The sequence below is a fragment of the Mesorhizobium tamadayense genome (assembly GCF_003863365.1).
GTDB classification, from domain to species: domain Bacteria; phylum Pseudomonadota; class Alphaproteobacteria; order Rhizobiales; family Rhizobiaceae; genus Mesorhizobium; species Mesorhizobium tamadayense.
This window is the reverse complement of sequence record NZ_RQXT01000005.1, coordinates 57,672-112,556: the sequence shown is the minus strand read 5'-3', so window position 1 is coordinate 112,556 and position 54,885 is coordinate 57,672. Positions and strand designations below refer to the sequence as shown.

Genomic DNA, 54,885 nt, shown 5'->3' with positions numbered 1-54,885 from the left:
GGCCGTCGGCCGACCAATCCCAGCTCTTCGCCAGGTTTGGCAGCGGCTCGGTGTCCTTGGCCTTGACCTGGAACAGCGGCGCGGTGCGCGTCAGGCATTCGGAAAGGCCGACGTCGATGCCGCCCCAGCCTTGCGTCTGGCCGGCGCCGTAGTTCCAGCCTTCCGGCCTGCCGCCGATGACATGGCGCATCGTGTCGCCATAGACGCCGATGCCGTCCGGCATGTTGGCCGTCTTGAAGACCAGCGGCTCCTTCGGCAGCCTGTCCTTGACCGGCGGCAGCTTGCCGGTCTTGACGTATTTCTCCGTCACCCAGTCCGGCTCGTGATATTCCGACAGCGCCTTGAACTCCAGGATGGAGTCGCGCGCCACATAGTGGATCTTCCCCTCGGCCGGGAACGTCGCCGGCTCCGGCGGCACTGTCGGCCCGGAAGCGGAAGCGTTGAGAGCCGGAATTGAAACGCTCAGCATCAATCCGGCGGCAATGCCAATTCTGCGTAAGTTCCTCATAGTCTCCTCCCACGTGTTAGACGTCTGCTGTTGCCCGCCTTCTATTCGGTGCGGCTGATAGCGGCGGACCAACCTCCCGTCGGTCCGCTTCCATGGCCAAGTTGTCAGCCGGCCTGTTTGAGCGCCGCCTTTTCGGCGCGCAATTCCTCGATCGAGCGCACGCTTCGCCGCGCGGCACCCGCCCATTCGCGGGTCTTGACCCTGGATTTCGAAAGCCGCTCTTTTGCCGCCGGCACCGCGTCGGCATATTGCGGCAGCCAGGCTGCCTGGGCGACGACCATCTCGTCCACCATCTGCCAGACCTCCTCCGGCGTCGACACCGCGCCGACCAGCGGATCGTGCAGCACCGCGAGCTTCAAGAGGTCGATGTCGCCGGCGATCGCGGCATGCACCGACATGCGCTGGACGTTGATCGAGGAGATGCAGGTGGCCGCGCAGGCCTCCGGCAGCGTGATGCCGGCGGCCATGTTGATGCCGAAACGGTCGACGAAGCCGGGCGACTCGACAATGGCGTCCTGCGGCAGGTTGGCGATCACGCCGTTATTCCGGACGTTGAAGTGCCCGCGATAGACGCGGTTCGTCTCCAGCGCTTCGAGGATGTGGCTGGCATGCTCGTTGGAGCGCTTGGCCGGGTCGATCGGCCTCGAAGCCGCTTCGAGGAATTGCGGATATTCCGTCTCGAACCAGTTGCGGGTCTCGGTCGAATAGCGCAGATAACCGCCGGTCTCGCCATGGATCCAGTCCGACATGTCGATCCAGCGCGTGATCTCGTCAGGGCGCTTGCGGTACCAGGGCAGATATTCGGACAGATGCCCGTTGCTTTCGGTCGAATAGACGCCGAAGCGCTTGAGCACATCGATGCGCAGCTTCTCCTGCTTCGAATAGACCGGGTGCGCCTCGAAGGCGGCGACCAGCTCGTCCTTGCCGATCGGCCGGCCGTTCAGCCTGAGCTCGATGAACCAGGTCTGGTGGTTGATGCCGGAACAGACGTAGTCGAGCTCCCTGGGCGACTTCGCGCCGAGAACTTCGGCGATCTGTTCGGCGCCGTGCTGGACGCCGTGGCAGAGCCCGACCGTGTCGACCTTGCCGTATTCGATCGCGGCCCAGGTGTTCATCGCCATCGGGTTGGCGTAGTTCAGGAACTTGGCGTTCGTGTCGGCGACCGCGCGGATGTCCTTGCAGAAATCCAGGATCACCGGGATGTTGCGCTGGCCGTAGAGGATGCCGCCGGCGCAGATCGTGTCGCCGACGCATTGGTCGATGCCGTATTTCAGCGGAATGCGGATGTCGTCGGCATAGGCTTCGAGCCCGCCGACGCGCACGCAGCTGATGATGTAGCGCGCCCCCTCCAGCGCCTTCCGACGATCGGTGGTCGCCGTCACCTTGGTCGGCAAATTGTTCGCTTCCACGATCCTGTCGAGGATCGCCTTGATCATCCCGAGATTGTGCTCGCTGATATCGGTCAGCGCGAATTCGATGTCCCGGAATTCAGGCACGCACAGAATGTCCGTGAACAGCTTCTTGGTGAATCCGACGCTGCCGGCGCCGATAATAGCGATTTTGAAGCTCATCACCTTCACCTCGATCCAATCGAATGTTAGGCAAGGAGCAGCAGGAGGTGATATGGCCGCACGCTGACTTGCGTGCATGCCATCCGAGCCGGAAATCCGGCTCTTTCTCCTCCCGCCCGCTCCTCGACCGCGGGTCTTTCGCGTTCTGAGAAGCCGGATTATGCGCTTATTCGCCGGCGCGGCCAGAGAAGGATTATGCTTTCGAGGGTAATTTTGTGCTGCAGGACCTGATCGCGAACGGAAAGTTGATGCGGACGATCTCGCTGCCGCGCGGCCGCCAGCGCCTGCATGCCATGCCGACCAGCACGGGCTATGAAGTGCGTGAGGACGAGACATACGACTGGGACGGGCGAAAACGCGGCCAGACCCCGTTCACGGTTCTTCAGCACACGATCGGCGGCACAGGACAGTTGCGCTACGAGAGCCGCAACTATCGTCTGCAGGCGAACGACACGCTGCTGGTGCTGGTGCCGCACAACCATCGCTACTGGCTGGCCAAGGGCGACCGCTGGGAATATTTCTGGATCTCGATGAACGGCGAAGAGGCGCTGCGCATCCACAAGTCGATCCTCAGCGTCTCGGGTCCCGTGTTCCGGCTGCAGCCGGCGACCATCGATCATCTTGCCGATTGCAGCTTGCGCCTCATCAAGGGAGCGGGCTCGCCGGGTGCGGCCTCCGCCATCGCCTATGAGGCGGCGATGGCGCTTTACGACGATGTCTTCGGTTCCCATGCCTTCGCCGAAAAACAGAGCGCCATGCAGCCGGTCATCGATCATATCAACGCCAATCTCGACAAGCCGCTGCCCGTGGCGGAGCTGGTCGAGATCAGCGGCCTCAGCCGCGCCCATTTCTCGCGCTGCTTTGCCGAGAGCGAGGGATTGCCGCCGGCCGAATTCGTGTTGCAGCAACGGCTGCAGCGCGCCGCGAAACTGCTGACCAGGGCGGATTTCCTGCCGGTCAAGGAAGTCGCGGTGCTGTGCGGTTTCGAGGATCCGAACTACTTCTCCAAGGTTTTCCGCCGCTGCTACGGCATCAACCCGACGCAGTTTCGCACCACCGGCATGTATGCCAGCCGGGGCAGCCATCGCTGACGGCAGTTGATTTTGAAACGGTCAGTGGCGAGGCCTATCGAGCGTCGTCGAGGCAGTGCTGACCGGATCGGCAGCGGCGAAAGCGGCGTCGAGCTGTTCGGGCGTGCGCTGCCCGGCCCGCTTCCAGGCGACGTACTGGGCAATGCCGAAGCTCGGGCGCTGTGGCACTGTCTTCACCACAGGCATACGAAAACCGTCGCGGAATTTACCCCAGCGCGCGCCGAGCACCGCGACCATTTCCTCGAAGGTCGGCGGCGTCGCGACGTCGGCAAAGGTGAGGGTGACCTTGCCGGCGAGCGCAGCTTCGCGCCGGATCGGTACCGGTATCGAAGCAAGATAGTCGGGCGGCACGTCGAGCAGCCCGCCGAACGCCCATTGCCGACGCAATTCGCCGGCGCTCATCGGCGCGACGCTGACGTCGATGTCGTTGGGCGTGCCCGGCACCCTGTAAGGGCAGCTCAAACGGCCGCAATTGGCTTGCGCCGAGAACTGCCAGAGCGCGTAGCCCTGCCAGTTGCCCATCGGGAAATGCACGTCGATGTCCGGCTTGTAGCGCGCGTACCAGAGCGGCAGTCGGGACAGCAGCCGGTAGGTGTAGCGGTTGTCGGCGATATACTGGGCGGTCTTGCCGTTGCTGTAGAGCATCGGGAAGCGGCCGAGCCGCCTATGCACCTGGCGCACGAATTCTTCCGCGTCCTCAAGCGACATCCATTGCGTCGGGTCGTTGCCTTCGAGGTCGAGGGCGATGAGGTCGTCCGGTGCGGGCTCGGCGAAGTCGATGAAATTGTTGGCCTGCTCGACCGGATTGCCGGGGCGGGCCAGATGATAGGCGCCCCATTTCAGGCCGAGCGCCTTGGCCACCACCTTGCGCGTCTGGAAAAGCTCGCGCGTCACAGCATAGCGCTTCCACAACGCCTTGCAGAGCTTCACGTCGGTCTCGCCGCCGAAGCAGAAATAGGGCGGCGGCAGCCCGTCGGAGGCCTTGTTGATGAAGCCGACGATGCGCTTGTCGGTGGCAAGCTGCGCCCAGTCGATGGAATTGTATTCGTAGGCGTCGATCACCAGCGCGCGGTCGGCGTTCTTCCACGGCTCGGAGAAATCCGAGGCCTTTGCCGCCGTGCCCAGCACCATCGCCGCCGCGAGAAGCGCCAGGCGGCGAAGAGGGCGCGCCGGCTTTTTCAATCAGGGTGTCCCCACTGACCAGGGGACGATCCTGAACCGCTATAGTTAAGGAAGTGCTGCCGGGCCGAAGAGCCTTCAGCGCGGCCGAGCCCGGCTACCGAGATTCAACGACAGGGCTTTTGTAGGCGTCGGCGGCTTGCGAAGCGCGTCATTCGGCTCCGGCGGGTTCACAATTGCCTCGACCAAAGCGAGTTGATCTGCGGTCGACAGTCGAATGCTCGCGATCTCGTTGTTGGTTTCCTGCGCGACTTCGGCGAGGGCGCCACGGGGAGTCTTGCGGCTCGGCATTATGATTACCTCGAATCGGCGCTCACCGCCGGAAAAGTGACTGCACTTGGAACGGATCTGACGCCGGCTCTTGCGGCAGCGTGCCTTCGGCCGCGCGCTTCTTGTGATGCGCCAGCGAGCAGTGCGGGGAGCACAATATGCCGCGATCCGACCAGTAGGCAGGGCCGTTTTCGAGCTTGCCCTGATGGTACCAGAAGCCCATGGCCCGGAAGGGAAGGCCGCATTCGATACAACGGTAGGCGTCAGGTCTGGCAAGCATGGGAGGTTCCGATCCAGTTGCCCGGCGCATCATACCAACAGAATGTAATTCCTTGTTGCAGATATTTTGAGAGATGGCAGCAACCTTGGCCAGCCCTCGCGATTTCGTCATCCTATGGCGGAGCAAGGAGCGCAGCGACGCGGCGCAGACCATGATCCATGCCGTTGCGTTGAGGCGTTTCTATGGTCCAGAATTCTGTACCGCTGCACCCTTTGCGCGAGGTTACGCATGGATCCTCGGGTCTACGCATCCGCTTCGCCAGGGGATGACGAAGTCCATGCCGTTATTGCAAAATCCGCGTGACAAAGTTTGACGTTTACGTAAAAAGAAGGTGCGGGACCGCGCCCCAAAGGCGGATGGTCTCGCTTCGGCCATCTCCCTACGATTGGCCGGCACGGAGGAGGAGCAGGAAATGTATCGCGCACCGGTCGAGGACATCGCCTTCACGCTGAAGCATGTGGCGGGGCTGAAGCCGGCGCTGGAGGCCGGCACGTTCGGTGACCTCGGCGAGGATCTGGTCGACGCGATCCTGGCCGAAGCCGGCCGTTTCGCCAGCGAGGAGGTGGCCCCGCTCTACAAGATCGGCGACGAACACGGCGCGGTTCTGAAGGATGCGGCCGTCACCACGCCGCCGGGCTGGAAGGAGCTTTACCGCCGCTGGATCGATGGCGGCTGGAACGCGCTGTCGGGGCCGGAGGAATATGGCGGCCAGGGCCTGCCCACCATGCTTGCCGTCGCCGCGCTCGAAATGTGGAACTCCGCAGCCATGGCCTTCGGCATCGGCCCGACGCTGACCATGGGCGCAGTCGAGGCGCTCGACAAGCATGCCTCCGAGGCACTGAAGGCCAAATATCTCGCCAAGCTCGTCTCCGGCGAGTGGATGGGCACGATGAACCTGACCGAGCCGCAGGCCGGCTCGGACCTCGGCGCGCTGCGCACCCGCGCCGAGCCCGCAGGCGATGGCACCTACCGCCTCTTCGGCCAAAAAATCTTCATCACCTATGGCGAGCACGATTTCACCGACAACATCGTGCATCTGGTGCTGGCGCGGCTGCCCGACGCGCCGGCCGGCACGCGCGGCATCTCGCTGTTTTCGGTCCCGAAATTCCTGGTCAATGACGATGGCTCGCTCGGCCCCCGCAACGACGTCTTCTGTTCCGGCCTGGAGCACAAGCTGGGCATCCATGCATCGCCGACCTGCACCATGATCTATGGCGACGGTTTTGCGGGCACGACGCCGGGAGCCATCGGCTGGTTGATCGGCGAGGAGAACAAGGGGCTGGCCTGCATGTTCACCATGATGAACAACGCCCGCCTGGCCGTCGGCATGCAAGGCGTGGCGGTGGCTGAGACGGCGACGCAGAAGGCGATCGCCTATGCCAATGAGCGCCGCCAGGGCAAGGCTTCGGACTATGCCGGGTCCGGCATGGCGCCGATCGTCCATCACCCGGATGTGCAGCGTAATCTCTTGACCATGCGGGCGCTGACCCAGATCGCGCGCGCCATCAGCTATTCCTGCGCCCATGCCATCGACCGCGCGCGCGTCGCCGAGGGAGAGGCCGCCGCCAACTGGCGCGACCGCGCCAATCTGCTGACGCCGCTGGCGAAAGCCTTCTCCACCGATGTCGGCGTCGAGGTCGCTTCGCTCGGCATCCAGGTGCATGGCGGCATGGGCTTCATCGAGGAGACCGGTGCTGCGGCGCTCTATCGCGATGCCCGCATCGCGCCGATCTATGAAGGCACCAACGGCATCCAGGCGATCGACCTTGTGTCGCGCAAACTGCCGCTCGGCGGCGGCGAGCATGTGCATCGCTATATCGGCGAACTGAAAGCGGTGGCCGACGCGGTGCGCACCTCCAATATCGAAGGCTTCGGCCGCACCGCCGACAATCTCGACCGCGCGCTTGTCGATCTCGACGAGGCGACGCGCTTCCTGCAGAAGCTGATGACCGACGGCAAGGCCGACGCCGCGCTGGCCGGCGCCACGCCCTATCTTCGTCTGATCTCGCTCGCCGCCGGCGGCGCTTATCTGGCGCAGGGCGGGCTCGCCGACCGCGGCCGCATCGCGCTTTGCCGCTTCTTTGCCGAGAACCTGCTCGGTGAGACGCGCGCGCTCAAGGAGCGCGTCATCGACGGCGCCGAAAGTCTCGCCGCCGCCGGCAAGGCGCTGATCTCGGCCTGAACGTCCCGACATTCGAAGGAACCGACCGTGACCGACCATATCCTCATCGAGCGCCGAGGCGCCGTGCAGATCATCCGCATGAACCGGCCAGACAAGAAGAACGCCTTGACGCGCGACATGTATGCGAAAATGTCGGCTGCCCTTGCCGAGGGCGATGCCGATCCGGCGGTTCGCGTCCATGTCTTCCTCGGCGTGCCCGGCGCCTTTTCCGCCGGCAACGACCTTGCCGATTTCCTCGTCGTCGCCACCGGCGGCGAGGGCGGCAACGAGGTCTGGGATTTCCTGATGGCGCTGGCCAGGGCGGAAAAGCCGATGGTGTCGGGCGTCGACGGCGTCGCGGTCGGCATCGGCACCACGCTCAACCTGCATTGCGACCTGACTTTCGCCACGCCGCGCACGCTGTTCCGCACGCCCTTCGTCGATCTCGGCCTTGTGCCGGAAGCCGGCTCCAGCCTGCTGGCGCCGCAGATCCTCGGCCGCCAGGGCGCCTTCGCGCTGCTTGGCCTCGGCGAAGGCTTTTCCGCAGAGCGCGCCAAGGCCGCCGGCCTGATCTACGAGGTGGTCGCGGAAGAGGCGCTGGAAGGCGCGGTGCTGGCCGCCGCCGACGAAATCGCCGCCAAGCCGCCTGAGGCGCTGAAGATCGCCCGCGACCTGATGCGCGGGCCGCGCGAGGAATTGATCGCCCGCATCAACGTGGAAAGCGAGCATTTCCGCGAACGGCTGAAGTCCGACGAGGCGCGCGCCGCGCTGACGGCCTTCATGGACAGGAAGAAGGGTTAACTCCGCCTTCTACCGGTGCTCGGTGGCGATGCGGATGCCAAGGCCGATCAGCACCATTCCGGTGATGCCTTCGATGGCGCGGCGGATCGAGGGCCGGCGCAGGAAATCGCCTGCCTTGGCGATAACCGTCGCATAGAGCGCGAGCCAGGTGAAGGTCATGACGGCGAAGACCGCGCCGAGGCCGAGCAGCGCAAGGAAATTTTCCCCGCCGGGCGGCACGAATTGCGGCAGAAGACTGGCGAAGAACACCGCCATTTTCGGGTTGCCGAGATCGCTGATTAGACCCTGGCGATAAGCGCTTGCCACCGTCAGCCGCCGCTCCGGCCTAGCAATGGCTGCCGTGTCCTGCTGATGGGACGGACGCCATGCCTCCTGCAGCGCCTTGAAGCCGAGATAGGTCAGGTAAGCGGCGCCGGCATATTTGACGGTAAGGAACAGCGGCTCCGAGGCGACGAGCAGGGCGACGATGCCGGCGCTGGTGGCCAGCGCCCAGATCGTCTGGCCGCTGGAGATGCCGAGCGCGGTGAACACGCCGCACACGCGCCCGCCGAGCAGCGTGTTGCGGATGGTGATGGCGGTGTCTGGTCCAGGCGTCGCGAGCACGATGAACGAGACGCCGAGATAGGCCAGGAACAGGCTCATGGGATCACCTCCTTGCAGCCCAATCAGCTTGAGATCGCACCCTTGCGCGGCATTTTCTTTGGACAGTCAGGGATAAAGCCGTGTCTTGTCCCAGCCGCCCTTGGCGTGGCGCGAAAAGACGACGCGGTCATGCAGCCGGAACGGCCTGTCGTGCCAGAACTCGATCGTCTGCGGCAGGATGCGGAAGCCGGACCAGTATTTTGGCCGCGGGATCTCGCCGATCGCGTAGCGCGCCGTGTATTCGGCCACCGCCTTCTCCAGCGCGAAGCGGCTTTCCAGCGGCCGCGACTGTTTCGAGGCCCAGGCGCCGATGCGGCTACCGCGCGGACGCGTCGCATAATAGGCGTCGGCCTCTTCGTCGCTGACAATCTCCACCGGCCCGCGCACGCGCACCTGGCGGCGCAGCGATTTCCAGTGGAAGCACATCGCCGCCTTCATGCTACCAAGAATCTCGCGGCCCTTGGCGCTCTCGAAATTCGTGTAGAAGACAAATCCCTTTTCGTCGAACCCCTTGAGCAGCACCATCCGCACATCCGGCATGCCGTCGGCGTCGACGGTTGCCAGCGCCACGCCGTTGGGGTCGTTGATCTCGCTCTTGGTGGCGTCCTCCAGCCATGCGGCAAAAAGCCTGAACGGCTCCGCCGCCTGGGTGAAGTCACTGCTTGTTAACTCGGTTTCGTTCATAGTTTTCCAAATTTTTAACGTTGCGGGGGGAGTTCGCCGATTGTCGCGTATCGCGCAAGCTTTTGACAGCGGGCAATGGAGCGTTATCGCTTCGGCCAGCGCCAAGGCTGCGTTGCTGACATTGGCGCTTCCGCTTGCAGGCTGCGGCGCCGGCGGCTTCAGTCTGGAGAAGGCCGAGGTCGACCGCTCGATCGTCACCTCCAGCGCGTCTTCCGCACCTGTTCAGCCGGCGAGCATCGATCAGGATTCGGACCAGACCACCATCGGCAATGCGGTCTCCTCAGCCGATATCCAGCAGCTCGGCGGCCAGGCCGTGCCATGGGCCAATGCCGGCACCGGCTCGCGCGGCTCGATCACCGAGCTGGTGGAACTCAAGGATGGCGGCCTCAACTGCCGCCGCTTCAACGCCACGCGGGAGAGTTTCGACGGCGTCGCCTTGTACCAGGGCGAGCTTTGCATGGCCGGCGCCGGCGGCTGGCGCATGCAGGAGTTCAAGGCGCTCTGATTTCAATAGCCGGTCGCATCTTGCACCACTGGAATTTCTTCCTATGCAAGCGCATATAGAGGGCAACCGTGGACCCAATCTCTCTTTCAGGCAGGAAGCATGCGCGACCCCTATGAGCTGCTGGGCGTTGCCAAGAACGCATCGGCCAAGGAAATAAAATCGGCGTACCGCAAGCTCGCCAAGCAGCATCATCCGGACCAGAACCCGAATGATCCGAAGGCGAAGGAGCGTTTTGCCGCCGCCAATCAGGCTTACGAGATCGTCGGCGACGAGAAGCGACGCGCCGCTTACGACCGCGGCGAGATCGATGCCGACGGCAAGCCGAGATTCCAAGGCTTCGAGGGCGCCGGCGGCGATCCGTTCGCCGGATTCCGCCGTCAGCAGGGCCCTGGCGGCGCGCATTTCGAATTCCGCACCGGTCGCCCGGGCGGCGATCCGTTCGACGGCAACAGCGACATCTTCAGCCAGATTTTCGGCGATGCCTTTTCGGGCGTGCGCGGCGCTGGCCGTGGCGACCGTCGCCAGCCGGTCCAGGCGCCGGACCTCAACGTCACGCTGGACATCACCGTCGAGGAGGCGGCCACCGCCGAGAAGGTGACGGCGATGTTCCCCGATGGCCGCAAGATGGCGGTCAAGCTTCCGGCCTATGTCGAGGAGGGCCAGACCATCCGCCTCAAGGGGCAGGGCGAGCAGGGGCCCGGCCAGCCGGGCGACGCGCTGGTCAAGATCCACATCCGTCGCCATCCGCGCTACCGCATCGAGGGCCGCGACCTGCATGTCGACCTGCCGGTCGATCTGGCCGACGCGGTGCTCGGCGCCAAGGTGGCGGTCGAGACGCCGACCGGAAAGCTCGCGGTCAATGTTCCTGCATGGTCGAGCTCGGACAAGGTGCTGCGCCTGAAGGGCAGGGGCCTGCCGGAAAAAACAGGCGGCCACGGCGACCTCTACGCCCATGTGCGGCTGATGCTGCTGGAAGGCGGAGACGCCGATCTCGAAGCCCTGATGCGCAACCGAAAAGGCTGATCGAGGCGATTTTCTCCTCAAGCCAGTCTGTTTTCGACGCTTGAAGGGACCCTGTGCCTGTGCGATAGGCTCCACAAAGCAGACATTCTTGCGGAGAACGCACACATGGCGGGTGGACAGGGCCTGATGGCCGGTAAGCGGGGCCTCATCCTCGGCGTCGCGAATAATCGGTCGATCGCTTTCGGCATCGCCAAGGCTTGTGTCGATCATGGTGCCGAAATCGCGCTGACCTATCAGGGCGAGGCGTTCAGGAAGCGCGTCGAGCCGCTGGCGGCCGAGCTCAACGCGCATGTTGCCGGCCACTGCGACGTCACCGATCCGGAAAGCCTCGACGCTGTCTTTGCCGACATCGCCGATCACTGGGGTAAGCTCGACTTCCTCGTCCACGCCATCGCCTTCTCGGACAAGGACGAGCTGACCGGCCGCTATGTCGAGACGACGCGCGACAATTTCCTGCGCACCATGGACATATCGGTGTTTTCCTTCACCACCATCGCCAAGCGCGCCGAACCGCTGATGAGCGAAGGTGGCTCGCTGCTGACGCTGACCTATTACGGCGCCGAGAAAGTGATGCCGCACTACAACGTCATGGGCGTCGCCAAGGCGGCGCTCGAAGCCAGCGTGCGCTATCTCGCCGTCGACCTCGGCGCCAAGAAGATCCGCGTCAACGCGATCTCGGCCGGTCCGATCAAGACGCTTGCCGCCTCCGGCATCGGCGATTTCCGCTATATTCTCAAGTGGAACGAATACAATTCGCCGCTCAAGCAGACGGTGACGCAGGAAGAGGTCGGCGATTCCGCCGTCTACTTCCTGTCAGACCTGTCGCGCGGCGTGACCGGCGAGGTGCATCACGTCGATTCCGGCTACCATGTCGTCGGCATGAAGGCGGTCGACGCGCCGGATATCTCGACCGTCAAGGACTAAATCTCTCCGCCTACTTTTCCGTCCAGGCCCTGGCCCGACCTCCGGAAGACCTGATGTATCCGCTCGTCTACATCGCGCGCCATGGCCAGACGCAATGGAATACCGAGCGTCGGCTACAGGGCCAGGCCGACACCGACATCAACGAGCTTGGACGCCTTCAGGCGACCGGCAACGGCCGGCGCCTGGCCGGGCTGATCGGCAAGGCTGAGGATTTCGATTTTGTCGCCAGCCCGATGCGGCGCACACGCGAAACGATGGAGCTGATGCGCGAGGCAATGGGCCTCGACCCGCTCGCCTACCGCATTGACGCGCGTCTGGTGGAATTGAGCTTCGGCGACTGGCAGGGCTTTACTTTTCGCGAACTCGAGGCCCGGCATCCCGGATCGACGCACGGGCGCCGCGGCGCCAAATGGGATTTCCAGCCGCCCGGCAAAGGCGCGGAAAGCTACGAGATGCTGCTCGAACGGATAAAGCCGTGGTTCGACGCGCTTGACCGGCAGACCGTCTGCGTCACCCACGGCGGTGTCATGCGCTGCCTGTTCCGCATTGTGGAAGGTGTGTCGAAGCAGGAGGCGGCAAGCCTTGAGATCCCGCAGGATCGCCTGCTCCGGCTGGAGGGCCTAAGCCTGGAGTGGTTGTGAAGGCTGCTGCGTGGGTCGTTGCGTCAGCGTGCTATCGCACACGCCATGGGGGTCGGCCGAAGACCGTGAACGTCGTCATCCTTGGGCGTAGCGACGCGAAGCGGAGCGAAGACCCAAGGATCCATGCCGTGACATCAGCCGAAGAATGCAGCGGCTCAGAATGCGTGCTGGTCACCGGGAGTGAAACGAAATCTGGACCGTAGCGGCGCTCAGACGTAACGGCATGGATCCAGGGTTTGCGCCGCGTCGCTTCGCTCCTTGCTTCGCCCCAGGATGACGAAGCTTTCGGCGTTCCGGCCAATTTCTGAGGTCGTCCTGTACCAACGCTGTGCGGCGGCCAAGACCTCGCGGCCTAGATTAGTTCTAGTCGCTGTCCGGCAACTGCATATCGGTCACGACATTCTCGCCGTTGGTCACGTCGTAGGCGATGACGATATCCATGCCGGGCTTCAGCGCGTCGAGGTCGGTCTCGGCGTTGAGCTTATAGGATTTTCCGTCGTCCAGCGTCAGCGTCAGCGTGTCCTTGTCGACGTTCTTGATAAGGCCTTCGGTCTGGCCGGCGAACGCGGCGGTGGAAATCATGAGCATGGCGCCAACAGCGCCAATCAGGGTACGCATCGTCGTCCTCTTTGGTCATTGCGCCGGCTGGTCAGCGAGCGGATCCTCAACGGCGGATGAAAGAGAGCAGAAACCAACCGAATGTGTCAAAACTAAATCGGCCAGATCACAGATTGATGCATCCGATCACCGTTTGACCGCCGTGGAAAACGCCAATAGAAGGCACCCTTGAACCGGCGAACCGGCTCCGCCGCCGGGCAGGGCGTTTTCCATGTCTCATAACACTTTCGGCCATCTGTTTCGCGTCACCACCTGGGGTGAAAGCCATGGCGCCGCGCTCGGCTGCGTGGTCGACGGTTGCCCGCCCGGCATTCGCTTCAAGCGCGAGGATATCCAGGCCGAGCTCGACAGGCGCCGCCCCGGCCAATCGCGCTTCGTCACCCAGCGCCGCGAGCCGGACGAGGTGAAGATCCTCTCCGGCTTCATCCTCGACGCGGACGGCGAGACGATGATCACCACCGGCACGCCTATCTCGATGCTGATCGAGAATGTCGACCAGCGCTCCAAGGATTATGGCGAGATCGCCCGCCAGTACCGGCCGGGCCATGCCGACTACACCTACGAAGTCAAATACGGCCTGCGCGACCATCGCGGCGGCGGCCGTTCCTCGGCGCGCGAGACGGCGGCGCGGGTGGCGGCCGGCGCGCTCGCCCGCAAGGTGGTGCCGGGCATGGTGGTGCGCGGCGCGCTGGTTTCCATGGGTGAGAAAGCAATAGATCGCGCCAACTGGAACTGGAATTTCGTCGGCGATGCCGAAAACCCGTTCTTCACCCCCGATCCGGCCTCAGTCCCGGTCTTCGCCGCCTATCTCGACGGCATCCGCAAGGCCGGCTCCTCGGTCGGTGCGGTGATCGAGATCGTCGCCGACGGCGTGCCGGCGGGCCTTGGCGCGCCGATCTATGCCAAGCTCGACCAGGACATCGCGTCCGGCTTAATGTCGATCAACGCCGTCAAGGGCGTCGAGATCGGCAACGGCTTCGAGGCGGCGCGCACTACCGGCGAACAGAACGCCGACGAGATGCGCATCGGCAATGACGGCAAGCCGGTGTTTCTCTCCAACAATGCCGGCGGCATTCTGGGCGGCATCTCGACCGGCCAGGCGATCATCGCCCGCTTCGCCGTCAAGCCGACGTCTTCGATCCTGACGCCGCGCAAGTCGATCGACAAGGAAGGCAAGGACGTCGAGGTCATGACCAAGGGCCGCCACGACCCTTGCGTCGGTATCCGCGCCGTGCCGATCGGCGAAGCCATGGTTGCCTGCGCGATCGCCGACCACTATCTGCGGCACAGAGGACAGACAGGAAGGGCGTAGGGGAGTAAGGCAGTAGGGGAGTATGTTATGCGCTTGTCGAGACGCAAACTTTTTCCTTTCCCCTACTCCCGTACTGCCCTATTCCCCTACTCCCTTGCGAGCGAAGCGAGCGCCTGATGCCATACGACCAAAAGAAGATCGTCGAAGCGATCCGCGCCTTCGAGCGCGGCGAGATCGTCGTCGTCATGGATGATGACGGGCGCGAGAACGAGGGCGACCTGATCGTCGCCGCCGTGCACTGCACACCGGAGAAGATGGCCTTCATCGTCCGCAATACCTCGGGCATCGTCTGCACGCCGATGCTGCGTGAGGACGCAAGGCGGCTGAACCTAGCGCCCATGGTGGCCGACAACGATTCCGCCCACACCACGGCCTTCACCGTCAGCGTCGATTTCAAGCACGGCACCACGACGGGCATTTCGGCCGACGACCGCACGCTCACCGTGCGCAACCTCGCCAACGGCAATGTCGGCGCCTCCGACTTCGTGCGTCCCGGCCACATCTTCCCGCTGATCGCGCGTGAGGGCGGCGTGCTGATGCGCTCGGGCCATACGGAAGCCGCGGTCGATCTCTGCAAGCTCGCCGGCCTGCCGCCGGTCGGCGTCATTTCCGAATTGGTCAATGACGACGGCACCGTCAAGCGCGGTCCGCAAGTGCAGGCTTTCGCCGAGCAGCATGGCCTGAAGCAGATATCGGTCGCCGACCTCATCGCTTACCGGCAGCGCAAGGAAACGCTGGTCGAGCGCGTCGCCTGCTCGGACATCAACACGCCCGGCGGCAAGGCGCAGGTTTTCACCTACACGCTGCCCTGGGATTCCATGCACCACGTCGCGGTCGTCTTCGGCGACATCCGCGACGGCGAGGAGGTGCCGGTGCGCTTGCATTCCGAAGATGTCGTTACCGATGTCTTCGGCACCAGCCACCGTCTGGACGCCATCATGAAGGCGATGGGCGAGCGCAGGCGCGGTGTCATCGTCTATCTGCGCGAAGGTTCCGTCGGCGTCGCCCACCAGGAGCGCAAGCGGCCGCAAAGCGGCGAGGATCATGAGGAAGCGCTGCGGCGCGAGAACGAGTGGCGCGAGATCGGCCTTGGCGCGCAGATCCTGAAGGATCTCGGCATTTCCTCGATCAACCTGATCGCCTCGCGTGAGCGCCACTATGTCGGCCTTGAGGGTTTTGGCATCCATATCGCGAAGACCGAGATACTGTAGTTCGTGGAAGGGTTGACGGGCGGAAAGCTCCCCGCGGGCAGGTCGCGTGCGTTGGCGATTGGCTGAGGCCACCGCGACGTCGCCATCCTATGGCGAAGCAAGGAGCGACGCGGCGCAGACCATAGTTGCTATGCCGCGACTTCGACGCACCGCAGCGGTGCAGAATTCTGCTCCGCTGCACTCCTCGATCAAGGTCACGGAATGGATTCCAGGGTCTTCGCGACGGAGCTTCGCTCCTGCTTCGCCCTGGGATGATGAAGTTCGAAGGGCTTCGGCCAATCCCGAACGCGATGGGTTCACCGAAACGAACGGCCAAGCGCTCTTGTTTTACTCAGCCGGGACAGCCGCTTCGTCTCCATCCGGGTCGTAATCGGACGTCGCAAGGCGGCGCTGACCGGCGAGCACGGTGGCTAAAGCAACCGCGCCCGCGGCCACCGACACGAAGAACCCGCTCTGTGGTCCAAAAGTGTCGACCATCCAGCCGGCGGCGAAGGAGCCCAGCGCCATGCCGATGCCAATCCCGGTCGTCACCCAGGTGACGCCTTCCGTCAGCATTGCCGGCGGCACATGGCGTTCGATCAGGCCGAAGGCGGTTATGAAGGTCGGTGAGATCGCAACGCCGCTGACGAAGACGGCGACCGCCAGCGTCGGCACGGTGCCGGCAAAGAGCAGCGGCAGCGTGGTGAGCGCGATGACGGCGACCGCGACAGCCAGTTGCCGCTGCAGCGGCGCCTTGAGGTTGAGCGCGCCGACGATGATGCCGAGCACGAAGGATCCGAGCGCATAGACGCCGATGACGAGGCTTGCCGCTTCAGGCTGGCCGAGCTGCTTGGTTATCGCAACGGTGGTGACTTCGGTGGTCGCGAAGGTCGCGCCGACGAAGATCAGTGCGAAGGTGATGATCTGGACCGGCCGCAAGCGGATCACCGAACCGGTCGCCGCCTGTTCCGCCGGACGCACCGGCGGCTCCGTCGAACGCTGGAGAAGGAACGCCACCGAGCCGAGAGCAAGCAGCAACGTGCTGACAACCATGCCCGCTTCCGGGAACAGCGCCGCACTTAAGCCCACCGATAGCGAGGCGCCTGCAACATAGACCAATTCGTCCGCCGCCGATTCGAAGGCGAAGGCGGTGTAAAGTTCGGGGCGATTGCGGAAGATCTCGGTCCAACGAGCCCTGACCAGCGCGGGAATGCTGGGCATGGCGGCGGCAAGCAGCGCGGCCAGGAACAAGGTCCAGATCGGCCAGTGCTGGTTGGCGGCCGCAATCAAGGCAGCGAAGGAAAGCACGGAAACGAGTGTCGTCGGCACGGCAATCGCGCTTTGCCCGAGCCGGTCCACCAGCCGCGAGACCTGCGGCGACAGGAAGGCGTTGACCAGCGCGTAAGTGGCCGAGACAGCGCCGGCCAGCCAATATTCGCCATGCGTCTGTGACAGCATCGCCACGATGCCGATCGGCGCCATAGCGATGGGCAGCCGGGCGATGAAGGCGGCCGCGGCAAAGCCCTTCGTGCCGGGAGCCCGAAAGATGTCCGAATAGGGGTTTCGCATGGTCCTGCTCCTCGACAAGGGAAGGCGCCGCAATTACATACGCAGCGTATGAGTGTCAGATAGTCCATACGTTGCGTATGTCAATTGGCATACGAGACGTATGTGAATAGGGCCAGAAGCCATGCACAAACCCCGCAAGGAGATGATCGCCGAGACGCGCGCCAAGCTGATCGCCGCGGCCCGCCATGCCTTCGGCACGATCGGCTATGCCGAGGCATCGATGGACGATTTCACCGCTTCGGCGGGTCTGACGCGCGGCGCGCTCTATCACCATTTCGGCGACAAGAAGGGTCTGCTGCAGGCGGTGATCGCCGAGATCGACGCCGAGATGGCCGCCCGGGTGAACGAAGTCGCCTCGCGGGCGCCGACCCGCTGGCAGCATTTCGTCGACGAATGCACCACCTATATCGAGATGGCGCTTGAGCCGGAGATCCAGCGCATCATGTTCCGAGATGGCCCGGCGGTGCTTGGCGACCCGGCGCAGTGGCCGAACGCCAATGCCTGCACCGCGTCAATGACGGATCATCTGACTAGGCTGCAGGAGGAAGGCGTCGTCGTTCCCGATCTCGATCCCGAGACCGCCGCGCGGCTGATCAACGGCGCCAGCAGCCAGGCCTCGCAGCGCATCGCCAATTCGCAAGATCCCGAAGCGACATCGAAAAAGGTGGTGGCGGCGTTCAAGCAACTGCTGGAAGGTCTGCTGAGGAAAGCAGACCGTCCGCTGGAATAAGCCCGGTGCCCCGAACTTGTGCACCGGTTTGATGACTGAATGGCGAGCCCGCAATTGACTTTGGTCGGCGTGAGCGCATCCTCCCCAGCCAACTCTGAGGCGGGAGAGTCGGGGCCATGTGGGACTTCAGCATCGGCCGGTCGGTGTCCATCATGATACGGACATGGCCGTTCATCGTCTTTCGCATGATCGTCTATTTCGGGATCACGGTCGCCTACATCATGGCGACCGGCACCGGCGCCAGCGTCGGCTATGGCGTCGGCCACATCTCCACGGACCCCGATGGGCCGATGTCGTTTGCCTTGTGGGGCGGGGTCGTCGGCTTCGGCGTCGTCTCGATCGCCGTCTACTGGATCCGCGAATACATCCTCTATGTCCTGAAGGCCGGGCACATCGCCGTCATGGTCCACCTGATCGACGGCCACGACGTCCCCGACGGCCAGGGCCAGATCGCCTACGCGAAGGAAGTGGTGACCCAGCGTTTTGCCGAGGCCAACATCCTTTTTGTCGTCGACCAGCTGGTCAAGGGCGCCATCCGCGCCATCACCGGCCTGATCGGCGGCATCGCCGCATTCCTGCCCATTCCGGGCTTGAGCGGCCTGATCAGCTTCATCAACACCGTCATCCGCCTGTCGTTGACCTATGTCGACGAGATCATCCTCGGCTACAACATCCGCATCAATTCAAACTCGCCTTTCGAGACCGCCAGGCAAGGCGTCGTGCTCTACGCGCAGAACGGCAAGCACATGGTCAAGAACGCCGTCTGGCTGGCGGTGATCATGTGGGGCGTGTCCTTCGTCATCTTCCTTTTGATGCTTGCGCCCGCCGGCGCCATCCTGTGGGTGATGCCAGGCCAGCTTGCCGGCTGGGCCTTCGTGCTGGCAATCGTCTTTGCCTGGGCGTTCAAGGCGGCCTTCATCGAACCCTTCGCCATCGCTTCGCTGATGCAGGTCTATTTCGCCGCCATCGAAGGCCAAGTCCCCGATCCGGAATGGGACCGGCGTCTGGCCGAGGCTTCGTCCAAGTTCAGGGAGCTTCGCGACAAGGCACTCGGCTCTTTCGGCGGCTCGCGCTGGGATGCGCCCCGGGCTGCTTGATCAGCAGCCCCGTGACCACGAAGGCCGCCTGATCATGGCTTCGGCAATTCAACGCCGCCAAGCCTTGCAATCGCCGACTTGAGCGGCGCCTCGCCGGCGCCGCAAAAAATCTCGCTCATCACAAGCTCGGGCAGCGGCAGGCGCTTGCCCCAGCCGTGCGCTTCGAGGTCGGGCCTCGGCGCGAATTCCGAGACGCGGCCGACGCAAAGATAGGCGATCGGGGTGACGTGCTCGGGGATCGACAGGAGCCGCTTCAGCGCCTCGGTCTCGATGATGCTCACCCAGCCGACGCCGATGCCTTCGGCGCGCGCCGCCAGCCAGAAATTCTGCACCGCGCAGACGGTGCTGTAGAGGTCCATTTCCGGATTGTGCCAGCGCCCGAGCGGCGAGTTCTTCGAGCGCTGCCGGTCGCAGGTGATGCAAAGGTTGAGCGCGCTTTCGCAGATGCCTTCGAGCTTCAGCTTGCGGTAGAGCGCCTGCCGCTCCGCCTCGATCACCGGCAATTCCTGCTCGCGGGCGGCGAGAAACAGGTCGCGCACCTGCCGACGCCTTGTCGCATCGCGGATGACGATGAAGTTCCACGGCTGCATGTAGCCGACCGACGGCGCGTGGTGTGCTGCGGTGAGGAGCCGCGCCAGAACGCTATCGTCGAGATCGTCGGCAACGAAATGGCTGCGCACATCGCGCCTGGTGAACATCGCCCGGTAGACGGCGTCGCGCGCCAATTGGTCAAAGTCGTCGCCGCCGACGGCGGCCGTTCGTGCCTGCATCGCTTGTCCCCTTGCGATAAGCAGTCCTCCGCCTGACCAAGCGGATGACCATGTCTGCCGGGCCGGTCTTCTGGCTCGGGATCGACCCGCATCCGGCGCCTTCCCGTCTAGGACAGTGGCTTTGCCGGCGCGGTCCCCCTCACAGCGTTGGGCACGCCACGGAGTTCAACCGTGTTCCCGATTCTCCCGCGTTGCGGGCACCAGGCAGCGCGGCGACCTTATCGCGAAGCGGAAGCCGCGCCAATGCGCCAGCGACACGATCAGGCGCGATTTTCCCCAATCATTCGGCGCTGAAACATGGCTATCCGGGCAACAGGTGCCTAGATTAGGCGCCATGACCACCCGTCTCTACACCCATCCGGTATTCCTGGAACACCTCACGCCGCCCGGTCATCCCGAGCGGCCCGACCGTTTGCGCGCCATCGAGCGCGTGCTCGACGACGAGGCTTTTTCGGCTCTCGACCGCGTCGAGGCGCCGCAAGGCGACGAGGCGACCATCCTCTATGCGCATCCAGCGGACTTCGTCGCCCGCATCCGCGCGGCCATCCCCGCAAGCGGTATCGTTTCGATCGACGCTGACACCAGCGCCAGTCCGAAGAGCTGGCAGGCTGCGGTGACGGCGATCGGCGCGGCAAACGCTGCTGTCGATGACGTCTTCGAGGGCCGTGCGGCCAATGTCTTCGTTGCCGCGCGTCCGCCGGGCCATCATGCGGAAAAGACGACCGCAATGGGCTTTTGCCTGTTCAACACCGCGGCGATCGCCGCCCGCTATGCGCAGAAGAAGCACCAGGCCGAGCGCGTCGCCATCGTCGACTGGGACGTGCATCACGGCAACGGCACGCAGGACATTTTCTGGGACGATCCCTCGGTCCTCTATTGCTCGACCCACCAGATGCCGCTCTATCCGGGCACCGGCGCGAAGAGCGAGACCGGCGCCGGCAACATCGTCAACGCGCCGCTCGCGCCGAGCACCGGCAGCGACACTTTCCGCGACGCCTTCCTGTCGCGCGTGCTGCCGTCGGTCGACGCTTTCAAACCGGACTTGATCGTCATTTCCGCCGGTTTCGATGCGCACCATCGCGATCCGCTCGCCCAGATCAACCTGACCGAGGATGATTTCGACTGGGCGACCGGCCAGCTGATGGAGCGCGCCGGGCTCCACAGCGGCAACCGGCTCGTCAGCCTGCTGGAGGGCGGCTACGATCTGCAAGGACTGGCATTTTCGGTCGCCGCCCATGTCGGGCGGCTGATGAAGGGATAAATTATGGCGGATGAAGCTAACGAAGACGTCAAGGCGATGAGCTTCGAGCAGGCGCTCGACGCGCTGGAGAAGATCGTCGATGATCTGGAGCGCGGCGACGTCCCGCTCGACCAGTCGATCAAGATCTACGAGCGCGGCGAGGCGCTGAAGGCGCATTGCGACCGGCTGCTCAAGGCGGCGGAGGACAAGGTCGAGAAGATCAGGCTCTCGCGCGACGGCAAGCCGGTAGGCACGGAGCCGCTCGACGCCGAGTAAGGTGTATTGGTATTCAGGTGAGGCCGGCCTGCAAATGGCGATTTCCTGCGCTTCCGGTGCTCACGTAATTCAAGTACGCTCCGCTCCGGTTCTCGGAAGTCACCATTTTCGGTGCGGCCTGACCTGAATCTCAACACACCTTCGTGCATTATCCCTGACCGGCGGGGACACGACAGACGGAGGCCTGCAAGCATGTGCCGAAACATCAAGACCCTGTTCAACTTCGATCCGCCGGCGACCGACGACGAGGTCCACGACGCGGCCCTGCAGTTCGTGCGCAAGCTGAGCGGCACGACGAAGCCCTCCAAGCGCAACGAGCACGCTTTCCATCATGCCGTCGAGGCGATCGCCGCCGCGGCGCGCGAGCTGCTCGATTCGATGGAAACCACGCAAGAGCCGCGCAATCGCGAGGAAGAGGCGGCCAAGGCGATGGCCCGATCCGCGCTGCGCTTCGCCTGAGGCCGGTCATGAGCTTCTTTCCAGGCAACGATCCTGAGGCCGGCGATGCCTTCGCCTGCGACCAGATCGAATTGATGGTCATCCCCAACGCCAAGGACATTGGCGGCTTCGAGGTCCGCCGCGCCTTGCCGACCGCCAAACGCAGGCTGGTCGGGCCGTTCATCTTCTTCGACCGCATGGGGCCGGCTATCCTGCGCGCCGGCCATGCGATCGACGTGCGCCCGCACCCGCATATCGGGCTTTCCACCGTCACCTATCTGTTCGACGGGAAGATCAGGCATCGCGACTCGCTCGGCACCGAAATGGTGATCGCGCCCGGCGACGTGAACTTGATGACTGCCGGCCGCGGCATCGTCCATTCCGAGCGCACGCCCGAGGAACTGCGCGGCGCGCCGATGTCGATCTCCGGCCTGCAGACCTGGCTGGCGCTGCCGGACGCCAAGGAGGAGATCGCCCCGGTCTTCGAGAACACGTCGGTGATCCGCCTGCCCGAGATCGACGCCGAAGGCGTCAGCGGCCGCGTCGTCATCGGCGAATTTTCCGGGCTGCGCTCGCCGGTCGCGACCGCTTCGCAGACGCTTTACGCCGATCTGCGGCTGGCCGCAGGCGCCAGCGTCAAAATCCCCGCCGATGCCGAGGAGCGCGCCATCTACACGCTGGAAGGCGAGGTTTCGATCGCCGGCGACCGCTTCCCGGCCGAGCGGCTCCTGGTGTTCAAACCGGGCGAAGAGATCGTCGTCTGGTCCGAGCGCGGCGCGCATTTCATGCTGTTCGGCGGCGCGTCGCTGGGTTCCAAGCGTTATATCTGGTGGAATTTCGTTTCGTCCTCGAAGGAACGCATCGAGCAGGCCAAGGAAGAATGGAAGACGGGCCGCTTCGATATCGTTCCTGGAGATGAGGAAGAATTCATTCCGCTGCCGGAAGGTTAGAGCAGGATGGACATCCTGCGCCAGCCGCGTCACTGACACGCATTTACATTCGCTCGCCGGCGGCATATTTCGCGCATGATCAAGGCGCATATTTGAAGGTTAGCGCAAGGTTAAGATTTCAGCAGGCTGCTCCAAAGTGAACTCAACGCCCGACACGCCACTTCTCGACAAGGTCCGCATCCCCGCGGATTTGCGGGCGCTTGACGAAAGCGAGCTGCCGCAGCTGGCGAGCGAACTGCGCGCCGAGCTTATCGATGCCGTGTCGCATACCGGCGGCCATCTTGGCGCAGGGCTGGGCGTCGTCGAGCTGACGGTTGCGCTGCACTATGTCTTCAACACGCCGGAAGACCGGTTGATCTGGGATGTCGGCCACCAGGCCTATCCGCACAAGATCCTGACCGGCCGCCGCGACCGCATCCGCACGCTGCGGCAGGAGGGCGGGCTCTCCGGCTTCACCCGGCGAGTGGAGAGCAAATACGACCCCTTCGGCGCCGCGCACTCCTCGACCTCGATTTCCGCCGGCCTCGGCATGGCAATGGGCCGCGACCTTTCGGGCGGCCGCAACAACGTCATCGCCGTCATCGGCGACGGCGCCATGTCTGCCGGCATGGCCTATGAGGCGATGAACAATGCCGGCGCGCTCAATGCCCGTCTCATCGTCATCCTCAACGACAATGACATGTCGATCGCTCCGCCGACCGGCGCGATGAGCGCCTATCTGGCGCGGCTTGCCTCCGGCAAGGCCTATCTGGGCCTGCGCGATTTCGGCAAGAAGCTGACCTCCTATCTCGGCAAGCGCGCCGACAGCGCCATCACCCGCGCTGTCGAGCACGCGCGCGGCTACGTCACCGGCGGCACGCTGTTCGAGGAAATGGGCTTCTTCCACATCGGCCCGATCGACGGACACAATCTCGAGCACCTGATCCCGGTGCTGAAGAACGTCCGCGACAATGGCGACGGCCCCATTCTGATCCATGTCGTCACCCAGAAGGGTAAGGGCTATGCGCCGGCCGAGGCCGCCGCCGACAAGTATCACGGCGTCAACAAGTTCGACGTCATCACCGGGGCGCAGGCCAAGGCGCCGGCCAATGCGCCGAGCTACACCAAGGTCTTCGCCGAAAGCCTGATCCAGGAAGCCCGCGAGGACGACCGGATCGTGGCGATCACCGCCGCCATGCCGAGCGGCACCGGCCTCGATCTCTTCGGCCAAGTGTTTCCGGCCAGAACCTTCGATGTCGGCATCGCCGAGCAGCACGCGGTGACCTTCGCTGCCGGCCTCGCCACGGAAGGCTACAAGCCTTTCGCCGCCATCTATTCGACCTTCCTGCAGCGCGCGTACGATCAGGTCGTGCACGACGTGGCGATCCAGAAGCTGCCGGTGCGCTTCCCGATCGATCGCGCCGGCTTCGTCGGCGCCGACGGCGCCACCCATTGCGGCGCCTTCGACACGACCTTCCTGGCGACGCTGCCGGGCTTCGTCGTCATGGCCGCCGCCGACGAGGCGGAACTGCGCCACATGGTGCGGACCGCGGCAAGCTACGATGACGGCCCGATCGCCTTCCGCTATCCGCGCGGCAATGGCGTCGGCGTCGACATGCCGCAGCGCGGCTCAGTGCTCGAGATCGGCAAGGGCCGTGTCTTGAAGGAAGGCACCAAGGTGGCGCTTTTGTCCTTCGGCACGCGGCTGCAGGATTGCCTGCTGGCGGCCGAAGAGCTCGGCGCGGCGGGCCTTTCCACCACCGTCGCCGATGCCCGCTTCGCCAAGCCGCTGGACGAGGATCTCATCCGCCGCCTCGCGCGCTCGCACGAGGTTCTTGTGACGGTTGAGGAGGGCGCGGTCGGCGGCTTCGCCAGCCATGTCCTGCATTTCCTCGCCCATGAAGGCCTGCTGGAAAACGGCCTCAAGGTGCGCCCGCTGGTCTTGCCGGACGAGTTCACCGATCACGCCAAGCCCGAGAAGATGTATGCCGACGCGGGCCTCGACACGACCGGCATCGTGCGCACGGTCTTCGCCGCCCTTGGCCACGACGTGCAGGCGCAACGCGCCTGAATCGAATTCTCGACGCGCTGAATCGGTTTGCCGGTTTCGGAAGCATTTCCAGCAAATGCGCACAGCGGTTTTGCGTCCGGAATTGCGTTAAGCCAGGATGCGTAAGCATTTGTTAACGCTTCCGTTTGGCGGTTCGGTTAGCGTATCTTTTGGCCGATTTTCAACGGCACCCTGCTAAGACCTTGGTCCGAGGCAGGTAGACAAGAACGATGAAATCGTTGCTTTGCGGGATGGCCCTTTCAATGGCCATGGCCGCGCCGGTGGCAGCCGAAACGCGTTACGACCGCAACCTCGAAAAGGCGGTGATCGAGATCGTCGCCGGCAAGATGGGCAACATCCGCGGTGGCTTTTCCTACACAGGCAGGTTCCCCTGCTGGTGGTACTGCCGGAGGCCACGCCGGTGCTGGCCGAGCCGCGCAAGCAGGTCTCCAACAATGACGGCCTGATGCCGGCCGTCGAGCGCCCGGTCTCGCGGACGGTCTTCTAAAACCACAGATCGCGCACGCAGCGGCCGTCGCGCGGCAGGTCGTCGAAGCTGTCGAGACCGTCGAAATGGTCGATCGGCAGGTCGGCGACGGCTTCGGGCGGAGCCAGCCGGACATTGACGGCGATGCGGGTGCGGGTGCTGGAGCCGGGGCGCAAGCCGCGCCAGGCGAGCACGCAGGCGCATGTCGGGCAGAACAGGATCTCGAGCGCGGGCTCGGCCACTTCGGCGCGCGTATAGGAGTTCATCGGTCCAGCAATGCGGATGCGCTCGTCGACGTAGTCGTAGGCCCAGAGGGTGCCATAGCGGCGGCAAAGCGTGCAGTTGCAGGCCGTGATCGGCCCCGGATCGCCTTCCAGGGTCCAGTGGGCGGCGCCGCAATGGCAGGTTCCCTTCAGCATTGCCTCCTCCTCAGGCTGGTGAAATGGCCCCGCATTCTGCCGCGCATCGCGCCATATTCAATACGTTCCCATTGCCTTAGCGGCCGGCTTTCGCCAATGAAGGCCGATGAACTCCCCTTTGCCAGCCAGCACACGCCAGCGGCTCGACGAACTGCTTGTCGAGCGCGGCCTGTTCGCCAGCCGTTCGCGCGCCCGCGACGCGATCGAGCGTGGCACGGTCACTGTCGACGGCGAGGTCGCCCGCAAGCCCGGCCAGTTGGTGGCGCCGGACTGCGTCGTTGCGATTGACGATCCGGCCCGGGCCTATGTATCGCGCGCGGCGCTGAAGCTGATTGCCGGTCTCGACCATTTCGGCCTCGATCCCTCGGGTAGCGAAGCGCTCGACATCGGCGCCTCGACCGGCGGCTTCACCCAGGTGCTGCTCGAACGCGGCGCGGCACATGTCACGGCGATCGACGTCGGCCATGGCCAGATGCATCCCGATGTCGCCAGCGACCAGCGCGTAACGGTGATCGAAGGGCTGAACGCCCGCGACCTCACCACAGCCGATCTCGGCGGCCGTGTTCCGGATTTCCTGGTTTGCGATGTCAGCTTCATCTCGCTGAAGCTGGCGCTGCCGCCGGCGCGCGACTTGGCAGGCGAGGGCGCCAGGGCGGTGCTTCTCGTCAAGCCGCAATTCGAGGCCGGGCGCGAAGCGATAGGCAAGGGCGGCCTGCTCAAGGAACCGGGCGACGCCGATCGCATTGCCGCCAATTTGCGCGACTGGCTCGCCGGCATTCCCGGTTGGCGTGTGCTCGGGCTCCACCCGTCGCCGATCGAAGGCGGCGACGGCAATCGCGAATTCCTGCTAGCCGCAATCAAGGACGGTGCATCGCGATGAGCACGCGTTTCACGGTCACAAGACTAGGCTCGCAGGGCGACGGCATCGCTGAGGCCGATGGCGGCGAGGTCTTCATCCCGTTCACATTGCCGGGCGAGACCGTCACCGCCGCGCGGCAGAAGGACCGCGCGACGCTGATGTCGGTGCTGGAGGCGTCGCCGCTCCGGGTCGATCCGGCCTGCCGCCACTTCACCGACTGCGGCGGCTGCGCGCTGCAGCATTTCGAGGCCGAGGCTTACCGGCAGTGGAAGCGCGAAAGGGTCGTCCAGGCGCTGAAGGCCAAGGGCATCGCCGGCGAGGTCGAGGCGGTGGTACCTTGCGCGCCGCACACGCGCCGCCGCGTCGTCTTCAGCGCTCGGCGCGCCGAGGCCGGCATGCTGCTCGGCTTCGTGCGCGCACTCTCCTCCGAAATCATCCCGATCGAGGAATGCCCGATCTCGTTGCCGGCGATCGTTGCCGCGCTCGATCGCTTGCGGAGGCTGGCCGATCTGGTTTGCGCGACGCCGAAGGCCTTTCACATGACGGTGACCGTCACCGCGTCCGGCCTCGATGTTGCTGTCCAGGACGCCGGCAAGCTCGGCGAGAACCAGCGTCGCATAGCCTCGAATTTCGTTCTTGCCGAGGGGCTGGCGAGGCTTTCGATTGACGGCGAGGTGATCGTCGAGCCGAAGAAGCCGGTGGTCCAGTTCGGATCCGTGGCCGTCGCTGTGCCGCCCGGTGCCTTCCTGCAGGCGACGGAGGCCGCCGAGCAGACGATGGCCGCCCTCGTCGGCCAGCATCTGTCACGCGCCAAAAAGGTCGCCGACCTGTTCGCCGGCTGCGGCAGCTTCGCGCTCAGGCTCGCGGCGAAGTCGGAGGTCCATGCGGTGGAGGGAGACGCGCCGGCGCTTGCGGCGCTCGACCGCGCCTTCCGTTTCGCCAGCGGCCTGAAGCGGGTGACCAGCGAACGCCGCGACCTCTTCCGGCGTCCGCTGACCTTCAAGGAACTGAACGTGTTCGACGGCCTGGTCTTCGATCCGCCGCGCGCCGGCGCTGAGGACCAGTCGAAGCAGATCGCCCGCTCGGACGTGCCGCTGGTCGCGGCCGTGTCCTGCAATCCGGTGACGCTGGCGCGGGACCTGCGCATCCTCCTCGACGGCGGCTATCAACTGAAGAGCGTGACGCCGATCGACCAGTTCCTGTGGTCGCCCCATGTCGAGGCCGTCGCCTTGCTGGAGAAGCCGAGGCGACGCCGGTAGTCCAATGCCGCTGGCTCGCGGAAATTTGTGAAGCCTCTGTTCTTTCGACGAAATTGCGCCCTAAAGCCGCCTCGTTGCGCATCTTATTTTTGCGCAGTTCGGGAAACATTCCGGCCCCTGCGGCGTTTATGACTTTGGAGGGACGACGGATGGCGGATTGCGGATTGCAATGCGGACGCTTCAGAAATTCCTTGGTCTCGTCGTCGTTCTCATCTTTTTCGCGGTCAGCGCCGCAACCGGAGCGCTGGCGCAAGGTGAAAAGCGTCTGGCCTTCGTCATCGGCAATGGCGCCTACAAGACCGCAGAGCTCGCGACGGCCGCCAATGACGCCGGCCTGATCGCGCAGACATTGCAGGCCGCCGGGTTCGACGTGGTCGGCGCGCGTGACGTGGACCAGGACTCGCTGCGCGGCGCGTTCCGCGATTTCATGAGCAAGGTGTCCGCCGCCGGTCCCGACGCCGTCGTTTTCGTCTATCTCGCAGGCCATGGCGTGCAGTTCGAGGGCGAGAACTACTTCCTGCCGGTCGATGCTCAGATCGCCAATCCAAACGATGTCCCGCTTCAGGCGATGCGGATTTCCGATATCACCAGGCCGCTGTCCGGGTTGCCGACGAAGGTCAATATCGTCGTACTCGACGCGGCGCGGCAAAATCCCTTCCCGAAGTGGAAGGAGCCGCTGGCCGGTGGCCTTGCCTTGGTCGATCCCGATCCGAATATGCTGATTGCCTTCAACGCCGCTCCGGGAACCGTCGCGCCGGAAGACAAGGGGCCGTACGGAGCCTACGCCAAGGCGCTTGCCGAGATGATGCGTGAAGGCGGCCTGTCGCTGCAGGACGTGTTCGACCGCACGCGGCTGCGTGTCAGCGAGGTCACGCAAGGCGGGGAACTGCCATGGAGCGCTTCGAAGATCACGGCGCCTTTCGTTTTCTTCGAACGCAGCGCGGAAGCTCCTCCGCCCAAGGTTTCGGCCGCGGAGACCCGGGCGGCGCGAACCAGGCCGATTCGCGATTTCGACGCGCATGACGCCTATGTTGCCGCCCTCGAGCGCGACACGATGCGCGGCTACGAGGATTTCCTTGACGCCTACCCACACGATGCGATGGCCAAGCGCGTGCGCGCCATCATCGCGGCCCGGCGCGAGGCGATCACCTGGCGCGAGACCTGGATGACAGACACGCCCGAAGCCTACTGGTCCTATCTGGAGCGCTATCCGCACGGTCCGCATGCCTGGGACGCGCGCCGCCGGCTGGAGCATTTCGACGCCGAGCTGGAGCCGCCGGAGAGCTTCACCGTCATCGTCTACGACGTGCCGCCACCGCCGCCCGAGGAAATTATCTATGTCGAGCGGCCGGTAATCTTTTTTGACGATTTCGATTTCGCGCCGCCGCCGCCGATCACGGTGATCTTCCTGCCGCCACCGCCGCGGGATTTCGTCGTGCTTGAGCCACCGCCGCCGCCGGTCGATGTCTTCGTCCTGCCGACGCCGGTGTTCGTGCCGATACCCGTGTTCATCAACCCGCCGCGCCACATCGTGCCGCCGCCAAACGACATCATCTTCAACAACATCCACAACACGACCGTCATCAACAACATCAACACCACGATCAAAAACGAGACCATCAATCAGGCCGCGCAGCCAGGCGCCGGTGTTCAGGGTGGCCGCACCACGGGCCGGCAGACGACCGGAGGCGCCGTTGGTGCCCGCGCGGATGCGCTGGCGGCCAGGGTCGCACTGCCGCCGCCGCTGCAGAAGAAGGCGGCCATGTCCCGTCAGATCACTAATCAGCAACAGGGCGGCCAGAAACAGGGCGGCTTGCCGCCGAAGCCCGGCCAGCGCGTCATCCAGGGCCAGCAGCCCGGCACTGCTATTCCGCAGTCGGAGACCCGGTCCGCGACCGGCAAGCTGTCGCGCGACCACGCCCTGCCTGGAGCGAACGGAAAGAGGCTGCCGCTCGTCAACGGCAAGCCGGCGCTCGACGGTCGCAACTTGCCTAGCGACCAGAACTTGCCTAGCGACAAGTCAAGGAAGCGTTTGAGCGAGCGGGGCGCGGCGGGTGGCAACAACCAGCAGGCCACCGGAAACGCCGGCGCCGCCGTTACCGGCCAGGGCAATGAGCAGACCGGAGCCGGCAATGCCCAGGGCAAGAATCGCAAGCTCCGCAAGCTGCCGACCGTCAATGGCATGCCGGCCGAGAACCAGCCGGGCGCGCGGGAGAAGTTCCGGAAGAACAATCCGAACGCCTTCTCCGATGAGAGCAGTGGCAGGCCGAGGAAGCTGACGCGCAAGGACCTGTCCGCCGGCCGGTCCGTTTTCGAATCGGGTGATCAGGGCTCGACCGCAACCAAAAAGGGCAGGAAGTTCCGCAAGCTGCCGACCGTCAACGGCATGCCGGCCGAGAACCGGCCGCGCGTTGAGGAGCGGTTCAGGAACAACAATCCGGACGTGTTCTCCGAGCGGAACAAGGGCAGGGCGAGGAAGCTGATGCGCAGGGATTTGTCTTCCGGCCAGTCCATCGTCGAACCGGGCGATCAAGGTTCGGCCAACAGGAGCGACAGGGGCAGGAAGTTCCGCAGGCTGCAGAACGAAGAAGGTTCCGCCGGCGGCGAGGTCAACGTCCAGCGCAACTTCAAGGTCAACAGGCCGGACGAGAACGCGCAGCGCCGGTTCAGGCAGGAAAGGCCGAGCGAGCAGGTGCTGCGGCCGCAAAGACAGGAGCCGAACGAGAACGCGCAGCGTCAGTTCAGGCGGGAAAGGCCTAACGAGCAGGTGCTGCGGCCGCAAAGGCTGGAGCGGAGGCCGGAATTCCGTGAGCAGCCAAGACCTCAGATGCAGGAGCGGCGTCTACCGCAGCAGCAGCCGCAAGAATTCAAGAAGAAGAAGCCATCTTGCGGGCAAGAGGGCGAGCCGTCCTGCAACCAGTAGGCTGCTCGCGGCGGGAGCAGTTCCAGGAAAGGCGCATAGTTCGGAGTCTGAGAGCCTGGCGACACGTCAGGTTTTCGGAGTGCCGCCGCGCTGGTTGATCGACACCCAGATGTTCGGGTTCTGTTGAGACTGGCGTTTCAGGAAATAATAGCCGGTCGCGTTCCAGGGCCGGATTTCATCGGCCAGGTTGTCCAGGACGAGATCGCCCCTGTCGGTCTTCACCGTCAGGATGGTGTGGCCTTCATTGTTCAGGTCGCGCACAACCGTCATCAGCAGCGCCTGCCGGGGAAATCCCGCTTGCATGAGAAGCTTGCGCTTGTAGAGCGCGTAGATCTTGCAGTCGCCCTTGCCGTCCACCGGATAGTCCCAGTGGTCCATCATCGTGCCCCAGTGATCGTAGTTGCTGACGGGCTTGATGGCGCGGTTCGCCTTTTGGTTTATCCGCTTGAGGGTGCGCAGGTTCTGCGCAGTCAGCTTGACGCTCGTCGCCGGCAGGGCGGGCACCTTGCACTCTTTCGGCCGGCGATGGCAGAAATCGATCCAGCCATAGGGAACGCTGGTGCGTCCTCCAACGGCGGCGGAGCGCAGGTCGATCGCGATTGGCTGCGCCTTCGTGGCCGGAACCGATGGCCGCTTGAACAATGTCGACTGCGCCGCCGCGGGGCCGACAGATAGCGATGTCGCACCGATCAACGAAACAAGGCCAAGGAGGAAAGAAGACGTCAGGGCGCCAGGGGAACGCAGCACTGCCAACACCACCGCAACGAGAAGACTGGCGACGAGTTAATGCGGAAACGCCGGCCAAGGCAATTGAACAATTAATAATTTGCTAACACGGTCGTGTTCGGAGGCCGGCGGAGGCCGCTATGCCTCTTGCTGATTGCATCAATCGCGAGTATGGCGCCGCGCTTCGGCAAGAACGCCCGCGTCCATTTCTTCCACAGTTTTCGGCATCCCGCTGTGCGACAGGACGCCAAACGCCTCCTCCGGCCGCGTCGAGGCAAAAGCCTGCGCCGGATTCAGGAGAACGCCCTCCGGCGTGTCTTCGACCTGCAGACGCGTGCCGGCACCCCAGTGCCGCCGTTTCCGGATCGCACTGGGCAGAGTCACCTGTCCCTTGGTCGAGACGGTGGTTATGAGTTTTTTGGAGCCGGCCATCGGGGCTTTACAGGAACGGTCCAGGTGCCTCAAACCCTGGTGCCGCCCACCGTCATCTGGTTCATCCTCAGATGCGGCTGGCCGACGCCAACGGGCACGCCCTGTCCGGCCTTGCCGCACATGCCGATGCCGTTGTCGAGCTTCATGTCGTTGCCGACCATGGTGACGCGGTGCATAGCGTCGGGGCCGTTGCCGATCAGCATCGCGCCCTTGATCGGCTGGGTCACCTTGCCGTCCTCGATCATGTAGGCCTCGGTGCAGCCGAACACGAACTTGCCCGAGGTGATGTCGACCTGGCCGCCGCCGAAGGAGACGGCATAGATCCCGTTCTTGACCGAGGCGATGATCTCCTCCGGCGGCATGTCGCCCGAGGTCATGTAGGTGTTGGTCATGCGCGGCATCGGCTGGTGGGCATAGCCTTCGCGCCGGCCGTTGCCGGTCGCCTTCATGCCCATCAGACGCGCGTTCTGGCGGTCCTGCATGTAGCCGACCAGCTTGCCGTCCTCGATCAGCACGTTGTGTGCCGAAGGCGTGCCTTCGTCGTCGACGGTGAGCGAGCCGCGGCGCTCGGCGATCGTGCCGTCATCGACCACGGTGACGCCCTTTGCCGCCACTTGGCTACCCATCAGGCCGGCGAAGGCGGACGTCTTTTTGCGGTTGAAGTCGCCCTCCAGCCCGTGGCCGACCGCCTCGTGCAGCATCACGCCCGGCCAGCCGCTGGAGAGCACGATATCAAAGGTGCCGGCCGGCGCCGGAACGGCTTCTAGGTTGACCAGCGCCTGTCTCAGCGCCTCGCGCGCGGCATGCTTCCAGCTCTCCTCGGTGAGGAACTCGCCAAAGCTCTTGCGGCCGCCCATGCCGTAGGAGCCGCTCTCCTGGCGGTCGCCATCGCCGACCACGACCGAGACATTGATCCTGACCAGCGGGCGGATGTCGCGCACCACCTGGCCGTCGCTGCGCACAATCTCGACATGCTGCCATGAAGCGCCAAGTGAGGCCGTCACCTGGCGCACGCGCGGATCGGCGGCGCGCAGCCAGGCGTCGATCTCCTGCAATAGCTTCGCCTTGGCCTCGAAGCTGGGCGACGGGATAGGGTTCTCGTCGCCGTAAAGGTGGCGATTGGTGCGCGCGGGTGCTGCGGCCAGCGTTCCCGAATAGCCGCCCTTGACCGCCGAGACCGCATCGGCCGCGCGCAGCAGCGAGGCTTCGGACAAGTCGCTCGAATGCGCATAGCCGCTCGCCTCGCCGGCGACGGCGCGCAGCCCAAAGCCCTGGTCGGTGTTGAAATTGGCCGTCTTCAGCCGGCCGTTGTCGAACATCAGCGCTTCGCTTTCGCTGTATTCGAGGAACAGCTCGCCGTCGTCGGCGCCCTTGATGGTCTCGGCGACGATCTCTTTGACGCGATCGTCGGAAATGTCGAATTGGCCGATGAGGCTGTTCATGGCAGGGCTGTCCGCTGGCGGTTTCGTCTTTCCCCGATGTAGGGGCGAAGTGAGGTCAAGACAATCGGCGGCGTTCACAAGGGATCATCATCGCCGTGGGTCGACGGACGACCGCATTGCAGCCGTTGGATCAGGGCAGGGCGGAGAAACCCTCGGCAAAACCCTTGAGATCGACGGGGATGCCGATGCCTTCCTCCGGCGTCTGGAAGACGATGAAGGTGGCCGACGTGCCGGTCTTCAGCGTGTCGAGCAGCGGCTTCTCCAAGATCACTTCCGCATAGCATCCGTCCTGGAAGCAGCGCACGAAATAGGCGCGGCCGATGTCCTTGCCGTCGACATTGAGGCCAAGCCCGTTGGGCAATAGCACGCCGAGCGGCGCCAGCACCCGCAGGATCTCCGCCTTGTTGTCAGCGGTGCGCAGCACGACCACCGAAAGCCCCATCTCTGGACGGTCCTCGGCGACGACGTTCTGCATCATCACGCATTGCTCGGAGGTCGCGCCGGCGGGCGTGTCGCAGATGATCGACCACGCGCCATGCGTCGACTTGACAGTGCCGCTGGGCGGCGCGGCGGTCTGAGGCGGCGCGGCGTTCGCCACGCTGGCGCCAAGCAGGGCGGCAAGGAAGACGACCTTCGCCAGAGGTCTTGAAAGCCAGGAAGTCATGACGGCTCCATTGCGAATCACGGCACTTTAAGCTGCGCCAAGGCCAAGTAAAGGACGGGACCGTCGCCAGCCCGCCCAGATACCGGCAATCGCGCGCTTTTCCAGAGCAAATTCGCCCGAATTGCGACCGTCCGGGATGCGGCGCGGCGATGGCCGGGGATGCCCCTCGGGCTGCGCGCAAAAATGCCGCACGGTTTCGCCCGCTCCTTCCTTGCGGAGGGAAATAGAGTATGGTTTGAACCACCTTAGGGACAGACCGGGATTCCCGATCCCGGCGTCGTTCGTTATTGGTGCGATCCGATCGCAGGAAGTGGGAGACGAGAGGGCGATGAGAAAATTCCTGGCAAGCGCCAAGTTTCTGGCAGGTGCTGCAGGCGCAGGCGCGCTCCTCTCCAGCGCATCCGCCTATGCGGATCAGCCGCGGGATTGGGAGACAAGCTTCCAGGCGCCCGCGACCGAGATGATGCGTCAGATCGAATGGTTCGGGAACTACACGATGTGGTTCATCGTACCGATCACCGTCCTGGTGCTGGCTCTTCTCGCCCTTTGCATTCTGAAGTTCCGCGCGAGTGTCAACCCGGTTCCCTCGAGGACCAGCCACAACACGCTGATCGAGGTTTTCTGGACGGTCGGGCCGGTCATCGTGCTGCTGCTCATCGCCATTCCCTCGTTCCAGCTGCTCACCGCGCAATACACGCCGCCGGAAGAAGCCAAGCTCACCGTCAAGGCGACCGGCAACCAGTGGAACTGGGACTACGAATACCAGATCGACAAGAGCTTCTCGTTCAACTCGGCGATCCTCCAGGATGCCGACCGCGCCAAGGCCGGCAAGGAAGACCGCAACCTTTATCCGCGCCTGCTCGCCGTCGACAACGAGCTGGTGGTGCCGGTCAACACCATGACCCGCGTGCTGATCACGGCCACCGATGTCATCCACTCCTTCGCCGTGCCGTCATTCGGCATCAAGATGGATGCGGTGCCCGGCCGCACCAACGAGTCATGGTTCAAGGCCGAGAAGGAAGGCCTCTATTACGGCCAGTGCTCGCAGCTTTGCGGCAAGGATCACGCCTTCATGCCGATCGCGGTCCGCGTCGTGTCCGATGCGCAGTTCAAGACCTGGCTGGAGACGGCCAAGACCGATGTGCCCGCCGCCAACAAGGCGCTGATGGCCGAGATCGATGGCACCAACAAGGTAGCGGCCGCCGGCAACTGACGCCGCGGGTTAGCAAGATTTAGGGAACGGAGCGGAATATGGCAGAGGCTGCAGCTCACGACCACCACGACCACAGGCCGCATGGCTGGGTCCGCTGGGTGTACTCGACCAACCACAAGGACATCGGCACGCTCTACCTGATCTTCGCGATCATCGCCGGCGTCATCGGCGGTGCGCTTTCGGTCGCCATCCGCATGGAGCTGCAGGAGCCGGGCATCCAGATCTTCAGCGGTCTGGCGCAGATGGTCTATGGCATGCAGGGCGATGCCGCCATCGACGGCGGCAAGAGCATGTACAATGCCTTCGGCGCCGCGCACGGCCTGATCATGATCTTCTTCATGGTGATGCCGGCGCTGATCGGCGGCTTCGCCAACTGGATGGTGCCGATCATGATCGGCGCGCCGGACATGGCCTTCCCGCGCATGAACAACATCTCCTTCTGGCTGTTGCCGCCGGCCTTCATCCTGCTGCTTTCCTCGATGTTCGTGCCGAGCGCGCCCGGCGCCTTCGGCGTCGGCGGCGGCTGGACGATCTATCCGCCGCTGTCGACATCCGGCCAGCCGGGCCCGGCGATGGACCTCGCGATCCTGTCGATCCACATCGCCGGCGCCTCGTCGATCCTCGGCGCGATCAACTTCATCACCACCATCTTCAACATGCGCGCGCCCGGCATGACGATGCACAAGATGCCGCTGTTCGCCTGGGCGGTGCTGATCACGGCCTTCCTGCTGCTCTTGTCGCTGCCGGTTCTGGCGGGCGCCATCACCATGCTTCTCACCGACCGCAACTTCGGCACCTCCTTCTTCGTGCCGGACAATGGCGGTGACCCGCTGCTCTTCCAGCACCTGTTCTGGTTCTTCGGCCACCCCGAGGTGTACATCCTGATCCTGCCGGGCTTCGGCATCGTCAGCCACATCGTCTCGACCTTCTCGAAGAAGCCCGTCTTCGGCTATCTCGGCATGGCCTATGCGATGGTCGCGATCGGCGCCGTCGGTTTCATCGTCTGGGCGCACCACATGTACACGACCGGCCTGTCGCTCGACACGCAGCGCTACTTCGTGTTCGCCACCATGGTCATCGCGGTGCCGACCGGCGTGAAGATCTTCTCCTGGATCGCCACAATGTGGGGCGGCTCGATCTCCTTCAAGCCGCCGATGCTGTGGGCGCTGGGCTTCATCTTCCTGTTCACGATCGGTGGCGTCACCGGCGTTCAATTGGCCAATGCCGGCCTCGACCGCTCGCTGCACGACACCTATTTCGTGATCGCCCACTTCCACTACGTGCTGTCGCTCGGCGCCGTGTTTGCCATCTTCGCCGGCTGGTACTACTGGTTCCCGAAGATGACCGGCTACATGTACTCGCCGGTGATCGCCAACACCCACTTCTGGGTCACCTTCGTCGGCGTCAACCTGATCTTCTTCCCGCAGCACTTCCTCGGACTCGCCGGCATGCCGCGCCGCACCGTCGACTATCCGGATGCGTTTGCCGGCTGGAACATGGTTTCGTCCTACGGCTCCTACATCGCGGCCGTCGGTGTTGCGATCTTCCTTTATGGCGTGTTCGAGGCCTTCCAGAAGAAGCGGGTCGCGGGCGCCAATCCGTGGGGCGAGGGTGCCACCACGCTCGAATGGCAACTGCCTTCGCCGCCGCCGTTCCACCAGTGGGAACAGCTGCCGAAGATCAAGTAAGCTGCGTCCCGACGCATACGAGGCCGCCGGCGAGCCGGCGGTCTTGGCCAACGGAATAATGGACTTTAAGTACGCATGGCCCTTGCCGACGACAGATTGATGGAGGAAGCAGGCTTTCGCATGTCGGAAGCAACTGCAGGCGATTTCTTCGCCCTCCTCAAGCCGCGCGTGATGTCGCTGGTCGTCTTCACGGCCTTTGTCGGCATGGTCGCGGCGCCCGTCGCCATCAATCCGCTGCTGGCGGTGATCGCCATCCTGGCAATTGCGATCGGCGCCGGCGCCTCGGGCGCGCTCAACATGTGGTACGACGCCGACATCGACGCGGTGATGACCAGGACCGCCGGCCGTCCGGTGCCGGCCGGGCGCGTCACGCCGGGCGAAGCTCTGAGCTTCGGCCTGGTGCTCTCGGTGCTGTCGGTGATGACGCTGGGCGTGCTCATCAACTGGCTGTCGGCGGCGCTTCTCGCCTTCACCATCTTCTTCTACGCCGTCGTCTACACGATGTGGCTGAAGCGTTGGACGCCGCAGAACATCGTCATCGGCGGCGCCGCTGGCGCCATCCCGCCGGTGATCGGCTGGGCCGCGGTGACCGGGTCGGTCAGCCTCGAAAGCCTGATCCTGTTCCTGATCATCTTCCTGTGGACGCCGCCGCATTTCTGGGCGCTGGCGCTGTTCAAGTCGGACGACTACGCCCGCGCCGGCATCCCGATGATGCCGAACGTCGCCGGTCACGCCTCGACCCGCCGTCAGATCTTTGCCTACGCGCTGATCCTGGCGCCGGTCGGCGTGCTGCCCTGGGCGCTCGGCTATACCACCGCCGCCTATGGCGCGGTTTCCGTCCTGCTCGGCCTGGGCTTCGTCTGGTATGCCTGGAAGGTGCTGGGCATGAGCGACGCCGACCGCGCGATGAAGCCGGCCAAGGCGCTGTTCGGCTATTCGCTGCTCTATCTCTTCGCAATCTTCGCCGCCTATCTCGTCGACAGCGTGGTCGGGCGCGCCTTCGTCATGGGGGGAGCATGATCGTGGCCGACAAGAACCTCGAGCTGGTCACCTTGACCGAACGCCAGCGGAAGGCGCGGCGCAACCGCTCCGTCGCCATCGGCGTCGCGCTGGCCGCGCTCGTCATCATCTTCTACATCGCCACCATCGTGCGCTTCGGCCACCATGCATCGGCCCTGATGCCCACGAATTTGATGTGAGGCGGCGATGAGCGACGAGACCAGACCCATCGGGAAGAACAACAACCGCATCGTCGTGGCTGTCTGCCTCGCCTTCTTCACCGGCATGGTCGGCATGGCCTATGCGGCGGTGCCGCTCTACAAGATGTTCTGCCAGGTCACCGGTTATGGCGGCACGACGCAGCGCGCCGAGAAGCAATATGCCGGCCGTGTGCTCGATCGCGACATCACCATCCGCTTCGACGCCAACACCAACGGCATTCCGTGGCAGTTCGAGCCCGTCGCCCGCTCGGTGACGATCAAGATCGGCGAGACCGCGCAGGCGCATTACAGCGCCACCAACAAGTTCGATCGCCCGATCACCGGCCGCGCCTCCTTCAACGTGCAGCCGGAAATGGCCGGCGCCTATTTCAACAAGGTGGAGTGCTTCTGCTTCACCGACACGACGCTGAAGCCCGACGAGACGCTGGACATGCCGGTCGTGTTCTACGTCGATCCAGACATCGTCAATGTGCCGGAACTGAAGGACTTGAAGACCATCACTCTGTCCTACACGATGTTCCCGGTCGAGAAGAAACAACCGGTCGCTTCTTCCGCGCCGGCCGCTGGCACCAACAGCAACAAAGTTCCAGATTCCGAAGCAAGCCTCGGGGGTTGATATGGCAGACGCGCACGCAAAACCGAACCACGACTACCATCTCGTCAATCCTAGCCCCTGGCCTTTCCTGGGCTCGATCGGCGCGCTGGTCACGGCCGTTGGCGGCGTTTGCCTGATGCAGTATCTGAAGGCCGGCAACTTCCCGGTCTTCGGCCACAACATCGCCAATCCGTGGCTGTTCTTCATCGGCCTGATCATCGTGCTTTACACGATGTTCGCCTGGTGGTCGGACACCATCAAGGAAGCGCATGAGGGCCACCATACGCGCGTGGTGTCGCTGCACCTGCGCTACGGCATGATCATGTTCATCGCCTCCGAGGTGATGTTCTTCGTCGCCTGGTTCTGGGCCTTCTTCGACGCCAGCCTGTTCCCGGGCGAGGCGGACCAATATGCCCGCGCCGCCTTCACCGGCGGCGTCTGGCCGCCGAAGGGCTTGGAGGTCCTCGATCCCTTCCACCTGCCGCTCTACAACACCATCATCCTGCTTCTGTCGGGCACGACGGTGACCTGGGCGCACCACTCGCTCCTTCACGGCGACCGCAAGGGCCTGGTCAACGGCCTGGTGCTGACTGTCGGCCTCGGCATGCTGTTCACCATGGTGCAGGCTTACGAGTACATGCACGCGCCGTTCGGCTTCAAGGATTCCATCTACGGTGCCACCTTCTTCATGGCGACCGGCTTCCACGGCTTCCACGTCATCATCGGCACCATCTTCCTGCTCGTCTGCCTGGTGCGCGCGATGCGGGGCGACTTCACCCCGAAGCACCATTTCGGTTTCGAGGCGGCCGCCTGGTACTGGCACTTCGTCGACGTGGTCTGGCTGTTCCTGTTCAGCGCGATCTATGTCTGGGCCTCGAACGGCGCCATGATCGAAGCCCATTAAATCAACGGCTTTCGGAATCCCAAAAGGCGGCTGCGGCGACGTGGCCGCCTTATCTTTTGCGCGGAATGCTATAGGATGCCCGACATGAGCGAAGACAAGGCGATCGAAGACAGGGCGATCGAAGACAGGGCGATCTGGCCGCCCATCGACCCGATCTCGGCCGGGCTGCACGGCCATTGCCCGCGCTGCGGCGAGGGCAAGCTGTTCTCCGGCTTCCTCACCGTCGGCAAGCGCTGCTACAATTGCGGCCTCGACTATTCCTTCGCCGATGCCGGCGACGGCCCGGCTGTCTTCGTCATCCTGATCATCGGCTTCATCGTCGTCGGCCTGGCGCTGTGGGTGGAAGTCACGCTGAGCCCGCCGCTCTGGCTGCATTTCATTTTGTGGATACCGCTGGCGCTGGTGCTGTGCCTGACGGCGCTGCGCCTGATCAAGGGCGTGCTGATCACCCTGCAATATTCCAGAAAGGCCGCGGAAGGCAGGCTGGACAGCGGCCAATGAGTGACGCGTTTGTTTCGACTGCCGGCCCTTCGCGGCCGCGCGACGCATTGCTGCTTGGGCTCGGCCTTGTGCTGTTCGCCATCCTTCTGGGCCTCGGCACCTGGCAGGTCCAGCGCCTGCACTGGAAGGAAGGGCTGCTCGAGACCATCGACAGGCGCACCCATGCGGCGCCTCTGCCGCTGGCCGATGTCGAGAGACAGTTCGCCGCCTTCCATGACGTCGACTACACGCCGGTGACGGTGACCGGCACTTTCCTGCATCGGGGCGAGCGGCATTTCTTTTCCACCTGGCAAGGCGACACCGGCTTCAACGTCTACACGCCCCTGCAGCTCGACGACGGCCGCTTCGTGCTCGTCAATCGCGGCTTCGTTCCCTACGATCTCAAGGATCCGGCCAAGCGCCGGCTGGGCGAGGTCGCCGGCAAGGTGACGGTGACCGGCCTTGCCCGCAATCCGCTTCCGGAAAAACCCTCGACGATGCTGCCCGACAACGATGTCGCCAAGAACATCTTCTACTGGAAAGACCGCGACGTCATGGCCTCGAGCGCCGGTCTTCCGGCGGGTGCTGCGCTGGTGCCGTTCTTCATCGATGCCGACAGGACGCCCAATCCCGGCGGCCTGCCGGTCGGCGGCGTCACCATCATCGATTTGCCGAACAACCATCTGCAATATGCCGTCACCTGGTATGGCCTTGCCGCGGCCCTTGCCGCCGTGCTGATCCTCAGGCTTCGCCGCCCGGCGAAGGAGGGGTGAGCGCTGCCGCTCTTGACAGGGCAGGGCCGCACGCCTCATTTCGCCTCCAGCTTTCCGACTGAACCGGCCAGTTTTGATGATTGAGAAAAAGCCACCGCTGACGATCAGGCTCTGCCAGCCGCGCGGCTTCTGCGCCGGCGTCGACCGCGCTATCCAGATCGTCGTCCTGGCGCTGAAGAAATACGGCGCGCCGGTCTATGTCCGCCACGAGATCGTGCACAATCGCTATGTCGTCGAGGGGCTGCAGAGCCTGGGCGCGGTGTTCATCGAGGAATTGTCCGAGATCCCGCCCGAGCATCGTCAGTCGCCGGTCGTCTTTTCCGCGCATGGCGTGCCGAAATCGGTGCCGGCCGACGCCGAGGCGCGCAACCTGTTCTACCTCGACGCCACCTGTCCGCTGGTGTCGAAGGTGCATAAGCAGGCGATGCGCCACCAGCGGCTCGGCCGCCATGTGCTCCTGATCGGCCATGCCGGCCACCCGGAAGTGATCGGCACGATGGGCCAGCTGCCGGAGGGTGCTGTGACGCTGATCGAGACCGAGGCGGACGCAGCTACTTTCGTGCCGGCGGACCCGGCAGCGCTTGGCTTCGTCACGCAAACGACGCTGTCGGTCGAGGACACCGCCGGCATCATCCGGGCGCTGCAGGAGCGGTTCCCGCAATTGCATGCGCCGGCGGCCGAATCGATCTGCTACGCCACCACCAACCGCCAGGAGGCGGTGAAGGAAACGGCCGCCGGCGCCAACCTCTATCTGATCGTCGGCGCCCCCAATTCCTCCAATTCGCGGCGCCTTGTCGAAGTAGCGGAGCGCGCGGGTGCTGCGATGTCGCTTCTTGTGCAGCGAGCTTCTGAAATTCCGTGGGATGAGATCGGCGAGATTTCGACGCTCGGCCTGTCGGCCGGCGCTTCGGCGCCGGAAATCATCGTCGACGAGATCATCGACGCGTTCCGGCAGCGCTTCGACGTCACCATCGATCTGGCCATCACGGCCACGGAAACGGAGGATTTTCCGGTGATGCGGGTGTTGCGCGATGTCGAGCTGACGGCGGCCGACATGGCCTTCGTCAACGGAGCCGCGTGAACCCAAATGGCTGTCTACACCGACGTCAACGAAAACGAGCTCGGCGCATTCCTGAAAGCCTATCCGGTGGGGGAGCTCCTGTCCTACAAGGGCATCGCCGAAGGGACCGAGAACTCGAATTTCCTCGTCCACGCCTCCACGGGTTCCTACATCCTGACGCTCTACGAGAAGCGCGTCGACAAGGCTGATCTGCCCTTTTTCCTCGGTCTGATGGGCCATCTCGCGCGAAAAGGCATTTCCTGTCCGCTTCCGGTCACCGCGCATGACGGCACCATCATCGGCACGCTCGCCGGCCGGCCGGCCGTCATCATCACCTTCCTCGAAGGGCTGTCGCTGAGGCGCCCGACGGCGGCGCATTGCGGCGAGGTCGGCAAGGCGCTGGCAGAGCTCCATCTCGCCGGCCGGGATTTCCCGATGAAGCGGCCGAACGCGCTGGCCATCGACGGCTGGCGCAAGCTCTGGGCGGCGTCGCGCGACCGTGCTGACGAGATCGAGCCGGGGCTGGCGGCAGAGGTCGACGCCGACTTTGCCGACTTCGAGCGCAACTGGCCGACCGCGCTGCCGCGGGGCATCATCCATGCCGATCTCTTCCCGGACAATGTCTTCTTCCTCGGCGAGAAGCTGTCGGGCCTGATCGACTTCTATTTCGCCTGCGACGATCTCTATGCCTATGACGTCGCCACCTGCCTCAACGCCTGGTGCTTCGAGAAGGATTTTTCCTTCAACCTCACCAAGGGCGTGGCGCTCCTTGCCGGCTACCAGTCGGTGCGGCCGCTTGAGGCGGAAGAGAATGCTGCGCTGCCGCTGCTGGCGCGCGGCTCGGCGCTGCGTTTCATGCTGACCAGGCTCTACGACTGGCTGACCATTCCCAATGGGGGCCTGGTGATGAAGCGCGATCCGACCGAATATATCCGCCGCATGCGCTTCCACCGGGCGATCAAATCCCCTTCCGAATACGGGCTGATATGAACAAGCAAGTCGAGATCTTCACCGACGGCGCCTGCTCCGGCAATCCCGGGCCAGGCGGCTGGGGCGCGGTGCTGCGCTACAACGGCGCCACCAAGGAGCTGTCTGGCGGCGAGGCGCAGACCACCAACAACCGCATGGAGCTGCTTGCCGCCATCACCGCGCTCAATGCGCTGAAGGAGCCTTGCACGGTCGACCTCTATACCGACAGCAAATACGTCATGGACGGCATTTCCAAATGGATCCATGGCTGGAAGAAGAACGGCTGGAAGACCGGCGATAGGAAGCCGGTCAAGAACGGTGAGCTCTGGCAGGCGCTGGACGAGGCCAACAGGCGCCACAAGGTCATCTGGCACTGGGTGAAGGGCCATGCCGGCCATCCGGAGAACGAGCGCGCCGACGAACTGGCAAGACAAGGCATGGCGCCGTTCAAGCCGGCAAGACCTGCGCCGGTTGCGACTACACCGCCGAAGAGCGCAGCTCCGACCCGCAAGCCCACGCCTCGACGTTCGACCCAGAGTTACTGACGCGCCGCCTCTCTAACGGATCATCAGCGCCGTGGAGAACAGGCCGAGCGCGAACACCGTGTGCGAGACGAGGTTCAGCGCGCGAACCAGCATCGGATTGGGCAGTTTGGACGCCGCCCAGCCGGCGCCCATGCCGGGCGCCAGCAGGAACCAGCCGGCGCCGACGGTAACGATGCCCAGAATGAAGGCCGGCAGGAAGGTCGGCGCCGCCAGCCAGCCCGCGCCCGCGAGCATGACCAGGATGACGCCGTAGAGGATGCCGACGAGATAGTGGAACGCCCAGCCCAGCGCCTTTTCATGCGCATAGGGTGCGGCCTGACCGATGTCGTCGTGGAAGACCTTCTCGGGCAGGTGCCGGACCCAGCGTCCGACCAGGCCCCAATTTGGCCTAGGCAGGCCGAACGCCTTGTTGAGGACGATCGCCCAGACGTCCATGAAGACCGTGGCGCCGATGCCGATCGCGACGGCGCGCCAGACGATGTCGAGCATCAGAGCTGCTCGAGGATCTTGGCCGCGCCGCTCTCGTCGACACCCGGCTTGGTTTCGACGTTGAGCGCCGTGACCTTGCCGTCGTCAACGATCATCGAAAAGCGCTTCGAGCGCAGCCCCATGCCGGTCGCGGAAAGGTCGTTGTCGAGGCCGACCGACTTGGCGAAATCGCCGCTGCCGTCGGCGAGGTACAGGATCTTGCCTTCGCCGCCGGTGAAGCGCGCCCAGGCGCCCATGACATGGACGTCGTTGACCGAGACCACCGCGATGGTGTCGACGCCGCGCGCCAGGATGGCGTCGTGGTTCTCGAGGTAGCCCGGCAGGTGGTTGTTGCTGCAGGTCGGCGTGAAGGCGCCCGGAACGCCGAACAGCACCACCTTCTTGCCGGTGAAAATTTCGGCGCTCGTCATGGGCTTGGCGCCGTCGGGGGTCATCACCTTGAAAGTCGCATCGGGCAGTTTTTCGCCAACCGAAATGGTCATGGGATTCCTCGCTTGGGAGACTGGAAGGATTTCTGCCTGCGATATCGGACTGAGCGGCTTGCTGCAACCGTTCACCAAGCCTGGATCAAGGGAAAGGCAGCAGCCCGTCGACCGAACCCTCGGCGCTTGTCAGTGTGTAGTAGAGCCCGCCATCCGTGGGCGTCGCCGACGGCCGGTCCAGGATCGGCACGGTGAAGACCAGCTTGCCGTCCTTCTGGCTGCGCACCGGCGCGCCGAACATGTAGTCGCGCTCGCCGGCGATGAAGAAATCGACGGAATCCGGATCGCCTGGTGACCGGGCCTCGACGACGAGCGTTTCATGGTCGCCGGGCAGCACGTGGATGCCGAAATCGGCCCGCGCCGGGGAAGGGAGCGTTGCAAGCGCCGTCTTCACCAGCGCCGTGTCCGTGGCGTTGTCCGGATCGGAAGCGGGGTCGAGGCTGAGCCGCGTCTGCACCGGAATGCAGATCGTCTCGCAGATGCCGAGGAAGACGTTGGCATCGATCGTCGCCGGCTGGTCGGGCGCCGACAGCGTGAAGGTCACCGGCAGCGACACCGGGCGGTCATAGCCCGACCATTTGCCGTAGCCGTCGTCGTGGCGCTGCGGCGGCGGAAACGACAGCCTTGCATCGGCGATGTTGGTGCTGGCCGAGATGTCGATCTGGGGCGGCACGCCGGCGTCGCCGGGGTCGCGCCAGTAGGTTTTCCAGCCGGGCTTCAGCGCAATGTCGAGCACGCCGTGGATTTGGCCCGCCTCGTCCGGCTTGCCGCTGGTCACCAGACGCACCTTGCCGCCTTCGCTCTTGTACCAGGCCGAGGACGAGGCCTTGGCCGGCAGGCCGGCTGCGAGGCCGATGACGGCGCCGAGCGCCACAATGTTCAGGTATCGCATGGCGGTGATTTGATAGCCCGTTCTTGGCCGCGCAATGATTTCATGTTCCTGCCGGTATCATATTTGCGTGACATCCGGCAGCCTGACCACCTTTTCGGCGCGGCGGAAACGCGTTACGCTCGACTTCATGGACTTGTCACGCCACAAAAAGAAAACCGCCGGACGCGGCTTTCTCGACGATCAGTTCCTGATTGCCATGCCCGGCATGAAGGACGACCGTTTCACGCGCTCGGTCATCTATATCTGCGCCCACAACGACGAGGGCGCCATGGGCCTGATCATCAACCAGACGCAGCAGATGCTGTTCCCGGACCTTCTGGTGCAGCTTGGCATCATGAACGAGCAGGAAGCGATCCGTTTGCCGGCACATACCCGCGACTTCGTGGTGCGCAATGGCGGGCCGGTCGATCGCAGCCGCGGCTTCGTGCTGCATTCCGGCGACTATCGCGTGGAATCCTCGCTCAATGTCTCCGACGACATCTGTCTGACCGCCACGGTCGACATTCTGCGCGCCATCTCGACGGGCCGCGGGCCGCGTCACGCGCTGATGGCGCTCGGCTATTCCGGCTGGGGCGCCGGCCAGCTCGAAAGCGAGATCGCCGAGAATGGCTGGCTGACCTGCCCGGCGACGCCCGAGCTTCTGTTCGATGCCGACATCGAGCGCAAATATGACCGCATCCTTTCCTCGATCGGCATCGATCTCGCCCATTTGAGCGCCGCCGCCGGTCACGCGTGACCTATCGCGCCCAGAGGCCGTTTCGAAACTCGCTCATGCGAGTCATATGATGGTGATTTCGAGAACCGGAGCGAAGCGTACTTAAAGTACGTGCGCACCGGCCTGCGGCCGTAGCCTTAATTTAACTGCCACGCCACCCATGAGTGCTTCGGCTGGCGAAGGCCGGAAGCGCAGAAAGCGCCATCAGATGGCCGCAGGAGTAGAGTTTCCAAACGGCCTCTAAGCCTGCGTGAGCGGATATTGTTCCCTCAAGGTCTTCAGCACCTGGTCGCCGGGCATCGGCGCGCCGAACATGAAGCTCTGGACATATTCGCAGCCCATCTGGCGCAGCTCCAGCGCGTCGCTCTCGTCGGAGATGCCTTCGGCCACGACCGACAGGCCGAGCTCGTGCGCCATGTTGACCATGGATTTGAGCAGCACCGCCCGCTTCGGCGTGGAGTCGTCGACGAAGCTCTTGTCGATCTTGATGGTGTCGAAGGGGAAGCGGGTCAGGTAGGAGAGCGAGGAATAGCCGGTGCCGAAATCGTCGAGGGACAGCCCGATGCCGAGTTGCTTCAGCTTGGCAAGCACATGCGCGGACTGCTCGGGATTGTCCATCACCAGCGATTCGGTGAGTTCCAGCCTGAAGCAGCGCGGCTTCAGATTGGCGCGCGCGATCACCGAGCGGACGTCGCTGACGAGGTCGCGGCGGATGAGCTGGCGGCTGGACAGGTTGACCGAGACCGACAGCGGCGCGTCGCCGATCTGCTTCTGCCAGGTCGCCAGGTCCTCGGCCGCCTGCTGCATGGCGAAAAGCCCAAGCTGCACGATCAGCCCGCAATTTTCGGCCACCGGGATGAAGTCTCCCGGCGGGATCATGCCGCGCCTGGGATGGTCCCAGCGCAGCAGCGCCTCGAAGCCGGCGATGCTGCCGTCCTCTAGCCGCACGATCGGCTGGTAGGCAAGCGTGAACTCGCGCCGTTCGATGGCGCGGCGAAGGTCGGATTCGAACTGCAGCCGATCGGTGCCGACGGTGCGGAATGCCGGCCGGAACGGCTCGATCCTGTCGCCGCCGAAACGCTTGGCCTGATGCATGGCAAGCTCGGCGTCCTTGACCATGTCCTCGGACGAAGTCTGCGCCGTCGTCCAGGTGATCAGCCCGATCGAGGCGGTAAGCACGATCTCGCGCTTGGCGAAGGTGATTGGATTGTTGATCGCATGCTTGATGGCATCGGCCACGGCGGCGATGCGGGCGGGATCCTGCTCCGACAGCAGCATCAGCGCGAACTGATCGCCGGCAAAGCGCGACAGCGAATCCTTGGGCTTCAACAGACGGTGCAGCCGGCGCGCGATGGTGAGCAGGATGGTGTCGCCGGCCGAGATGCCGAGGCCGTCATTGACCTGCTTGAAGCGGTCGATGTCGATGACGAAGACGGTCGGGCGCACCTTGTCCTCGGTGCGGGCGATCGAGATGATCGCCTCCAGCCGGTTCATGAACAGCTCGCGGTTCGACAGGCCGGTGAGGTTGTCGTGCACGGCGTCGTGCAGCAGCCTTTCCTCGGATTTCTTCTGCTCGGTCACGTCGACCATGGTGCCGACGCAACGGATCACCTCGCCGTCCGAGCCGATCACCGGGCGCGCCCTGAGCGAAAACCAGTGATAGTGGCCGTCGGCGCCGCGCAGGCGAAAATTCTGCGCCACCCGGCCGCGGCGGTGTTCCAGCACCACGTCGAGCGTGGTGCGGAAGGTGTCGCGGTCGTCGGCATGCAGCACCGGCAGCCAGTTGCGCGCCGCACCCGACAGGCTGTTGGGGGCAAGGCCGAGCTGCATGCTGATGTCGGGCTTGGTCACCACGCGGTCGCGCAGCACGTCCCAGTCCCACACGATGTCGCCTGAGCCGGCGATGGCGAGCGCCTGCCGCTCGAGGTCGGAGAACAGGCCCTGGTGCAGCGCGCCGCCGGCAAAGGCATGCTGCATGACGGTGAAGCCGATCAACAGGATGATCAGGATCAGGCCGCCGCCCAGCGCCGGCTGGGCGATGTCGTTGTCCAGCATGCCGGTTATGGCCATCCAGGAGCCGCATAGCCACAGCAAGACCATCACCCAGCTCGGCACCAGCATGATCGCCCGGTCATAACCACGAATGCCGAGGAAGATGATGAGGCCGAGCCCGGTGAGCGCGGTGGCGGCAAACGAGATGCGGGCGATGCCGGCGGCGACCGCCGGGTCGACTATTGCCACGCCGGCGATCAGCAGCAACCCGAGGATCCAGACCAGCGCGCCGTAGCTGAAATGGCCGTGCCAACGGTTGAGGTTGAGATAGGCGAACAGGAACACCACGAAGGTTGCGGCCAGCGCCACTTCGGTGCCCGCCCGCCACATCTGCTCATTACCGGGCGATATCTCGATGACCTTGTTGAGGAAGCCGAAATCGACGCAGATATAGGCAAGCACCGCCCAGGCGAGCGCGGCCGTCGCGGGGAACATCGAGGTTCCCTTGACCACGAACAGGATGGTCAGGAACAGCGCCAGCAGCCCGGCGATGCCGATGACGATGCCGCGGAATAGCGTGTAGGAATTGACCGAGTCCTTGTAGGAGTCCGGGTCCCACAGGTAGACCTGCGGCAGCTTGGGCGAGGCGAGCTCGGCGATGAAGGTGACGACTGTTCCGGGGTTGAGCGTCACCCGGAAGACGTCGGCGTCGGGGCTGGTCTGGCGGTCGAGCGCGAAACCTTCGCTGGGCGTGATCGCCGCGATGCGGGTCGAGCCGAGGTCCGGCCAGAAGATGCCGGAATTCACCAGGCGGAAATGCGGCGCGACAATTAACCGGTCGAGCTGCTGATCGGTGCTGTTGGCGAGCGCGAACACCGCCCAGTCTCCGGTCGAGCGCGCGTCATTGGCCTCGACCTCGATGCGCCGCACGATGCCGTCGGGGCCTGGCGCGGTCGAGACCTGGAAATTCTCGCCCTGGTTCCGGTAGATCTCGACGGCGCCCGAAAGGTCGAGCGCCTTGTCGTCGCGGGCGATCTTGATCGGCTCGACGGCAAGCGCGGGCGCGGCTGCCGAGAGCGCGACGACGACCGCCAGGATGAGGGCGAACAGCGACGCGATTCGCGGAAAATTCGTCACATATCAGCCCTTCGTTCCATCACCCGGCGGATCGTCCACGATCCGGGCGTAGAGGTAGTGATCCTGCCAGTTGCCGTTGATCCTGAGATAGGATCGCAGCAGTCCTTCGCGCCGGAATCCGGCTTTTTCAAGCACGCGGATCGACCGGGCGTTGTCGGGAATACAGGCCGCCTCGATCCGGTGCAACCTCAGCGTATCGAAGGCAAAGCGCGACACCAGCTCGACCGCCTCGGTCATCATGCCGCGGCCGCCGAAGCGCTCGCCGATCCAGTAGCCGATATGGCCGCTTTGCGCGACGCCGTGGCGGATGTTTCCGAGCGTGATGCCGCCGGCGAGCTTGCCGCTCGACTTCTCGAAGATGAAGAAGGCGATGGCTGTGCCTTGCGCATAGTCCTCGCGGTAGCGGCCGATGCGCAGCCGCCAGGAGGTGCGGTCGAGCTCGTCCGGCTGCCAGCGCGGCTCCCACGGCTCCAGGAAGGCTCGGCTTTCGCCGCGCAGCGTCGACCATTCGCGGTAGTCGTTGGTCAGCGGCACGCGCAGCGTGACCTTGTCGCCCTTCAGTGCCGGCAGGTCCCGGCGAAAGAAGGGGAGCGCGAACACGGCTTTGGACGGGGTTAGACGGCGAGCTTGCGGGCTGTTGTCTGCGGGCCCGCAAGCGAATCGAGGATCGCCTCGTAGGGCGCCAGCGTGCCCACCGGGCCGACGGCCGTAAGCGTCGGCCTGGTCGAGAACAGCCGCGACGACAGGTCGGTCAGCCGCTCGACGGTGAGCGCAGCCAGCCGCTCCATCAACTCCTCCTTGGCGATCGGCCGGCCGAACAGCAGCAGCTGCCTGGCGATTTGCGAGGCGCGGCTGGCCGGGCTTTCGGCCGACATGATGAGGCCGGCGCGATATTGCGCGCGTGCACGGTCGAGCTCTTCCTGCAGGATGCTTTCACCTGCCTTCTGCAACTCGTCGATGACGACCGGCACCAGCTCCGCGATGTCGCTCTGACCGGTCGCGGCATGCACGCCGAATATGCCGGTATCGGAAAAGCCCCAGTGGAAGGCATAGACCGAGTAGCACAGCCCGCGCTTCTCGCGCACTTCCTGAAACAGCCTCGACGACATGCCGCCGCCGAGGATCATCGACAGCACCTGCGAGGCGTAGAAGTCACGCACATGGTAGGCGCGGCCCTCGAAGCCGAGCACGATCTGCGCATCCATCAAGTCGCGGTCTTCGCGGAAGTCGCCGCCGACATATTGCGCATATTGCGGAATGCTGCTGTCGGACTTGGCGCGGAAGCCGCCGAGCTGCTTTTCGACCTCGCGCACGAAATTGTCGTGTTTGACGTCGCCGGCGGCCACGATCACCATGCGTTCGGCGCCGTATTGCCGTTCGATGAAGTCGTGCAATTGCTTCGAGGTGAAGGACTTCACCGTCTCCGGCGTGCCGAGGATCGAGCGGCCGATGGTCTGGTGGCGGAAGGCGGTTTCGGTGAAACGGTCGAAGACGACGTCGTCGGGCGTGTCGTGCGCGGCGCCGATCTCCTGCAGGATCACATGCTGCTCGCGTTCCAATTCCTGCGGATCGAACTCCGATTCCTGCAGGATGTCGGCCAGGATGTCGACCGCCAGCGGCACGTCGTCGGACAGCACCCTGGCATAGTAGGACGTCGTCTCGACACTGGTGGCGGCGTTGATCTCGCCGCCAACATTTTCGATTTCCGAGGCGATCTCGAACGCGCTTCGTCTTTTTGTGCCCTTGAACGCCATGTGCTCGAGCAGGTGGGCCATGCCATGCTCTTCGTCGCGTTCATTGCGGGCGCCGGACTTTACCCAGGCGCCTAAGGCAACGGATTCGAGGCTTGGAAGGGTTTCGGTGGCGACTGTCAGGCCGTTCGACAGACGGCTTACCTCAACACCCATATGGCAAATACTCCCTAACGCGCCGCCCGCGTGTGGCGGCTCACGTGATCTTCCACCATTTTCAGCTCGGATGGAAGTATCGTGTATTTTTCGTCGGCTGTCATCAAGCCGCCGAGCCAAGCGGGGAGCGCTGGACTAACACCGCTGGCGGCCTCGACCGCCGCCGGGAACTTCGCCGGATGCGCGGTGCCGAGCACCACCATGGGCACGGCGCCTGACGCGTGGCCGGCAGCCACGTGCACGGCGGCGGCCGTGTGCGGATCGAGCAGGTAGCCGCTTGCTTCAAGCGTCTTGCGGATGGTTGCGGCGATCTCCTCGACGCTGGCGCGGCCGGCGTCGAACTCGGCGCGGATCTTCGCCATTTCGCCCGCTTCGACGGTGAAGGCGCCGGACTGCTTCAGCCCGTTCATGTAGCGCCTGACCGTCGCGGCATCGCGGCCGGCCGCCTCGAACAGCAGCCGCTCGAAGTTCGACGACACCTGGATGTCCATCGACGGCGAGGTCGTGGCGAACACGCCCTTGGTGCGGTATTCGCCGCTCTCAAGCGTGCGCGCCAGAATGTCGTTGTCGTTGGTGGCGATGATTAGCCGTTCGATCGGCAATCCCATGCGCTTGGCGGCATAGCCGGCGAAAATGTCGCCGAAATTGCCGGTCGGCACGGTGAACGACACCGGTCGGTCAGGCGCACCGAGCGAGATCGCCGAGGAAAAGTAATAGACGATCTGGGCCATGATCCGGGCCCAGTTGATCGAATTCACGCCCGACAGCGACACACGGTCGCGGAAGCCGTGGTCGTTGAACATGTCCTTCACCAGGCCCTGACAGTCGTCGAAATTGCCTTCGATCGACAGCGCATGGACGTTGGCCACGCTCGACGTCGTCATCTGGCGCTGCTGCACCGGCGAGACCTTGCCGTTGGGGAAAAGGATGAAGATGTCGGTGCGGTCGCGCCCCGCGAAAGCGTCTATTGCCGCGCCGCCGGTGTCGCCGGAGGTGGCGCCGACGATGGTGGCGCGATTGCCGCGTTCGCCCAGCACATGGTCCATCAGCCGCGCGAGCAGCTGCATCGCCACGTCCTTGAAGGCGAGCGTCGGGCCGTGGAAGAGCTCCAGGATAAAGCTGTTGGCGCCGGTCTGCACCAGCGGGCAGACGGCATCGTGGCGGAAGGTGGCATAGGCTTCGCGCACCAGCCGCTCGAAGACGGGTGCGGCGATCTCGCCGCCGAGGAACGGCGTGAGCACTCGGATGGCAAGGTCGGGATAGGCAAGCCCGCGCATTGCGCGGATGTCGGCGGCCGAAAACTGCGGCCATTCGCGCGGCACGTAAAGCCCGCCGTCGCGCGCCAGCCCGGCCAGCACCGCGTCCGAAAATCCAAGCACGGGGGCGTCCCCACGGGTACTCACATATTGCATCGTCAAAAGCCCATTGCTGCCGGCCGCGTCATCCACGGCAATTTGGTTAATTTTCCGAGCCGGCTCAGTCGCATTTTTGCCGCGCGGTTGATATACGTCACCGGCTTTGTGAGAGGGAAGTGCAGTTTCATGACGTTTTATTCGGTCGACCGTCGTTTTGTTACGGGTCTGGCGTTTGCCGGCTTTATGCTTGCCGCCGCAGGCTGCCAATCGAGCGACAATGGCATCCTGAACTTCGGTCTCGGCAAGAAGGACCCGACCGCGCCGCCGCCGCCGCAGGACCCAAAGGTGCTTGCCAGCCAGCTGCGCGCCTATTGTCCGAAGGTGACGCTGCGCGACGGTACCGCCTACTTCAACACTTACGCCAAGGGCGCATCCGCAAAGCCCAGGAAAAAGAAGGCTGACGCCGCCGCGGACGCCGAAGCCGCGGCAGCCGCGGCCGCGCAGACCGGACCCAACGGTCAACCGATCGACCCCGACCGCGATCCGACCAAGATCATCTACCAGGCTGCAATTACCGACGTGACACGCGACTGCACCCACGAAAACGGCCAACTGACGATGAAGATCGCGGTCGCCGGCAAGGTCGTGCCGGGCCCTCTGTTCACGCCCGGCACCATCACCATGCCGATCCGCGTCGCCGTCCAGCACGGGCCTGACGTGCTTTACTCGCAGCTGCATCAATACCAGGTGCAGGTCACCGATCCCTCGGCCGCCACGCAGTTCGTCTTCACCGACGCCAATGTCGTGGTGCCGGAGCCGACCGCGCGGGACTACCAGGCCTATGCCGGCTACGACGAGAACGCACCGAAAGCGACGGCGGACAAGTCCAAGGGCAAGCGGAAGAAGCGCGTCGCCGCGGCTGCGGTGACGAACTGAGCGAGGCTTGGGCAGGGGGCATAGCCGCAGGAGTAGAGTTTCCAGCGAACCCTAAGCGTCTTCCGACCACTCCGACAGCGCCGCAATCGTGCTGTTCAGCTCCGCCCAGCGGCGGATCACCGTCTCGGCGCCCGCCTCGGTCAGGGCGTCTGCATGGCCCGGATAGCTGTGCCCGGCGCCGGTGAAGCCGATGACGCGCATGCCGGCAGCCCTGGCGCCGGTGACGCCATGCACGGAATCCTCGATGACGAATGTGTTCTTCGGGTTGGCGCCTAGCTGTTCGGCGGCATAGAGGAACACGTCCGGCGCCGGCTTGGTCTTCTTGCTGGGGATGTCCAGACCGGAAAAGATGCGGCCGGCGAAGAACGGCAGCAGGCGCACCTTCTCCAGCATGAATTCTATCCGCTCCGTGCGCGAATTTGAGCAGACGGCGCGCGGCGCGGTAACGGACGCCACCGCCTCGCGTGCGCCGTCGATGACGCGCACGTCGCTGCGGAGCTTACGGTCGACCAGCTCCTCGGCGCGGTCGATCAGCGAGGCCTGGAACGGGATCTGCGACTTCTCCTCGATCCGCATCATGATGTCCTTGAAGGTCAGGCCGGCATAGGTCTCGGCAAGCTCCTCCGCCGAGATTTCGAATCCGGCCGAGGTCAAAAGCTCTGCTTCGATACGCGCGGCGACGATTTCGGAATCGACGAGCACGCCGTCGCAATCGAAGATGACAAGGTCTGGCTGGGGCATGGCAATCCGGAACGTGGGGGAAGGGAATATAGCCTGGCTGGCTCAAGCGGCGCGGCATACACCAATGGGCCGGTCTTCGCAAACCACGCAAGGCGTCGCAGCCTTCACCGAATGTTTACGCTGATCGGTAACCATAACAGGCAGTAAACCGTAACGCGTGCTTTGGGTGTTGTAATGTCTGCCGTGCGTCTCCTCGACGAGCTTTCCCACGCTCCCCAGCAGTCCGAATGGCTGGACACGATCCTGAAGGGCGACTGCGTCGCCGCCCTCGACAGGCTGCCGGAGAAGTCGATCGACGTCATCTTCGCCGATCCGCCTTACAATTTGCAGCTCGACGGCGACCTGCACCGGCCCGACCAGTCCAAGGTCGACGCCGTCGACGACGACTGGGACCAGTTCGAGAGCTTTGAGGCCTATGACGCCTTCACCCGCGCCTGGCTGCTGGCGGCGCGGCGCGTGCTGAAGCCCAACGGCACCATCTGGGTCATCGGCTCCTATCACAACATCTTCCGCGTCGGCGCCAGGATGCAGGATCTCGGCTTCTGGATCCTGAACGACATCGTCTGGCGCAAGACCAACCCGATGCCGAACTTCCGCGGCCGCCGCTTCCAGAACGCGCATGAGACGATGATCTGGGCATCGCGCGACCAGAAGACCAAGGGCTACACCTTCAACTACGAAGCGCTGAAGGCCTCGAATGACGATTTGCAGATGCGCTCCGACTGGCTGTTCCCGATCTGCACCGGCGGCGAGCGGCTGAAGGACGAGAACGGCAACAAGCTGCATCCGACGCAGAAGCCGGAGGCGCTGCTTGCCCGCATCATGATGGCCTCGACCAAGCCGGGCGACGTCGTGCTCGATCCGTTCTTCGGGTCCGGCACTACCGGCGCCGTCGCCAAGCGCCTTGGCCGGCACTTTGTCGGCATTGAGCGCGAGCAGGCCTATATCGACGCCGCCAATGAACGAATCGACGCGGTGCGTCCGCTGGAGAGCGCCGACCTCACCGTGCTGTCCGGCAAGCGCGCGGAGCCGCGCGTCGCCTTCATCAGCCTGATCGACACCGGCTTGATGGCGCCGGGCGC

Annotated in this window: 56 protein-coding genes and 1 riboswitch (2 of these 57 running past the window's edge); of the genes, 33 read left to right on the top strand and 23 right to left on the bottom strand. The window is 64.4% G+C overall.

What is annotated here, in order from left to right; all coding sequences use genetic code 11:
- Together EH240_RS06225 and melA are read right to left on the bottom strand one after the other, a co-directional pair.
- Positions 1–508, bottom strand: the 5' portion of a protein-coding gene (locus EH240_RS06225; protein ID WP_124996536.1) for an ABC transporter substrate-binding protein. Its footprint begins 1,577 nt before the window's first position; 508 of the gene's 2,085 nt are visible here — the first part of the coding sequence; its start codon is at positions 506–508; its stop codon lies beyond the left edge, outside the window.
- Between the two features lie 104 nt (positions 509–612).
- Positions 613–2,079, bottom strand: a complete 1,467-nt coding sequence (gene melA / locus EH240_RS06220; protein ID WP_124996535.1) for an alpha-glucosidase/alpha-galactosidase — start codon at positions 2,077–2,079, stop codon at positions 613–615.
- Positions 2,080–2,327: 248 nt separating this feature from the next.
- On the opposite strand from melA, the gene EH240_RS06215 reads away from it, so the two are divergent.
- The gene (locus tag EH240_RS06215) at positions 2,328–3,170 is read left to right on the top strand and encodes an AraC family transcriptional regulator (RefSeq protein WP_124996534.1); all 843 of its coding nucleotides are present in this window, start codon (positions 2,328–2,330) and stop codon (positions 3,168–3,170) included.
- A gap of 21 nt (positions 3,171–3,191) precedes the next feature.
- On the opposite strand, the gene EH240_RS06210 is transcribed toward EH240_RS06215, so the two are convergent.
- The 3 genes from EH240_RS06210 to EH240_RS06200 all read right to left on the bottom strand — a co-directional run bounded on the left by EH240_RS06210 (position 3,192) and on the right by EH240_RS06200 (position 4,899).
- On the bottom strand, positions 3,192–4,301 hold the full coding sequence (locus tag EH240_RS06210; protein WP_124996637.1) for a glycoside hydrolase family 25 protein: 1,110 nt from the start codon (positions 4,299–4,301) through the stop codon (positions 3,192–3,194).
- A gap of 126 nt (positions 4,302–4,427) precedes the next feature.
- Complete coding sequence (locus tag EH240_RS06205) at positions 4,428–4,640, bottom strand: type II toxin -antitoxin system TacA 1-like antitoxin (protein ID WP_124996533.1); 213 nt, start codon at positions 4,638–4,640, stop codon at positions 4,428–4,430.
- A 22-nt stretch (positions 4,641–4,662) separates the two neighbouring features.
- On the bottom strand, positions 4,663–4,899 hold the full coding sequence (locus EH240_RS06200) for a hypothetical protein (protein WP_124996532.1): 237 nt from the start codon (positions 4,897–4,899) through the stop codon (positions 4,663–4,665).
- Between the two features lie 412 nt (positions 4,900–5,311).
- On the opposite strand from EH240_RS06200, the gene EH240_RS06195 reads away from it, so the two are divergent.
- Complete coding sequence (locus tag EH240_RS06195; protein WP_124996531.1) at positions 5,312–7,081, top strand: acyl-CoA dehydrogenase family protein; 1,770 nt, start codon at positions 5,312–5,314, stop codon at positions 7,079–7,081.
- A 27-nt stretch (positions 7,082–7,108) separates the two neighbouring features.
- Positions 7,109–7,861: a crotonase/enoyl-CoA hydratase family protein gene (locus tag EH240_RS06190; protein WP_124996530.1), complete on the top strand. Its 753-nt coding sequence runs from the start codon at positions 7,109–7,111 to the stop codon at positions 7,859–7,861.
- 9 nt (positions 7,862–7,870) lie between these two features.
- On the opposite strand, the gene EH240_RS06185 is transcribed toward EH240_RS06190, so the two are convergent.
- Both EH240_RS06185 and pdxH read right to left on the bottom strand, forming a co-directional pair.
- Positions 7,871–8,503 (bottom strand): LysE family translocator, encoded by a 633-nt coding sequence (locus EH240_RS06185; RefSeq protein ID WP_124996529.1) that lies wholly within the window; start codon positions 8,501–8,503, stop codon positions 7,871–7,873.
- 66 nt (positions 8,504–8,569) lie between these two features.
- Complete coding sequence (gene pdxH, locus EH240_RS06180; protein ID WP_124996528.1) at positions 8,570–9,187, bottom strand: pyridoxamine 5'-phosphate oxidase; 618 nt, start codon at positions 9,185–9,187, stop codon at positions 8,570–8,572.
- 40 nt (positions 9,188–9,227) lie between these two features.
- On the opposite strand from pdxH, the gene EH240_RS06175 reads away from it, so the two are divergent.
- The 4 genes from EH240_RS06175 (at position 9,228) to EH240_RS06160 (ending at position 12,280) form a co-directional block, all read left to right on the top strand.
- Positions 9,228–9,692, top strand: a complete 465-nt coding sequence (locus EH240_RS06175; protein ID WP_124996527.1) for an RT0821/Lpp0805 family surface protein — start codon at positions 9,228–9,230, stop codon at positions 9,690–9,692.
- Positions 9,693–9,791: 99 nt separating this feature from the next.
- The gene (locus tag EH240_RS06170) at positions 9,792–10,715 is read left to right on the top strand and encodes a DnaJ C-terminal domain-containing protein (RefSeq protein ID WP_124996526.1); all 924 of its coding nucleotides are present in this window, start codon (positions 9,792–9,794) and stop codon (positions 10,713–10,715) included.
- Positions 10,716–10,820: 105 nt separating this feature from the next.
- On the top strand, positions 10,821–11,639 hold the full coding sequence (gene fabI, locus EH240_RS06165; protein ID WP_124996525.1) for an enoyl-ACP reductase FabI: 819 nt from the start codon (positions 10,821–10,823) through the stop codon (positions 11,637–11,639).
- 53 nt (positions 11,640–11,692) lie between these two features.
- Positions 11,693–12,280, top strand: coding sequence for a histidine phosphatase family protein (locus EH240_RS06160; RefSeq protein WP_124996524.1), 588 nt, complete (start codon positions 11,693–11,695; stop codon positions 12,278–12,280).
- A 363-nt stretch (positions 12,281–12,643) separates the two neighbouring features.
- Here EH240_RS06160 and EH240_RS06155 read toward each other — a convergent pair whose 3' ends face one another.
- Complete coding sequence (locus tag EH240_RS06155) at positions 12,644–12,898, bottom strand: DUF1344 domain-containing protein (RefSeq protein ID WP_124996523.1); 255 nt, start codon at positions 12,896–12,898, stop codon at positions 12,644–12,646.
- A gap of 211 nt (positions 12,899–13,109) precedes the next feature.
- Here EH240_RS06155 and aroC point away from each other — a divergent pair, with 211 nt between their 5' ends.
- Entirely contained in the window at positions 13,110–14,210 is a 1,101-nt protein-coding gene (gene aroC / locus EH240_RS06150) for a chorismate synthase (protein WP_124996522.1), read from the top strand.
- A 116-nt stretch (positions 14,211–14,326) separates the two neighbouring features.
- The gene (ribB, locus tag EH240_RS06145; RefSeq protein ID WP_124996521.1) at positions 14,327–15,421 is read left to right on the top strand and encodes a 3,4-dihydroxy-2-butanone-4-phosphate synthase; all 1,095 of its coding nucleotides are present in this window, start codon (positions 14,327–14,329) and stop codon (positions 15,419–15,421) included.
- 327 nt (positions 15,422–15,748) lie between these two features.
- Here ribB and EH240_RS06140 read toward each other — a convergent pair whose 3' ends face one another.
- Positions 15,749–16,969 (bottom strand): MFS transporter, encoded by a 1,221-nt coding sequence (locus EH240_RS06140; RefSeq protein ID WP_124996520.1) that lies wholly within the window; start codon positions 16,967–16,969, stop codon positions 15,749–15,751.
- Positions 16,970–17,090: 121 nt separating this feature from the next.
- Between EH240_RS06140 and EH240_RS06135 the strand changes: the two genes are divergently transcribed.
- Both EH240_RS06135 and EH240_RS06130 read left to right on the top strand, forming a co-directional pair.
- On the top strand, positions 17,091–17,699 hold the full coding sequence (locus EH240_RS06135; RefSeq protein WP_124996519.1) for a TetR/AcrR family transcriptional regulator: 609 nt from the start codon (positions 17,091–17,093) through the stop codon (positions 17,697–17,699).
- A gap of 116 nt (positions 17,700–17,815) precedes the next feature.
- Positions 17,816–18,796 (top strand): hypothetical protein, encoded by a 981-nt coding sequence (locus EH240_RS06130; protein ID WP_124996518.1) that lies wholly within the window; start codon positions 17,816–17,818, stop codon positions 18,794–18,796.
- A gap of 32 nt (positions 18,797–18,828) precedes the next feature.
- On the opposite strand, the gene bluB is transcribed toward EH240_RS06130, so the two are convergent.
- Complete coding sequence (gene bluB, locus EH240_RS06125; RefSeq protein WP_124996517.1) at positions 18,829–19,566, bottom strand: 5,6-dimethylbenzimidazole synthase; 738 nt, start codon at positions 19,564–19,566, stop codon at positions 18,829–18,831.
- 42 nt (positions 19,567–19,608) lie between these two features.
- A riboswitch (cobalamin riboswitch) is annotated at positions 19,609–19,787 on the bottom strand.
- 113 nt (positions 19,788–19,900) lie between these two features.
- On the opposite strand from bluB, the gene EH240_RS06120 reads away from it, so the two are divergent.
- The 5 genes from EH240_RS06120 (at position 19,901) to dxs (ending at position 24,520) form a co-directional block, all read left to right on the top strand.
- Complete coding sequence (locus EH240_RS06120) at positions 19,901–20,827, top strand: histone deacetylase family protein (RefSeq protein ID WP_124996516.1); 927 nt, start codon at positions 19,901–19,903, stop codon at positions 20,825–20,827.
- Between the two features lie 3 nt (positions 20,828–20,830).
- Positions 20,831–21,082 carry an exodeoxyribonuclease VII small subunit gene (locus tag EH240_RS06115; protein WP_124996515.1) on the top strand — a complete coding sequence of 84 codons (252 nt, stop codon included), beginning with the start codon at positions 20,831–20,833 and terminating at the stop codon, positions 21,080–21,082.
- A 192-nt stretch (positions 21,083–21,274) separates the two neighbouring features.
- Positions 21,275–21,541: a DUF2277 domain-containing protein gene (locus EH240_RS06110; RefSeq protein WP_124996514.1), complete on the top strand. Its 267-nt coding sequence runs from the start codon at positions 21,275–21,277 to the stop codon at positions 21,539–21,541.
- 8 nt (positions 21,542–21,549) lie between these two features.
- Complete coding sequence (locus EH240_RS06105) at positions 21,550–22,470, top strand: pirin family protein (RefSeq protein ID WP_124996513.1); 921 nt, start codon at positions 21,550–21,552, stop codon at positions 22,468–22,470.
- A gap of 136 nt (positions 22,471–22,606) precedes the next feature.
- Entirely contained in the window at positions 22,607–24,520 is a 1,914-nt protein-coding gene (gene dxs, locus EH240_RS06100) for a 1-deoxy-D-xylulose-5-phosphate synthase (protein WP_124996512.1), read from the top strand.
- Positions 24,521–25,003: 483 nt separating this feature from the next.
- Here dxs and EH240_RS06090 read toward each other — a convergent pair whose 3' ends face one another.
- Entirely contained in the window at positions 25,004–25,405 is a 402-nt protein-coding gene (locus EH240_RS06090; RefSeq protein ID WP_124996511.1) for a GFA family protein, read from the bottom strand.
- Between the two features lie 106 nt (positions 25,406–25,511).
- On the opposite strand from EH240_RS06090, the gene EH240_RS06085 reads away from it, so the two are divergent.
- From EH240_RS06085 to EH240_RS06075, 3 genes are all read left to right on the top strand, one after another.
- Positions 25,512–26,285 carry a TlyA family RNA methyltransferase gene (locus EH240_RS06085; protein ID WP_124996510.1) on the top strand — a complete coding sequence of 258 codons (774 nt, stop codon included), beginning with the start codon at positions 25,512–25,514 and terminating at the stop codon, positions 26,283–26,285.
- Positions 26,282–27,523 carry a class I SAM-dependent RNA methyltransferase gene (locus EH240_RS06080; protein WP_124996509.1) on the top strand — a complete coding sequence of 414 codons (1,242 nt, stop codon included), beginning with the start codon at positions 26,282–26,284 and terminating at the stop codon, positions 27,521–27,523. Before EH240_RS06085 ends, EH240_RS06080 begins: the two co-directional genes overlap by 4 nt.
- A 169-nt stretch (positions 27,524–27,692) precedes the next feature.
- Positions 27,693–30,446 carry a caspase family protein gene (locus EH240_RS06075; RefSeq protein WP_124996508.1) on the top strand — a complete coding sequence of 918 codons (2,754 nt, stop codon included), beginning with the start codon at positions 27,693–27,695 and terminating at the stop codon, positions 30,444–30,446.
- A gap of 66 nt (positions 30,447–30,512) precedes the next feature.
- Here EH240_RS06075 and EH240_RS06070 read toward each other — a convergent pair whose 3' ends face one another.
- The 4 genes from EH240_RS06070 to EH240_RS06055 form a co-directional block, all read right to left on the bottom strand.
- Positions 30,513–31,193: a transglutaminase-like cysteine peptidase gene (locus EH240_RS06070; RefSeq protein WP_167483942.1), complete on the bottom strand. Its 681-nt coding sequence runs from the start codon at positions 31,191–31,193 to the stop codon at positions 30,513–30,515.
- Positions 31,194–31,331: 138 nt separating this feature from the next.
- Positions 31,332–31,604 (bottom strand): AbrB/MazE/SpoVT family DNA-binding domain-containing protein, encoded by a 273-nt coding sequence (locus EH240_RS06065; protein WP_124996507.1) that lies wholly within the window; start codon positions 31,602–31,604, stop codon positions 31,332–31,334.
- Between the two features lie 29 nt (positions 31,605–31,633).
- On the bottom strand, positions 31,634–33,046 hold the full coding sequence (gene tldD / locus EH240_RS06060) for a metalloprotease TldD (protein WP_124996506.1): 1,413 nt from the start codon (positions 33,044–33,046) through the stop codon (positions 31,634–31,636).
- Between the two features lie 130 nt (positions 33,047–33,176).
- Positions 33,177–33,710, bottom strand: coding sequence for an invasion associated locus B family protein (locus EH240_RS06055; protein WP_124996505.1), 534 nt, complete (start codon positions 33,708–33,710; stop codon positions 33,177–33,179).
- 328 nt (positions 33,711–34,038) lie between these two features.
- Here EH240_RS06055 and coxB point away from each other — a divergent pair, with 328 nt between their 5' ends.
- The 11 genes from coxB to rnhA all read left to right on the top strand — a co-directional run bounded on the left by coxB (position 34,039) and on the right by rnhA (position 43,157).
- Complete coding sequence (gene coxB / locus EH240_RS06050) at positions 34,039–34,923, top strand: cytochrome c oxidase subunit II (RefSeq protein WP_124996504.1); 885 nt, start codon at positions 34,039–34,041, stop codon at positions 34,921–34,923.
- Positions 34,924–34,961: 38 nt separating this feature from the next.
- The gene (gene ctaD / locus EH240_RS06045) at positions 34,962–36,611 is read left to right on the top strand and encodes a cytochrome c oxidase subunit I (protein WP_124996503.1); all 1,650 of its coding nucleotides are present in this window, start codon (positions 34,962–34,964) and stop codon (positions 36,609–36,611) included.
- A 75-nt stretch (positions 36,612–36,686) separates the two neighbouring features.
- Positions 36,687–37,631, top strand: a complete 945-nt coding sequence (locus EH240_RS06040) for a heme o synthase (RefSeq protein WP_124996502.1) — start codon at positions 36,687–36,689, stop codon at positions 37,629–37,631.
- On the top strand, positions 37,628–37,810 hold the full coding sequence (locus EH240_RS06035; RefSeq protein ID WP_124996501.1) for a hypothetical protein: 183 nt from the start codon (positions 37,628–37,630) through the stop codon (positions 37,808–37,810). The genes EH240_RS06040 and EH240_RS06035 overlap by 4 nt, the downstream gene beginning before the upstream one ends.
- A gap of 7 nt (positions 37,811–37,817) precedes the next feature.
- Positions 37,818–38,447 carry a cytochrome c oxidase assembly protein gene (locus EH240_RS06030; RefSeq protein WP_124996500.1) on the top strand — a complete coding sequence of 210 codons (630 nt, stop codon included), beginning with the start codon at positions 37,818–37,820 and terminating at the stop codon, positions 38,445–38,447.
- A 1-nt stretch (position 38,448) separates the two neighbouring features.
- On the top strand, positions 38,449–39,330 hold the full coding sequence (locus EH240_RS06025; protein ID WP_124996499.1) for a cytochrome c oxidase subunit 3: 882 nt from the start codon (positions 38,449–38,451) through the stop codon (positions 39,328–39,330).
- 84 nt (positions 39,331–39,414) lie between these two features.
- Positions 39,415–39,831, top strand: a complete 417-nt coding sequence (locus tag EH240_RS06020) for a DUF983 domain-containing protein (protein ID WP_124996498.1) — start codon at positions 39,415–39,417, stop codon at positions 39,829–39,831.
- Positions 39,828–40,583, top strand: a complete 756-nt coding sequence (locus EH240_RS06015; RefSeq protein WP_167483940.1) for an SURF1 family protein — start codon at positions 39,828–39,830, stop codon at positions 40,581–40,583. Before EH240_RS06020 ends, EH240_RS06015 begins: the two co-directional genes overlap by 4 nt.
- Positions 40,584–40,659: 76 nt before the next feature.
- Entirely contained in the window at positions 40,660–41,664 is a 1,005-nt protein-coding gene (gene ispH / locus EH240_RS06010) for a 4-hydroxy-3-methylbut-2-enyl diphosphate reductase (protein WP_124996497.1), read from the top strand.
- 6 nt (positions 41,665–41,670) lie between these two features.
- Positions 41,671–42,633 (top strand): homoserine kinase, encoded by a 963-nt coding sequence (locus EH240_RS06005; RefSeq protein WP_124996496.1) that lies wholly within the window; start codon positions 41,671–41,673, stop codon positions 42,631–42,633.
- Entirely contained in the window at positions 42,630–43,157 is a 528-nt protein-coding gene (rnhA, locus tag EH240_RS06000) for a ribonuclease HI (protein ID WP_124996495.1), read from the top strand. Before EH240_RS06005 ends, rnhA begins: the two co-directional genes overlap by 4 nt.
- 12 nt (positions 43,158–43,169) lie before the next feature.
- Here rnhA and EH240_RS05995 read toward each other — a convergent pair whose 3' ends face one another.
- From EH240_RS05995 to EH240_RS05985, 3 genes are all read right to left on the bottom strand, one after another.
- Positions 43,170–43,646 (bottom strand): DUF2938 domain-containing protein, encoded by a 477-nt coding sequence (locus EH240_RS05995; RefSeq protein WP_124996494.1) that lies wholly within the window; start codon positions 43,644–43,646, stop codon positions 43,170–43,172.
- Positions 43,646–44,128 (bottom strand): peroxiredoxin, encoded by a 483-nt coding sequence (locus EH240_RS05990; RefSeq protein ID WP_124996493.1) that lies wholly within the window; start codon positions 44,126–44,128, stop codon positions 43,646–43,648. Before EH240_RS05990 ends, EH240_RS05995 begins: the two co-directional genes overlap by 1 nt.
- Before the next feature lie 85 nt (positions 44,129–44,213).
- Positions 44,214–45,020: a protein-disulfide reductase DsbD domain-containing protein gene (locus tag EH240_RS05985; protein WP_124996492.1), complete on the bottom strand. Its 807-nt coding sequence runs from the start codon at positions 45,018–45,020 to the stop codon at positions 44,214–44,216.
- 127 nt (positions 45,021–45,147) lie between these two features.
- On the opposite strand from EH240_RS05985, the gene EH240_RS05980 reads away from it, so the two are divergent.
- Positions 45,148–45,756 (top strand): YqgE/AlgH family protein, encoded by a 609-nt coding sequence (locus tag EH240_RS05980; protein ID WP_124996634.1) that lies wholly within the window; start codon positions 45,148–45,150, stop codon positions 45,754–45,756.
- A gap of 219 nt (positions 45,757–45,975) precedes the next feature.
- On the opposite strand, the gene EH240_RS05975 is transcribed toward EH240_RS05980, so the two are convergent.
- The 4 genes from EH240_RS05975 to thrC are packed head-to-tail and all read right to left on the bottom strand — an operon-like array spanning position 45,976 to position 52,183.
- Positions 45,976–48,864 (bottom strand): EAL domain-containing protein, encoded by a 2,889-nt coding sequence (locus EH240_RS05975; protein ID WP_124996491.1) that lies wholly within the window; start codon positions 48,862–48,864, stop codon positions 45,976–45,978.
- 3 nt (positions 48,865–48,867) lie between these two features.
- A complete protein-coding gene (locus EH240_RS05970; protein WP_124996490.1) occupies positions 48,868–49,464 on the bottom strand; it encodes a GNAT family N-acetyltransferase in 597 nt (198 codons plus the stop codon).
- 14 nt (positions 49,465–49,478) lie between these two features.
- The gene (locus tag EH240_RS05965; protein WP_124996489.1) at positions 49,479–50,771 is read right to left on the bottom strand and encodes a M16 family metallopeptidase; all 1,293 of its coding nucleotides are present in this window, start codon (positions 50,769–50,771) and stop codon (positions 49,479–49,481) included.
- Positions 50,772–50,785: 14 nt separating this feature from the next.
- The gene (gene thrC, locus EH240_RS05960) at positions 50,786–52,183 is read right to left on the bottom strand and encodes a threonine synthase (RefSeq protein ID WP_124996633.1); all 1,398 of its coding nucleotides are present in this window, start codon (positions 52,181–52,183) and stop codon (positions 50,786–50,788) included.
- Positions 52,184–52,312: 129 nt separating this feature from the next.
- Between thrC and EH240_RS05955 the strand changes: the two genes are divergently transcribed.
- Positions 52,313–53,062 (top strand): hypothetical protein, encoded by a 750-nt coding sequence (locus tag EH240_RS05955; protein ID WP_124996488.1) that lies wholly within the window; start codon positions 52,313–52,315, stop codon positions 53,060–53,062.
- 51 nt (positions 53,063–53,113) lie between these two features.
- Here the strand turns inward: EH240_RS05955 and EH240_RS05950 are convergent, their stop codons facing one another.
- Positions 53,114–53,803 (bottom strand): HAD family hydrolase, encoded by a 690-nt coding sequence (locus EH240_RS05950; RefSeq protein WP_124996487.1) that lies wholly within the window; start codon positions 53,801–53,803, stop codon positions 53,114–53,116.
- Positions 53,804–53,977: 174 nt separating this feature from the next.
- Between EH240_RS05950 and EH240_RS05945 the strand changes: the two genes are divergently transcribed.
- Positions 53,978–54,885, top strand: partial view of a site-specific DNA-methyltransferase gene (locus EH240_RS05945; RefSeq protein ID WP_124996486.1) — the 5' portion only. 226 nt of this gene lie beyond the right edge of the window; 908 of the gene's 1,134 nt are visible here — the first part of the coding sequence; its start codon is at positions 53,978–53,980; the stop codon falls past the right edge of the window.

What these genes read in the sequence shown, in the direction of transcription:
- melA (WP_124996535.1), bottom strand. Translation starts at nt 2,079, where the DNA reads ATGAGCTTCAAAATCGCTATTATCGGCGCCGGCAGCGTCGGATTCACC.
- EH240_RS06215 (WP_124996534.1), top strand. Translation starts at nt 2,328, where the DNA reads ATGCGGACGATCTCGCTGCCGCGCGGCCGCCAGCGCCTGCATGCCATG.
- EH240_RS06210 (WP_124996637.1), bottom strand. Translation starts at nt 4,301, where the DNA reads ATGGTGCTGGGCACGGCGGCAAAGGCCTCGGATTTCTCCGAGCCGTGG.
- EH240_RS06205 (WP_124996533.1), bottom strand. Translation starts at nt 4,640, where the DNA reads ATGCCGAGCCGCAAGACTCCCCGTGGCGCCCTCGCCGAAGTCGCGCAG.
- EH240_RS06200 (WP_124996532.1), bottom strand. Translation starts at nt 4,899, where the DNA reads ATGCTTGCCAGACCTGACGCCTACCGTTGTATCGAATGCGGCCTTCCC.
- EH240_RS06195 (WP_124996531.1), top strand. Translation starts at nt 5,312, where the DNA reads ATGTATCGCGCACCGGTCGAGGACATCGCCTTCACGCTGAAGCATGTG.
- EH240_RS06185 (WP_124996529.1), bottom strand. Translation starts at nt 8,503, where the DNA reads ATGAGCCTGTTCCTGGCCTATCTCGGCGTCTCGTTCATCGTGCTCGCG.
- pdxH (WP_124996528.1), bottom strand. Translation starts at nt 9,187, where the DNA reads ATGAACGAAACCGAGTTAACAAGCAGTGACTTCACCCAGGCGGCGGAG.
- EH240_RS06170 (WP_124996526.1), top strand. Translation starts at nt 9,792, where the DNA reads ATGCGCGACCCCTATGAGCTGCTGGGCGTTGCCAAGAACGCATCGGCC.
- fabI (WP_124996525.1), top strand. Translation starts at nt 10,821, where the DNA reads ATGGCGGGTGGACAGGGCCTGATGGCCGGTAAGCGGGGCCTCATCCTC.
- EH240_RS06160 (WP_124996524.1), top strand. Translation starts at nt 11,693, where the DNA reads ATGTATCCGCTCGTCTACATCGCGCGCCATGGCCAGACGCAATGGAAT.
- EH240_RS06155 (WP_124996523.1), bottom strand. Translation starts at nt 12,898, where the DNA reads ATGCGTACCCTGATTGGCGCTGTTGGCGCCATGCTCATGATTTCCACC.
- aroC (WP_124996522.1), top strand. Translation starts at nt 13,110, where the DNA reads ATGTCTCATAACACTTTCGGCCATCTGTTTCGCGTCACCACCTGGGGT.
- ribB (WP_124996521.1), top strand. Translation starts at nt 14,327, where the DNA reads ATGCCATACGACCAAAAGAAGATCGTCGAAGCGATCCGCGCCTTCGAG.
- EH240_RS06140 (WP_124996520.1), bottom strand. Translation starts at nt 16,969, where the DNA reads ATGCGAAACCCCTATTCGGACATCTTTCGGGCTCCCGGCACGAAGGGC.
- EH240_RS06135 (WP_124996519.1), top strand. Translation starts at nt 17,091, where the DNA reads ATGCACAAACCCCGCAAGGAGATGATCGCCGAGACGCGCGCCAAGCTG.
- EH240_RS06130 (WP_124996518.1), top strand. Translation starts at nt 17,816, where the DNA reads ATGTGGGACTTCAGCATCGGCCGGTCGGTGTCCATCATGATACGGACA.
- bluB (WP_124996517.1), bottom strand. Translation starts at nt 19,566, where the DNA reads ATGCAGGCACGAACGGCCGCCGTCGGCGGCGACGACTTTGACCAATTG.
- EH240_RS06120 (WP_124996516.1), top strand. Translation starts at nt 19,901, where the DNA reads ATGACCACCCGTCTCTACACCCATCCGGTATTCCTGGAACACCTCACG.
- EH240_RS06115 (WP_124996515.1), top strand. Translation starts at nt 20,831, where the DNA reads ATGGCGGATGAAGCTAACGAAGACGTCAAGGCGATGAGCTTCGAGCAG.
- EH240_RS06110 (WP_124996514.1), top strand. Translation starts at nt 21,275, where the DNA reads ATGTGCCGAAACATCAAGACCCTGTTCAACTTCGATCCGCCGGCGACC.
- EH240_RS06105 (WP_124996513.1), top strand. Translation starts at nt 21,550, where the DNA reads ATGAGCTTCTTTCCAGGCAACGATCCTGAGGCCGGCGATGCCTTCGCC.
- EH240_RS06090 (WP_124996511.1), bottom strand. Translation starts at nt 25,405, where the DNA reads ATGCTGAAGGGAACCTGCCATTGCGGCGCCGCCCACTGGACCCTGGAA.
- EH240_RS06085 (WP_124996510.1), top strand. Translation starts at nt 25,512, where the DNA reads ATGAACTCCCCTTTGCCAGCCAGCACACGCCAGCGGCTCGACGAACTG.
- EH240_RS06080 (WP_124996509.1), top strand. Translation starts at nt 26,282, where the DNA reads ATGAGCACGCGTTTCACGGTCACAAGACTAGGCTCGCAGGGCGACGGC.
- EH240_RS06075 (WP_124996508.1), top strand. Translation starts at nt 27,693, where the DNA reads ATGCGGACGCTTCAGAAATTCCTTGGTCTCGTCGTCGTTCTCATCTTT.
- EH240_RS06065 (WP_124996507.1), bottom strand. Translation starts at nt 31,604, where the DNA reads ATGGCCGGCTCCAAAAAACTCATAACCACCGTCTCGACCAAGGGACAG.
- tldD (WP_124996506.1), bottom strand. Translation starts at nt 33,046, where the DNA reads ATGAACAGCCTCATCGGCCAATTCGACATTTCCGACGATCGCGTCAAA.
- EH240_RS06055 (WP_124996505.1), bottom strand. Translation starts at nt 33,710, where the DNA reads ATGACTTCCTGGCTTTCAAGACCTCTGGCGAAGGTCGTCTTCCTTGCC.
- coxB (WP_124996504.1), top strand. Translation starts at nt 34,039, where the DNA reads ATGAGAAAATTCCTGGCAAGCGCCAAGTTTCTGGCAGGTGCTGCAGGC.
- ctaD (WP_124996503.1), top strand. Translation starts at nt 34,962, where the DNA reads ATGGCAGAGGCTGCAGCTCACGACCACCACGACCACAGGCCGCATGGC.
- EH240_RS06040 (WP_124996502.1), top strand. Translation starts at nt 36,687, where the DNA reads ATGGCCCTTGCCGACGACAGATTGATGGAGGAAGCAGGCTTTCGCATG.
- EH240_RS06035 (WP_124996501.1), top strand. Translation starts at nt 37,628, where the DNA reads ATGATCGTGGCCGACAAGAACCTCGAGCTGGTCACCTTGACCGAACGC.
- EH240_RS06030 (WP_124996500.1), top strand. Translation starts at nt 37,818, where the DNA reads ATGAGCGACGAGACCAGACCCATCGGGAAGAACAACAACCGCATCGTC.
- EH240_RS06025 (WP_124996499.1), top strand. Translation starts at nt 38,449, where the DNA reads ATGGCAGACGCGCACGCAAAACCGAACCACGACTACCATCTCGTCAAT.
- EH240_RS06020 (WP_124996498.1), top strand. Translation starts at nt 39,415, where the DNA reads ATGAGCGAAGACAAGGCGATCGAAGACAGGGCGATCGAAGACAGGGCG.
- EH240_RS06015 (WP_167483940.1), top strand. Translation starts at nt 39,828, where the DNA reads ATGAGTGACGCGTTTGTTTCGACTGCCGGCCCTTCGCGGCCGCGCGAC.
- ispH (WP_124996497.1), top strand. Translation starts at nt 40,660, where the DNA reads ATGATTGAGAAAAAGCCACCGCTGACGATCAGGCTCTGCCAGCCGCGC.
- EH240_RS06005 (WP_124996496.1), top strand. Translation starts at nt 41,671, where the DNA reads ATGGCTGTCTACACCGACGTCAACGAAAACGAGCTCGGCGCATTCCTG.
- rnhA (WP_124996495.1), top strand. Translation starts at nt 42,630, where the DNA reads ATGAACAAGCAAGTCGAGATCTTCACCGACGGCGCCTGCTCCGGCAAT.
- EH240_RS05995 (WP_124996494.1), bottom strand. Translation starts at nt 43,646, where the DNA reads ATGCTCGACATCGTCTGGCGCGCCGTCGCGATCGGCATCGGCGCCACG.
- EH240_RS05990 (WP_124996493.1), bottom strand. Translation starts at nt 44,128, where the DNA reads ATGACCATTTCGGTTGGCGAAAAACTGCCCGATGCGACTTTCAAGGTG.
- EH240_RS05985 (WP_124996492.1), bottom strand. Translation starts at nt 45,020, where the DNA reads ATGCGATACCTGAACATTGTGGCGCTCGGCGCCGTCATCGGCCTCGCA.
- EH240_RS05980 (WP_124996634.1), top strand. Translation starts at nt 45,148, where the DNA reads ATGGACTTGTCACGCCACAAAAAGAAAACCGCCGGACGCGGCTTTCTC.
- EH240_RS05965 (WP_124996489.1), bottom strand. Translation starts at nt 50,771, where the DNA reads ATGGGTGTTGAGGTAAGCCGTCTGTCGAACGGCCTGACAGTCGCCACC.
- thrC (WP_124996633.1), bottom strand. Translation starts at nt 52,183, where the DNA reads ATGCAATATGTGAGTACCCGTGGGGACGCCCCCGTGCTTGGATTTTCG.
- EH240_RS05955 (WP_124996488.1), top strand. Translation starts at nt 52,313, where the DNA reads ATGACGTTTTATTCGGTCGACCGTCGTTTTGTTACGGGTCTGGCGTTT.
- EH240_RS05950 (WP_124996487.1), bottom strand. Translation starts at nt 53,803, where the DNA reads ATGCCCCAGCCAGACCTTGTCATCTTCGATTGCGACGGCGTGCTCGTC.